At 66.7% G+C, this 57,671-nt stretch carries 44 protein-coding genes, 8 pseudogenes and 1 riboswitch (2 of these 53 only partly in view); of the genes and pseudogenes, 27 read left to right on the forward strand and 25 right to left on the reverse strand.

The annotated features are described in order from the left end of the window. From dapC to G4G31_RS19745, 7 genes are all read left to right on the forward strand, one after another. Positions 1–567 carry the 3' end of a succinyldiaminopimelate transaminase gene (dapC, locus tag G4G31_RS19715; protein WP_182989039.1) on the forward strand. The gene continues 654 nt to the left of window position 1, outside the view, so the window shows 567 of its 1,221 coding nt (coding positions 655–1,221); its start codon lies off the left edge, out of view; its stop codon occupies positions 565–567. A gap of 17 nt (positions 568–584) precedes the next feature. Next, on the forward strand, positions 585–1,409 hold the full coding sequence (gene dapD / locus G4G31_RS19720) for a 2,3,4,5-tetrahydropyridine-2,6-dicarboxylate N-succinyltransferase (protein ID WP_182989040.1): 825 nt from the start codon (positions 585–587) through the stop codon (positions 1,407–1,409). Between the two features lie 111 nt (positions 1,410–1,520). Further along, positions 1,521–2,669, forward strand: a complete 1,149-nt coding sequence (locus G4G31_RS19725) for a PilT/PilU family type 4a pilus ATPase (protein ID WP_182989041.1) — start codon at positions 1,521–1,523, stop codon at positions 2,667–2,669. Positions 2,670–2,822: 153 nt separating this feature from the next. After that, positions 2,823–3,182: an ArsC family reductase gene (locus G4G31_RS19730; RefSeq protein WP_182989042.1), complete on the forward strand. Its 360-nt coding sequence runs from the start codon at positions 2,823–2,825 to the stop codon at positions 3,180–3,182. Continuing rightward, positions 3,182–4,318, forward strand: coding sequence for a succinyl-diaminopimelate desuccinylase (dapE, locus tag G4G31_RS19735; protein ID WP_182991848.1), 1,137 nt, complete (start codon positions 3,182–3,184; stop codon positions 4,316–4,318). Before G4G31_RS19730 ends, dapE begins: the two co-directional genes overlap by 1 nt. 35 nt (positions 4,319–4,353) lie before the next feature. Continuing rightward, the gene (gene prmB / locus G4G31_RS19740; RefSeq protein WP_182989043.1) at positions 4,354–5,244 is read left to right on the forward strand and encodes a 50S ribosomal protein L3 N(5)-glutamine methyltransferase; all 891 of its coding nucleotides are present in this window, start codon (positions 4,354–4,356) and stop codon (positions 5,242–5,244) included. A gap of 91 nt (positions 5,245–5,335) precedes the next feature. Beyond that, on the forward strand, positions 5,336–7,327 hold the full coding sequence (locus G4G31_RS19745; RefSeq protein ID WP_182989044.1) for an ATP-binding cassette domain-containing protein: 1,992 nt from the start codon (positions 5,336–5,338) through the stop codon (positions 7,325–7,327). A gap of 286 nt (positions 7,328–7,613) precedes the next feature. On the opposite strand, the gene G4G31_RS19750 is transcribed toward G4G31_RS19745, so the two are convergent. The 4 genes from G4G31_RS19750 to G4G31_RS19765 form a co-directional block, all read right to left on the reverse strand. Next, positions 7,614–8,084 carry a chemotaxis protein CheW gene (locus tag G4G31_RS19750; protein ID WP_229425130.1) on the reverse strand — a complete coding sequence of 157 codons (471 nt, stop codon included), beginning with the start codon at positions 8,082–8,084 and terminating at the stop codon, positions 7,614–7,616. 97 nt (positions 8,085–8,181) lie between these two features. After that, positions 8,182–8,349 (reverse strand): hypothetical protein, encoded by a 168-nt coding sequence (locus G4G31_RS19755; RefSeq protein ID WP_182989046.1) that lies wholly within the window; start codon positions 8,347–8,349, stop codon positions 8,182–8,184. Positions 8,350–8,503: 154 nt separating this feature from the next. Further along, the gene (locus G4G31_RS19760) at positions 8,504–10,087 is read right to left on the reverse strand and encodes a flagellar assembly protein A (RefSeq protein WP_182989047.1); all 1,584 of its coding nucleotides are present in this window, start codon (positions 10,085–10,087) and stop codon (positions 8,504–8,506) included. A gap of 200 nt (positions 10,088–10,287) precedes the next feature. After that, positions 10,288–10,533 carry a hypothetical protein gene (locus G4G31_RS19765; protein WP_182991919.1) on the reverse strand — a complete coding sequence of 82 codons (246 nt, stop codon included), beginning with the start codon at positions 10,531–10,533 and terminating at the stop codon, positions 10,288–10,290. A 418-nt stretch (positions 10,534–10,951) separates the two neighbouring features. On the opposite strand from G4G31_RS19765, the gene ompR reads away from it, so the two are divergent. From ompR to G4G31_RS19790, 5 genes and pseudogenes are all read left to right on the forward strand, one after another. Beyond that, positions 10,952–11,653 carry a two-component system response regulator OmpR gene (gene ompR, locus G4G31_RS19770; RefSeq protein ID WP_229425647.1) on the forward strand — a complete coding sequence of 234 codons (702 nt, stop codon included), beginning with the start codon at positions 10,952–10,954 and terminating at the stop codon, positions 11,651–11,653. Positions 11,654–11,814: 161 nt separating this feature from the next. Then, positions 11,815–13,080 carry an ATP-binding protein gene (locus G4G31_RS19775; RefSeq protein ID WP_182991849.1) on the forward strand — a complete coding sequence of 422 codons (1,266 nt, stop codon included), beginning with the start codon at positions 11,815–11,817 and terminating at the stop codon, positions 13,078–13,080. Positions 13,081–13,100: 20 nt separating this feature from the next. Further along, positions 13,101–14,067 (forward strand): annotated as a pseudogene (locus G4G31_RS19780) (threo-3-hydroxy-L-aspartate ammonia-lyase). 226 nt (positions 14,068–14,293) lie between these two features. Continuing rightward, positions 14,294–14,584: a DUF4124 domain-containing protein gene (locus tag G4G31_RS19785; protein WP_182989049.1), complete on the forward strand. Its 291-nt coding sequence runs from the start codon at positions 14,294–14,296 to the stop codon at positions 14,582–14,584. Then, the gene (locus G4G31_RS19790) at positions 14,581–14,763 is read left to right on the forward strand and encodes a hypothetical protein (RefSeq protein WP_182989050.1); all 183 of its coding nucleotides are present in this window, start codon (positions 14,581–14,583) and stop codon (positions 14,761–14,763) included. Before G4G31_RS19785 ends, G4G31_RS19790 begins: the two co-directional genes overlap by 4 nt. A 147-nt stretch (positions 14,764–14,910) precedes the next feature. Here the strand turns inward: G4G31_RS19790 and G4G31_RS19795 are convergent, their stop codons facing one another. The 4 genes and pseudogenes from G4G31_RS19795 to G4G31_RS19810 all read right to left on the reverse strand — a co-directional run bounded on the left by G4G31_RS19795 (position 14,911) and on the right by G4G31_RS19810 (position 21,145). Further along, positions 14,911–17,859, reverse strand: a complete 2,949-nt coding sequence (locus G4G31_RS19795; RefSeq protein ID WP_229425131.1) for a bifunctional diguanylate cyclase/phosphodiesterase — start codon at positions 17,857–17,859, stop codon at positions 14,911–14,913. A gap of 121 nt (positions 17,860–17,980) precedes the next feature. After that, a complete protein-coding gene (locus G4G31_RS19800; RefSeq protein ID WP_229425132.1) occupies positions 17,981–18,721 on the reverse strand; it encodes a hypothetical protein in 741 nt (246 codons plus the stop codon). 406 nt (positions 18,722–19,127) lie between these two features. Next, positions 19,128–19,983, reverse strand: a pseudogene (locus G4G31_RS19805) (PhzF family phenazine biosynthesis protein). A gap of 313 nt (positions 19,984–20,296) precedes the next feature. Continuing rightward, positions 20,297–21,145 carry a pirin family protein gene (locus tag G4G31_RS19810; RefSeq protein WP_182991851.1) on the reverse strand — a complete coding sequence of 283 codons (849 nt, stop codon included), beginning with the start codon at positions 21,143–21,145 and terminating at the stop codon, positions 20,297–20,299. Positions 21,146–21,575: 430 nt separating this feature from the next. On the opposite strand from G4G31_RS19810, the gene mntP reads away from it, so the two are divergent. Then, a complete protein-coding gene (gene mntP / locus G4G31_RS19815; protein ID WP_182989051.1) occupies positions 21,576–22,148 on the forward strand; it encodes a manganese efflux pump MntP in 573 nt (190 codons plus the stop codon). Positions 22,149–22,302: 154 nt separating this feature from the next. Here the strand turns inward: mntP and G4G31_RS19820 are convergent, their stop codons facing one another. Both G4G31_RS19820 and G4G31_RS19825 read right to left on the reverse strand, forming a co-directional pair. Next, a complete protein-coding gene (locus G4G31_RS19820) occupies positions 22,303–22,797 on the reverse strand; it encodes a VOC family protein (RefSeq protein ID WP_182989052.1) in 495 nt (164 codons plus the stop codon). Positions 22,798–22,983: 186 nt separating this feature from the next. Then, positions 22,984–23,688 (reverse strand): glutathione S-transferase, encoded by a 705-nt coding sequence (locus G4G31_RS19825; RefSeq protein ID WP_182989053.1) that lies wholly within the window; start codon positions 23,686–23,688, stop codon positions 22,984–22,986. A 431-nt stretch (positions 23,689–24,119) separates the two neighbouring features. Between G4G31_RS19825 and G4G31_RS19830 the strand changes: the two genes are divergently transcribed. Together G4G31_RS19830 and G4G31_RS19835 are read left to right on the forward strand one after the other, a co-directional pair. Continuing rightward, complete coding sequence (locus G4G31_RS19830) at positions 24,120–25,079, forward strand: DUF535 family protein (RefSeq protein ID WP_182989054.1); 960 nt, start codon at positions 24,120–24,122, stop codon at positions 25,077–25,079. Positions 25,080–25,241: 162 nt separating this feature from the next. After that, positions 25,242–25,339, forward strand: a riboswitch (TPP riboswitch). A gap of 83 nt (positions 25,340–25,422) precedes the next feature. Continuing rightward, a complete protein-coding gene (locus G4G31_RS19835) occupies positions 25,423–27,558 on the forward strand; it encodes a TonB-dependent siderophore receptor (protein ID WP_182989055.1) in 2,136 nt (711 codons plus the stop codon). A gap of 38 nt (positions 27,559–27,596) precedes the next feature. Here the strand turns inward: G4G31_RS19835 and G4G31_RS19840 are convergent, their stop codons facing one another. Continuing rightward, positions 27,597–28,133, reverse strand: coding sequence for an AAA family ATPase (locus G4G31_RS19840; RefSeq protein ID WP_182989056.1), 537 nt, complete (start codon positions 28,131–28,133; stop codon positions 27,597–27,599). Then, a complete protein-coding gene (gene pnuC / locus G4G31_RS19845) occupies positions 28,130–28,723 on the reverse strand; it encodes a nicotinamide riboside transporter PnuC (protein ID WP_182989057.1) in 594 nt (197 codons plus the stop codon). The genes G4G31_RS19840 and pnuC overlap by 4 nt, the downstream gene beginning before the upstream one ends. Positions 28,724–28,940: 217 nt before the next feature. Here pnuC and G4G31_RS19850 point away from each other — a divergent pair. From G4G31_RS19850 to G4G31_RS19875, 7 genes and pseudogenes are all read left to right on the forward strand, one after another. After that, positions 28,941–29,852: pseudogene (locus G4G31_RS19850) on the forward strand (HlyD family secretion protein); the annotation flags it as partial. A gap of 125 nt (positions 29,853–29,977) precedes the next feature. After that, a complete protein-coding gene (locus tag G4G31_RS26945; protein WP_229425133.1) occupies positions 29,978–30,187 on the forward strand; it encodes a hypothetical protein in 210 nt (69 codons plus the stop codon). A 23-nt stretch (positions 30,188–30,210) separates the two neighbouring features. Then, positions 30,211–30,873, forward strand: coding sequence for an ABC transporter ATP-binding protein (locus G4G31_RS19855; RefSeq protein WP_182989058.1), 663 nt, complete (start codon positions 30,211–30,213; stop codon positions 30,871–30,873). Between the two features lie 9 nt (positions 30,874–30,882). Further along, positions 30,883–32,130, forward strand: coding sequence for an ABC transporter permease (locus tag G4G31_RS19860; RefSeq protein WP_182989059.1), 1,248 nt, complete (start codon positions 30,883–30,885; stop codon positions 32,128–32,130). After that, positions 32,130–33,326, forward strand: a complete 1,197-nt coding sequence (locus tag G4G31_RS19865; protein WP_182989060.1) for an ABC transporter permease — start codon at positions 32,130–32,132, stop codon at positions 33,324–33,326. Before G4G31_RS19860 ends, G4G31_RS19865 begins: the two co-directional genes overlap by 1 nt. 36 nt (positions 33,327–33,362) lie before the next feature. Next, a pseudogene (locus tag G4G31_RS19870) lies at positions 33,363–34,289 on the forward strand (sigma-54-dependent transcriptional regulator); the annotation flags it as partial. A 124-nt stretch (positions 34,290–34,413) separates the two neighbouring features. After that, positions 34,414–36,174: a helix-turn-helix domain-containing protein gene (locus G4G31_RS19875; RefSeq protein WP_229425134.1), complete on the forward strand. Its 1,761-nt coding sequence runs from the start codon at positions 34,414–34,416 to the stop codon at positions 36,172–36,174. Between the two features lie 65 nt (positions 36,175–36,239). On the opposite strand, the gene G4G31_RS19880 is transcribed toward G4G31_RS19875, so the two are convergent. Next, positions 36,240–38,387: a S46 family peptidase gene (locus G4G31_RS19880; protein WP_182991853.1), complete on the reverse strand. Its 2,148-nt coding sequence runs from the start codon at positions 38,385–38,387 to the stop codon at positions 36,240–36,242. A gap of 181 nt (positions 38,388–38,568) precedes the next feature. Between G4G31_RS19880 and G4G31_RS19885 the strand changes: the two are divergent. Beyond that, positions 38,569–39,557 (forward strand): annotated as a pseudogene (locus G4G31_RS19885) (bile acid:sodium symporter family protein). Here the strand turns inward: G4G31_RS19885 and G4G31_RS19890 are convergent. Then, positions 39,460–40,689, reverse strand: a complete 1,230-nt coding sequence (locus tag G4G31_RS19890) for an acyltransferase family protein (RefSeq protein ID WP_182989061.1) — start codon at positions 40,687–40,689, stop codon at positions 39,460–39,462. The pseudogene G4G31_RS19885 and the gene G4G31_RS19890 sit on opposite strands and share 98 nt — an antisense overlap. A 126-nt stretch (positions 40,690–40,815) precedes the next feature. Between G4G31_RS19890 and G4G31_RS19895 the strand changes: the two genes are divergently transcribed. Next, positions 40,816–41,397: a MerR family DNA-binding protein gene (locus tag G4G31_RS19895; protein WP_202033662.1), complete on the forward strand. Its 582-nt coding sequence runs from the start codon at positions 40,816–40,818 to the stop codon at positions 41,395–41,397. Next, positions 41,394–41,741: a YnfA family protein gene (locus G4G31_RS19900; RefSeq protein ID WP_182989062.1), complete on the forward strand. Its 348-nt coding sequence runs from the start codon at positions 41,394–41,396 to the stop codon at positions 41,739–41,741. Before G4G31_RS19895 ends, G4G31_RS19900 begins: the two co-directional genes overlap by 4 nt. Before the next feature lie 128 nt (positions 41,742–41,869). Here G4G31_RS19900 and G4G31_RS28650 read toward each other — a convergent pair. Continuing rightward, positions 41,870–42,595: pseudogene (locus G4G31_RS28650) on the reverse strand (alpha/beta hydrolase); the annotation flags it as partial. Positions 42,596–42,823: 228 nt separating this feature from the next. Between G4G31_RS28650 and G4G31_RS19905 the strand changes: the two are divergent. Further along, positions 42,824–43,183: a hypothetical protein gene (locus G4G31_RS19905; protein ID WP_182989063.1), complete on the forward strand. Its 360-nt coding sequence runs from the start codon at positions 42,824–42,826 to the stop codon at positions 43,181–43,183. Continuing rightward, complete coding sequence (locus tag G4G31_RS19910) at positions 43,183–43,419, forward strand: helix-turn-helix transcriptional regulator (protein WP_182989064.1); 237 nt, start codon at positions 43,183–43,185, stop codon at positions 43,417–43,419. The genes G4G31_RS19905 and G4G31_RS19910 overlap by 1 nt, the downstream gene beginning before the upstream one ends. A 27-nt stretch (positions 43,420–43,446) precedes the next feature. On the opposite strand, the gene G4G31_RS19915 is transcribed toward G4G31_RS19910, so the two are convergent. The 10 genes and pseudogenes from G4G31_RS19915 to G4G31_RS19950 form a co-directional block, all read right to left on the reverse strand. Beyond that, on the reverse strand, positions 43,447–43,629 hold the full coding sequence (locus G4G31_RS19915) for a hypothetical protein (protein WP_182989065.1): 183 nt from the start codon (positions 43,627–43,629) through the stop codon (positions 43,447–43,449). 53 nt (positions 43,630–43,682) lie between these two features. Next, a pseudogene (locus G4G31_RS19920) lies at positions 43,683–45,083 on the reverse strand (efflux transporter outer membrane subunit). Positions 45,084–45,091: 8 nt separating this feature from the next. Continuing rightward, a pseudogene (locus G4G31_RS19925) lies at positions 45,092–48,366 on the reverse strand (efflux RND transporter permease subunit). Next, positions 48,363–51,461: a multidrug efflux RND transporter permease subunit gene (locus tag G4G31_RS19930; protein WP_182989066.1), complete on the reverse strand. Its 3,099-nt coding sequence runs from the start codon at positions 51,459–51,461 to the stop codon at positions 48,363–48,365. The pseudogene G4G31_RS19925 and the gene G4G31_RS19930 overlap by 4 nt, the downstream one beginning before the upstream one ends. Then, the gene (locus tag G4G31_RS28655; protein ID WP_308621765.1) at positions 51,458–52,375 is read right to left on the reverse strand and encodes an efflux RND transporter periplasmic adaptor subunit; all 918 of its coding nucleotides are present in this window, start codon (positions 52,373–52,375) and stop codon (positions 51,458–51,460) included. The genes G4G31_RS19930 and G4G31_RS28655 overlap by 4 nt, the downstream gene beginning before the upstream one ends. Next, on the reverse strand, positions 52,372–52,980 hold the full coding sequence (locus G4G31_RS28660; RefSeq protein ID WP_308621767.1) for a biotin/lipoyl-binding protein: 609 nt from the start codon (positions 52,978–52,980) through the stop codon (positions 52,372–52,374). The genes G4G31_RS28655 and G4G31_RS28660 overlap by 4 nt, the downstream gene beginning before the upstream one ends. A 379-nt stretch (positions 52,981–53,359) precedes the next feature. Beyond that, positions 53,360–53,512: a hypothetical protein gene (locus G4G31_RS26955; RefSeq protein ID WP_229425135.1), complete on the reverse strand. Its 153-nt coding sequence runs from the start codon at positions 53,510–53,512 to the stop codon at positions 53,360–53,362. Continuing rightward, positions 53,509–55,227, reverse strand: a complete 1,719-nt coding sequence (gene sppA, locus G4G31_RS19940; protein ID WP_229425136.1) for a signal peptide peptidase SppA — start codon at positions 55,225–55,227, stop codon at positions 53,509–53,511. Before sppA ends, G4G31_RS26955 begins: the two co-directional genes overlap by 4 nt. 27 nt (positions 55,228–55,254) lie before the next feature. Continuing rightward, positions 55,255–56,724 carry a sodium:solute symporter gene (locus tag G4G31_RS19945; protein ID WP_182989067.1) on the reverse strand — a complete coding sequence of 490 codons (1,470 nt, stop codon included), beginning with the start codon at positions 56,722–56,724 and terminating at the stop codon, positions 55,255–55,257. Between the two features lie 640 nt (positions 56,725–57,364). Then, positions 57,365–57,671, reverse strand: partial view of a hypothetical protein gene (locus tag G4G31_RS19950; RefSeq protein ID WP_229425137.1) — the 3' portion only. 125 nt of this gene lie beyond the right edge of the window; the window shows 307 of its 432 coding nt (coding positions 126–432); its start codon lies beyond the right edge, outside the window; the stop codon is at positions 57,365–57,367.

Below are 57,671 nucleotides of genomic sequence, written 5' to 3' on the forward strand. Positions count from 1 at the left end.
TTGGGTGCGATGGAAGCGGCGCACGCGCTGGGCCGCAGCGAGGGCGAGCGTCCGTATGCGAACCTGGTCGTGTTTTCCAGCCTGTCGAAGCGCTCGAACGTGCCGGGCATGCGTTCCGGTTTCGTCGCCGGCGATCCGGCCGTGCTGAAGAAATTCCTGCTGTACCGCACCTACTGCGGCGGCGCCATGTCGCCCGTGGTGCAGGCGGCATCGATCGCGGCCTGGAACGACGAGACCCACGTGCACGACAACCGCACCCTGTACCGCGAAAAATTCACCCTGATCACGCCGCTCCTGCGCGAGGTGATGGATGTCGAACTGCCCGACGCCGGCTTTTACCTGTGGGCCGACGTGCGCCGCAGCGGTTTGTCGGACACGGAGTTCGCACGCCGCCTCTACGCGGAATATAATGTGACAGTTCTGCCTGGCAACTATCTCGCACGCGACGCGCACGGGATCAATCCAGGCCGCAATCGTATCCGCATGGCACTGGTGGCGGGCGTCGACGAGGGGCTGGAAGCGGCCAATCGCATCGTCCAGTTCTGCCAGGGCTTGCGAGCATCCTGAAACCGAGATCCAAGACCATGACCCAACAACTGCAGAACATCATCGACACCGCGTGGGAACAGCGCGCGGAGCTCAGCCCGTCAAGCGCCCCCGTTGAGGTGCGCGACGCCGTCGCCCACGTGCTCGCCGGCCTCGATGCCGGCACCCTGCGCGTGGCGCAGAAGGAAGGCGGCGCCTGGCAGGTCAACCAGTGGATCAAGAAGGCCGTGCTGCTGTCGTTCCGCCTCGAGAATAACGTACCCGTCGAGGGTGGTGGGATGCAGTTCTACGACAAGGTACCGACCAAGTTCGCCAACTACACGGCCGAGGATTTCGCCAAGGGCGGTTTCCGCGTGGTGCCGCCGGCGGTGGCGCGCCGCGGATCCTTCATCGGCAAGAACGTGGTCCTGATGCCGTCCTACGTCAACATCGGCGCCTACGTCGACGAAGGCGCGATGGTCGACACCTGGGCCACAGTCGGTTCCTGCGCCCAGATCGGCAAGAACGTGCACCTGTCGGGCGGCGTCGGCATTGGCGGCGTGTTGGAGCCGATGCAGGCCAATCCGACCATCATCGAAGACAACTGCTTCATCGGCGCCCGTTCGGAAATCGTCGAAGGCGTGATCGTCGAAGAGAACTCGGTGATCTCGATGGGCGTGTACATCGGCCAGTCGACCAAGATCTACAACCGCGAGACGGGCGAAGTGAGCTACGGCCGCGTCCCTGCCGGTTCGGTCGTGGTGTCGGGCAGCCTGCCTTCGGCGGACGGCAAATACAGCCTGTACTGCGCCGTGATCGTCAAGCAGGTCGACGCCAGGACGCGCGCCAAGACCGGCGTCAACGAACTGCTGCGCGGGATCTGATTCGCGTTTGATCGAGCTGCATTGGACGTAGGGTGGACGGCTTGCCCGTCCACGCGTTCAAGCACCGCCTGAACCGTCGCACCACTACAAGCAACACCAGGGAGACCGCCAATGGCCATGGACCGCCTGTTCCAACTGATGAAAGAAAAAAACGCGTCGGACATGTTCTTCGCGGTTAATTCTCCTGTCCACATCAAGATTAACGGGAATCTTATCCCGATCAACCAGAACAAGCTTTTCCAGGACAATATCGCTTCGCTGCTGGCCGAGGTGACGACACCCGAACAGCGCGAGGAACTCGAGCGTACGCACGAACTGAACATGGGTATTTCCGTGCCCAACCTCGGTCGCGTGCGCATGTCGGCCTTCCTCCAGCGCGGCAGCATCTCGGCCGTGTTCCGCTTCGTGCCGGCCACCATCCCGCCGCTGCCGAGCCTGGGCCTGCCGCCGGTGCTGGCCGAGCTCATCATGGAAAAACGCGGCCTGCTGCTGATCGTGGGCGCCACCGGTTCGGGCAAGTCGACCACCATCGCCTCGATGCTCGACCACCGCAACGAACACCGCACCGGCCACATCCTGACGCTGGAAGACCCGATCGAATACCTGTTCAAGAACAAGAAGTCGATCGTCAACCAGCGCGAGATTGGCAGCGACGCCCCCGACTTCGACCTGGCCCTGCGCAACTGCCTGCGCCAGGCGCCGGACGTCATCCTGATCGGCGAGATCCGCGACCAGCGCGGCATGGGCGCGGCGCTGGCCTATGCGCAGTCGGGCCACCTCGTGGTCGCTACCTTGCACGCCAACAACAGCTACAACGCGCTGAACCGCATCATCGGCTTCTATCCGCTGGAAAACCGCCCCGCCCTGCTGCAAGACCTGGCCTCGTCCACGCGCGCGATCATTTCGCAGCGCCTGGTGCGCGCGGCGGCCGGCGGCACGCGCCAGGCGGCCGTCGAAGTGATGCTCAATACCCGCCACATCGCCGACCTGATCGAGAAGGGCGAGATCGGCGAAATCAAGGACGCGATGGACAAGAGCCTGTCGCCGGGATCGCAGTCCTTCGAAACGGCCCTGCTGCAGCTGGTGAAGGAAGGCCTGATCAGCGAGGAAGAGGCGCTGGCGAACGCCGACTCGGCGACCAACCTGCTCTGGCTGCTCAACAACAACAGCGCAGCCGTCAAGCAGACGCCCGAGGAACCGCGCCGCGACGACGACGAGCCGCCCAGCACGACCTTCACCGAGTTCACCCTCAATTCCTGAGCACGCCAGCACGGGCGAGAGACCGGCAGCCGTGCCGCGCAATCTTGCGTGGCACGGCCCCCTTGTCGCCTGTGCTATTCTCGGCGCATCCCAGGTAGGCTTGATCGCAATCTTCTAAGGCAACGACCAGTTTGCCTTGCATTATTTACGTCCATGAAAAAAACCCTCTACGGCATTCCCAACTGCGACACCGTCAAGAAAGCCCGCACCTGGCTGGCCGACAACAAAGTCGAGTTCAGCTTCCACGACTTCAAGAAGGCGGGCCTCGACCGCGCCACGGTGGCGCGCTGGCTGGACGAACGCGACTGGGAAATCCTGGTCAACCGCAAGGGCACGACCTGGCGCAACTTGCCCGAGGAGCGCAAGGCAGCGGTAACGGACAAGGCCTCCGCGCTGGAATTGATGCTGGAAAACACCTCGGTCATCAAGCGTCCGGTACTGGAAGGCGCCGGGCCGCTCGCGGTCGGCTTCACACCTGACGCCTATGCGCGCCAGTTCGGGAGCGGCGCATGATGAAGACGTCGCGTACCCAGGAATTGACCGAAGAGCTGATCGCCCTCGATTCGATCACGCCGAACGACCGCGGCTGCCAGCGCCGCCTGGCCGAGCTGCTGGCGCCGCTGGGCTTCACCTGCGAGACCATCGAGTCGAATGGCGTGACGAACCTGTGGGCGCGCCGCGGCCGCACGTCTCCCGTGTTCGTGTTCGCGGGCCACACCGACGTGGTGCCGACCGGGCCCGTCGAGCAGTGGGAGTCCGCCCCTTTCACGCCCACCGTGCGCGACGGCAAGCTGTACGGGCGCGGCGCGGCCGACATGAAGACCTCGATCGCGGCCATGGTCGTGGCCTGCGAAGAATTCGTCGCCAGCCATTCCGACCATAAAGGGTCGATCGCCTTTCTCATCACGAGCGACGAGGAAGGCCCGGCGACGGATGGCACCGCGATCGTCTGCGACCTGCTGGAAGAACGGGGCGAGACGCTCGACTATTGCCTCGTCGGCGAGCCGACCTCGAGCCACATCCTGGGCGACACCATCAAGAACGGCCGCCGCGGTTCGCTCACGGGCCACCTCGTGATCAAGGGCGTGCAGGGCCACGTGGCCTACCCGCAGCTGGCGCGCAACCCGATCCACCAGGCGGCGCCCGCCCTGGCCGAGCTGGCAGCGCAAGTCTGGGACGAAGGCAACGAGTACTACGCGCCGACCACGATGCAGATCTCGAACCTGCACTCGGGCACCGGTGCGTCCAACGTGATCCCTGGCCACATGACGATCGACTTCAACTTCCGCTTTTCGACCGCGAGCACGGCCGAAGGCCTGGAAGCGCGCGTGCATGCCATCCTCGACCACCACCTGCTCGACTACACGCTCGAGTGGACCCTGTCGGGCCTGCCTTTCCTGACCCCGAAGGGCACGCTGTCGGACGCGGTCTGCAAGGCCATCCATGACGAGTCGGGCGTGACGACGGAACTGTCGACCACGGGCGGCACCTCGGACGGCCGCTTCATCGCCCGCATCTGCCCCCAGGTGATAGAATGCGGGCCTCCGAACGCCAGCATCCACAAGATCGACGAGCACGTCGAACTGCGCTTCATCGATCCGCTCAAGAATATCTACCGCCGGACCCTGGAAAACCTGCTGGCCCGATAGCCCGGCATACCGACCGAGAACCGCGAGAACACGCCATGAACCCGACCACTTTCAGCACCCCGCGCGACCTGCTGCGCTACGCCGTCACCCGTTTCAACGCCGCCAAGCTGTTCTTCGGCCACGGCAGTGCCGAGGCCTTCGACGAAGCGGCCTACCTGGTCCTGCACACGCTCAAGCTGCCGCTGGACCGCCTGGAACCCTTCCTCGACGCGAAACTGCTGCCGGAAGAAGTGCTGGCGGTGCTCGCCGTGATCGAACGCCGCACCAACGAGCGCGTGCCGGCCGCCTACATCACCAACGAAGCCTGGCTCGGCACCTATGCCTTCTACGTCGACGAGCGCGTGCTGGTGCCGCGCTCCTTCATCGCCGAGCTGATCCCGAATTTCTTCAGCCCCTGGGTGCAGGATCCGTATGCGGTGGAGAACGTGCTGGAACTGTGCACCGGTTCCGGCTGCCTGGCGATCATGCTGGCCGACGTCTACCAGAACGCCGTCGTCGACGCGGTCGACATCTCGAAGGATGCGCTGGCCGTGGCCGAGCGCAACATCCGCGACTACAAGCTGGAAGGCCGCGTAAACCCGATCGAGTCGGACCTGTACGAGAACGTGCCCTTCAAGAAGTACGACCTGATCGTCACCAACCCGCCCTACGTGAATGCCGATTCGATGGGCAAGCTGCCGCCGGAGTACCTGCGCGAGCCGCAGATCGCCCTGCACGGCGGCCAGGACGGCATGGACCTGGTGCGCAAGATCGTCGCCGGCGCCGCCGAGCGCCTGACGCCGGAAGGCATCCTGGTCGTCGAGATCGGCAATGAGGCGGAATACGCCGAAGCCGCTTTCGGCCACCTGGGCCTGACCTGGCTGACCACCAGCGCCGGCGACGACGCCGTGTTCCTGCTGACCGCCGAACAGCTGCAGGCGCAATAATCGATGCCCGGCCCGGCCGCTCCCGCGGCCCGGGCCCATGCGGCGGTTCGCCCACGCCGCTTCACCCCGCACCAACCTCTCGCTTTCCACCATGATCCGTTTCCAGAACGTCAGCCTGATGCGCGGCACCAAGCCGCTTTTCGAAGGCACCGACCTCACCCTCAACCCCGGCGACAAGATCGGCCTGATCGGCGCGAACGGCGCCGGCAAATCGAGCCTCTTCGCCATGCTGCGCGGCGAGCTGCATGCCGACGGCGGCGAGATCGACTTCCCGTCCAGGTGGCGCATGGCCTATGTGGCGCAGGAGACGCCGGCGCTCGACCGGCCGGCACTGGAATACGCGATCGACGGCGACGTGACGCTGCGCCGCCTGCAGGCCGAATTGGAAAGGCTGGAAGCGGCGCCGCACACCGACGAAAACGGCGTCGCCATGGGCAACGTGCACGGCGCGCTGATGGATGCCGACGCCTACACGGTGCAGTCGCGCGGCGAACAGCTGCTGCTGGGCCTGGGCTTCTCGCTCGACCAGATGCAGCAGCCGGTGGCAAGTTTTTCCGGCGGCTGGCGCATGCGCCTGAACCTGGCGCAGGCGCTGATGTGCCCTTCCGACCTGCTGCTGCTCGATGAACCGACCAACCACCTTGACCTGGATGCGATCATCTGGCTGGAAGACTGGCTGAAACGCTATCCGGGCACCCTCGTCATCATTTCCCACGATCGCGATTTCCTCGATGAGATCGTGAACGTGGTCGTGCACATCGACGAGCGCAAGCTGAAACGCTACTCGGGTAACTATTCGTCCTTCGAGCGCCAGCGCGCCGCGGCCCTGGTGCTGGCGGCCAGCGCCCAGGAAAAGCAGGCACGCACCCGTGCCCACCTCGAATCCTTCATCAACCGCTTCAAGGCGCAAGCCACCAAGGCACGCCAGGCGCAAAGCCGCATGAAGGCGCTGGCGAAGATGGAAGAACTCGCGCCCTTGCGTGCGGCGGCCGAATTCTCGTTCGAGTTCCGCGAGCCGCTCGCCGCGCCCAATCCCCTGCTGGTGATGGAAGACGTCGATGCGGGTTACCCGATCCTGGACGGCCACGGCGACACGGTCGGCGGCAAGACCATCGTCAAGCGCATCAACTTCTCGCTGCAGATCGGCCAGCGCATTGGCCTCTTGGGCGTGAATGGCGCCGGCAAGTCGACGCTCATCAAAACCATCGCCGGCGAACTGGCGCCGCTGACGGGCAACGCCACGCTCGGCAAGGGCCTGTCGATTGGCTACTTTGCCCAGCACCAGGTCGAGATGCTGCGCCACGACGAATCGCCGCTGTGGCACCTGGCGAAGATCGCGCCGACCGTGCGCGAGCAGGAACTGCGCAACTTCCTGGGCAGCTTCAATTTCCCCGGGACGATGGTGACCAGCCCGATCGCGCCCTTCTCCGGCGGCGAAAAGGCGCGCCTGGCGCTGGCCCTGATCGTGTGGCAGCGCCCGAACCTGCTGCTCCTGGACGAACCGACCAACCACCTGGACCTGGAGACGCGCGAAGCGCTGACGCTGGCCCTGGCCCAGTTCGAAGGCACGCTGGTCGTGGTCTCGCACGACCGGCACCTGCTGCGGGCGACGACCGACCAGTTCATCATCGTCGCCGAAGGCCGCCTGCAGCCTTTCGACGGCGACCTGGACGACTACAAGGAGTGGCTGTTCCAGACCAAGCTGGGCAAGGGCAATGACGCCTTGCCTGGCGCCGCGAAAGCAGCCAGGGCCGCGGCCCCTGCTCCCGTCGCCGCGCTGCCTGTGCCCGCCGCGGACCGCAAGGAACAGAAGCGCATGGGCGCCGAGGAGCGCCAGCGCGTGGCAGCCTTGAGGAAGCCGATCGAGAACCGCATCAAGCGCATCGAGGAACAGATGGCCAAGCTCAATGCGAAGAAGGCCGACATCGACGCGCGCCTGCTCGAGCCGGGCATCTACGACGCGGACAAGAAGGACGCCTTGAAGACCCTGGTCGCCGACCAGGCCTTCTGCGCGCGCGACCTGGGGACGCTGGAGAACGAGTGGCTGGAGTTGCAGGAGCAGCTGGAGGGCTTGGCGGCCTGACGTGTTCGTCGTAGGGTGTGCGGCTCCGCCCGGGTGCGTGGAATCAGCAGCTTTAGCGCCGCACACGCGTTCAACCCAGGTTAGCGTCCACGCGGCCTTACATGCATTCAACCGCGTTGTGTAGCGTCGCGTGTATGCCGCCGTGGTTTGAACGCGTGGGCGGCGCACGCACCATCAATGATCGCACGCCCAAGTGGAGCCGCCCACCCTACGCCACTCGGCGCTGCGCTGATCTATCGATATCAGTAATGTAGGGTGGGCACCCCGTGCCCACCCTACGTTCGTCTCACGCCACCTGGCGCTCGGCGCTGCGCCGATCGATCGACATCAGCCGGTCGATGTCCACCAGGATCAGGCGCCGGCCCTCGCTCACGCCCAGGCCGATCAGGTAATCGATGGCGCCGCCGTGTGAACCGGGGATCGGCGAGATCTGATCAAGCCGCAGGTGCACGACGTCGGTGACGCCGTCGACCACCATGCCCATCACGCAGCTCGACAGCTTGAGGATGATGACGTCGGTATTCGGCGTGGTGGCCACCGGGCGGCCGCTGAAGGCGGCGCGCATGTCGACGATGGGCATGATCACGCCGCGCGACAGGGCGACGCCCTCGACGACCTCGCCGCGCGAAGCGAAGCGCTCCAGCGACTTGAGCACCCGCAGTTCCTGCACCTGGCCGAAATCGAGCCCGTATTCGAGACCGCCGAGCGTGAAACTGAGGAAGTCCTTGCCCGCCGTGCCGCGTGTTTCCTTCTGCATGATCGGTCCTTTCATGAACAGACACCATGCTAGGGCGGCGGCCCCCTGCCCTCGTTGAGGACAGTCAATATTTCCTAAGTGAATATTTTCTGCAAGGTCAGACCGCTCCCGCCGCCTCCGGCGCCGCCACGTTGCTCCAGGAATAGCTGCCGCTGGTGACCGACCCGAGCCGCTCGCCCTCGCTGCCACGCAGCCACAGGCGGATCTCGCGCGCACCCCGGCGATAGGGTGGCGGTCCGTCCGGATCGACCGCACAGCGGCGCACGCCCGTCTCGCCCTGCGCGAGTGCGATCCGGACTTCGCTCGTGCCCGCCCGTTCGGCGCGCTCGGCCGTGAAGCGCGCCAGCAGCGCCTGGCCTTGCGCCAGCTCGGCCTCAGCCGCCTTGCGCGCCGCACCGAGTTCGCCGATCTTCTGCAGGTCAGCCGCGACGGACCTGCCCGATCTGGCGGAACTGCCCGTTCTGGGCGGGCGTCAGCGTCATCTCGCCGCTGCGCACGCGTCCGGCGATGTCGAGGTATTGGCGCACCGCCGGCTGGGAGCACAGCTGCGCCTGCGCGCTCTTGTGGCGGGCAAGGAGCGCATCGAACTCCGCCAGGCGGGCGCCCACCTGCGCGATCACCTCGTCGATGCGTCCGCAATCGGCGCACAGGACATAGACCAGCATCTCGCTGTCGCGCCAGGGCGCGCTGCTCTCGATATCAAGCTTGCGCGCCGCCACCGCACAGCCTTCCGCCAGGCCGATCGTCACCTCGTCGGCGACGATCTCGCAGTTGATGGCCACGTCGATGTGCACGCGGGTGCCGGAGACGACGCAGTTCTCGGCGCGCGCCGGGGTCACGCTGCCGGCACTGGCCGCGATCACGGCGTTCGAGGTGACGCCGTCGACGCGGATGTCGCCGCGCTTGTTGTGGGCGCTGCCGCCGACCAGGTTGGCGCACAGGCGCACGCTGCCGCCGCGCGAGACGACTTCGCCGTAGACGTCGGCATGCACCGTGATGCTGTTGCCCTCGATGACGCGCTTTTCCTGGACCTCGCCGAATTCCTCGTAATCGCCGCTCAGCTGCAGGTTGCCCGTCGTGCGGGCGCTAACGCCGTCGCGGCTGATGACCTTGTCGTCGATCGAGACCTGGTGCGTCTTCGGGTCGACGTTGAGAAAACCCGTGCGGGTGGCGACGAGGTACTCGCCGCCGGCAAGGCGTTCGATGCGGGTACCCGCGCCTGTGTAAGCTGCGAAATCGAGTTCGTTCGGCGCGGCCGGTTCGATGCGGATGCCCGACAGCTCGAAGCCGGGCGCGCCCGGGCGCGGGGGCAGCTTCTGCAGCAGGCAGGCGCCGGCAGGCACCTGCGGAAAGCGGTTCTGGAAGCTCATCAGGTCGAGCTTGCCGTTGGCGAGCTGGCGCGGCGCGTCGCTGCGGTGGATGTCGTCCGAAACCTCGACGACGGTGGCGTCCTGTCCGGCCTCGGGCTCCAGGCGGCGCGCCACCACGATCCGCCCCGTGTTCGGATGGTCGATGCCCTGCTTGACGGCGGCGATGTCGATGCCGAAGCGAATCCCCTTCTGCCACATGTCGGCCACGAACTCGTCGACGTCGAGCCGGGTCGGCTGCTCGCCCATGCCATCGGCTGCCGTCGCGAATACCGGCTCGAAACAGTATTCGGCCTGGCCATCGCGGATCTTGACCGAGCGGTACAGACCGCGCCGGCTGGCGTCGAAAGGAAGGATGTCATCCGCCAGCCGGACCAGGGCCTCGCCGCCGGGTCCCACCGGCAATGCCGGGCCGCTGTCGTACAGCGCCTTGATCAGGACCGGGTAGTTCAGGCCGCGGAAAAAGGATCCGCCGCGCAACAGGGCGTCGACCGCCGCAAGCAGGGTCGTGCCCAGTACGGCCGGGTCGGCATAGACGCCGTCGGCACGGTGCGCGATACAGTGCTCGGGACCGGCGCCAGCGAAACGCGTGGCGGGGGCGGCATGGGTAGCGGGTGACAGGACGGGGTCGGACACGTTGATGCTCCAAGGGGTTGACTGGAGCCCCGACGGTACGACGAGGTCAGCCACGCATCAGCCTAGCACGTTGTCAAAAATAAATAAACGCTGCCATAAGATAAATTTCTGGAATGGGCGACAGTCCGTTCGTTTGCGCGCGGGCAAACAAAAAGCCGGGACAGACCCGGCTTTCCTATCCTGCCTCGATGCAGCGCTGTTTAACGACGGCGCGCGTTCGGGTAGATGTCCATCCCCGCCTCGTTGATCTGGCGACGCAGATCGCGCCGCTCGTCAGGCGTGAGGCGGCCACCGCGGCGCTCCGGCGGAGCTTCCTGCACCCGGCGGCGCTGCTGCTCCTCGGCGGCGCGCTGCTGGTCGTAATAGCGTTGCTGGTCGGATGCGCGGTCGCGCGGCGCTTCAGGCGGCGGCAGGCGTTCGGCGCGCGGCGACGGTGGCGGCTGCATCTGGGCCTCGTCGCGACGGCCGTGATACTGTGCTGGGCGGCACCGATGCCGGCGCAAGCCAGCACGCACACGGCAACACCCTGGCGCGCCACGCGGGCAAGCCGCGGGCCCATGGCCTCGGTTCCTGCATAGATTTTGGTGAGCGCGTGTTTCATGGTGTTCCTCTTCCGCGATGCCGGATAAACAGATAAGCTGTACTTCACTGGTGCCCAGTGTATGTGGATTGGCCCTGGGGTATAAGCCTAATTGGGTAAAGTTTGTAACACATTGTAATGCCCCGTTCACGACACCTGCAGCTCCAGCCATAAGAAGTTACCATAGCGACATGATTCTGACAATTGCATAACCTATGAACCCTTCCTCCTCTACCAATTCGGGCAGCACGGGCACCGGCGCGGGCGGCCATAGCGCCAAGATCATGGTCGTCGACGATGACGTGCGCCTGCGCGACCTGCTGCGCCGCTACCTCACGGAACAGGGTTTCCAGGTCGTGACGGCCGAGAGCGCGCCCGCGATGAACAAGCTGTGGCTGCGCGAGCGCTACGACCTGCTGGTGCTCGACCTGATGCTGCCGGGCGAGGATGGCCTGTCGATCTGCCGCCGCCTGCGCGGCGCGGGCGACCAGACGCCGATCATCATGCTCACCGCCAAGGGCGAAGACGTCGACCGCATCGTCGGCCTGGAGATGGGCGCCGACGATTACCTGCCCAAGCCCTTCAACCCGCGCGAGCTGGTGGCGCGCATCGGCGCGGTGCTGCGCCGCAAGGGCCCGGACGAGATTCCCGGCGCGCCGTCGGAAACCCCGCAGACTTTCGAGTTCGGCCAGTTCGTGCTCGACCTGGGCACGCGCACGCTGAAGAAGAACGGCGAAACCGTGCCCCTCACCACGGGCGAATTCTCGGTACTGAAAGTGTTCGCGCGCCACGCGCGCCAGCCGCTGTCGCGCGAAAAGCTGATGGAACTGGCGCGCGGCCGCGAATACGAGGTGTTCGATCGTTCGCTCGACGTCCAGATCTCGCGCCTGCGCAAGCTCATCGAACCCGACCCATCGAGCCCGCTCTACATCCAGACCGTCTGGGGCCTGGGTTACGTGTTCATTCCTGAAGGCCAGCCGCGCTAGTGCTTCCCTCGTTGTCAACGGCGCCCGGCTCCCCGCAGCCGGGCCATTCGCGGCCCGGCCAATCGCGGCCCGGCCAATCGCGCCCCGGCGGCAAGGGTTGGTTCCGCAGCGGCCTGTTCTGGCGCACCTTCTTCCTGCTGTCGCTGCTCACGACCGTGTCGATGGGTTCGTGGATCGGCCTGATGAACGTGTTCCAGCGCGGCCCGCAGGTGCAGCAGACGGCCGAACTGGTGGTCTCGGTCGTCACCATCACCAAGGCGGCATTGACCCACTCCGCGCCCGACCTGCGCCGCGAACTGCTGCTCGAACTGGTCTCGAACGAGGGCATCCGCATCTTCGCGCTGGAAGACAGCGACCAGGTCGATCCGCCGCCAGCCAATCCCCTGATGCCGGAAATCGCCGCCGCCGTGCGCGAAAAGCTCGGCCAGCAGACGCGCTTTTCCAGCCGCGTGAACGGCGTCGCCGGCTTCTACATCAGCTTCAACATCGAGGACGACCAGTACTGGCTGATGCTCGAACGCGAACGCATCGTCGGCCTGACCCGCATCCAGTGGCTCGGCTGGGCCAGCGTGGTGGGCGTGCTCTCGCTGCTGGGCGCGGCGCTCATTTCCAGCCTGATCAACCTGCCGCTGGCGCGCCTGACCGCGGCCGCGCGCGCCATTGCCAAGGGCGAACGCCCTCCCCCTCTGCCGGAAAAAGGCTCGCAGGAGATCATCGAGGCCAACCGCAGCTTCAACCAGATGGTGGAGGACCTGGCCCAGGTCGAGAACGACCGCGCCGTCATCCTGGCCGGCATCTCGCACGACCTGCGCACGCCGCTGGCGCGCATGCAGCTCGAACTCGAGATGGCCAATCTATCGACGGAAGCGCGCGACGGCATGCAGTCCGATATCGCCCAGATGGACGCGATCATCGGCCAGTTCCTCGACTATGCCAAGCCGACCGAAAGCGCGAGCTTCGTGCCGGTGGACCTGTCCGGCCTGCTGCTCGATTGCGCCCAGCACGCGACGCGCTTGCCGAAGGTGCGCGTGAGCACCGATATCGAGGAAGGCGTGCGCGTGATGGGCAACGAGATCGACCTGCGCCGCGTCATCAACAACATCGTCGAGAACGCGCGCCGCTATGCACGCAATCCCGACACCGACCTGGTCGAGATCGACTTCGCCTGCCACGTGCGCAGCACGGCAAAGGGGCGCCGCGCCGTCGTCGAGATCGGCGACCGCGGACCCGGCGTGCCGCCCGACCAGATCAACCAGCTCCTGAAACCCTTTACCCGCCTCGACACGGCACGCGGCCAGGCCAATGGTGCAGGCCTCGGCCTGGCCATCGTCGAGCGCGTGGTCAGCCGCCACAATGCCGACCTGGACGTGCGCAACCGCGAAGGCGGCGGGCTGCTGGTCGCCCTCAACCTGCCGCTGGCGCCCTGAACCCATCACTTCGAACGAACATGACCGATACCGCCCTCCTCCAGTACAGCGACGTCGAACAGGCCGCAGCCCGCCTCGCCGGCGCCGCCCACCGCACGCCCGTGCTGACCTCGAGCACCGCGAATGCGCGCACTGGCGCCGAGCTGTTCTTCAAGTGCGAGAACTACCAGCGCATGGGCGCGTTCAAGTTCCGCGGTGCCTGGAACGCCATCGCGCGTTTTAGCGACGCGCAGCGCATGGCGGGCGTACTGACCTTCTCGTCGGGGAACCACGCGCAGGCGATCGCGCTGTCGGCGCGCCTGGCGGGCATCAAGGCAACGATCATCATGCCGCAGGACGCCCCGGCCCTGAAGGTGCAGGCGACGAAGGAATACGGCGGCGAAGTGATCTTCTACGACCGCTACACGGAGAACCGCGAAGAGATCGGCCGGCGCCTGGCGCAGGAGCGCGGCATGACCCTGATTCCCCCTTACGACCATCCGGACGTGATCTGCGGCCAGGGCACGGCGGCGAAGGAGCTGTTCGAAGACGTCGGCCCGCTCGACCTGCTGCTGGTGCCGCTCGGCGGCGGTGGACCTGCTGGCCGGCAGCGCGCTGGCCGCCAGCGGCCTGGCGCCCGATTGCAAGGTGATCGGCGTCGAGCCGGAAGCCGGCAACGATGGCCAGCAGTCGCTGCGCAAGGGCGAGATCGTGCACATCGGCGTGCCGAACACGATCGCCGACGGCGCCATGGTCACCCATGTGGGCGAGCACAATTTCGAAGTCATCCGCCGCCGCGTCGACGATATCGTGCTTGTTTCCGACGCCCAGCTGGTCGACACCATGAAATTCTTTGCCGAACGGATGAAGATGGTGGTCGAGCCGACCGGCTGCCTGGGCGCGGCGGCTGCGCTCAACGGCATCGTGCCGGTGGCCGGCAAACGCGTGGGCATCCTGATCAGCGGCGGCAACGTCGATTTGTCGCGCTTCGCCCAGTTGGTGGCTTGACAGGATTCGTCCAGTCGGACGGGCTGCCCACGACCTGCCGGACATGATTCGCAGGCATGCCGTCGCCGGCCTGGTTCGCCCGGAAATATGTTTCTTATATTCAATACAGCTTGAAGAGCTAGCCCATCCGTGGTTTTTTTGACAATGGCCACGCACCGTGCAGCACCGAACAGAGTGAGGCGATCTCGGCCAGGACAATGGTTCCATCGTAACGATGGAGGTGACCATGAAGCGCCTGGCCTCTCAGCTCAGTCTTGCCCTTGCGGCCCTTGCCGCTGCCCCCGCCGCGTTGGCGGGTTCCGACATCCTGAAATGCGTCGACCGCGCCGGCCACGTCACGCTGACCGACCAGCCCTGCGAAAGCAATGCGCGCGCCTCGAAGCTGGTGGCGGCGTCTGCGCTCAATAGCGCGGGCGACAGCATGCATGGGTCCAGCAGCGCCGGCGCGACGGGCTCCGGTGGCGGCGACGCAGTGCCAGCCGAGGCCGTCCCCCGGAGACGGCGCAAGGCACCGTGACCGTGCAGCGCTATGCGGCGACGCCGGCGATGGAACGCCAGCACGACTGGCGCCCGCGCGTGCCGCGCCGCGACCGGCCGCTGGCACGCGACGTTGCCACCCTGAAGGCAGCCCGCGCACAATTGCTGTTGATCGATGCGGACCGCCATCCAAGGCCGCAGCTGGCGACGATCCAGTAATATTTTCAGAGCAGGCGCAATGACGTTCGTAGGGTGGACGGGTTCCCCGTCCACACGTCCACACAGTGCCGGCACAAAGAACGCTCCGATATTTTCCGTGTGCATGAACGTGTGGACGGGAGACCCGTCTCCTCGGCCACGTCCACCCTACAGCTTGACGATCCCGCGCAAGTCCAGCGCACCGATGCTGCCCAGCGTCGGCAGCAGGTCCAGCAATTCCTGGTCCTGGATGAAGCTGGCGGACGAGCTTGCGGCGAGGATGCGCTCGGGCGGCTGCGAGCGCGCCACCGCCCAGCCCTGCACGTAATCGACGCCGATCTCGGCCAGGGTCTGCACCGTGGCCGCATCCTCGGCCCACTCGGCAATGGTCTTCATCCCGAGGTTGACGGCCAGGCTGACGATGGCCTCGACGATGGCGACGTTGGCCGGATGGGCGTTGATGTTGACGATGAAATTGCCGTCGATCTTCAGCACGTCGGCGGGGAGTTCCTTCAGATACGAGAACGAGGTGTAGCCTGCGCCGAAGTCGTCGAGCGCGACCTTCACGCCATAGGCGCGCACCTGGTCGATGAAGCGGCGCGTATTGTCCAGGTCGTGCAGGGCCACGCTTTCCGTGATCTCCATGCACAGGCGGCTGGCCACGTGGACGTGGCGCCCGAGGATCTCGATCGTGTCGGCAATGAAGCGCTCGTCGTTGAGCGAGGCGCCCGACAAATTCATGCAGACGAAGCGGGTATTCGGCAGGCGCGCGATGTTGTCCGCGATCCAGGCCAGCGTGGTCGACAGCACCCAGCGGTCGATGACCCCGGCCCGGCCGGACTTTTCCGCCGCCCCGATCAGCGGGCCGGCCGGCATGATGCGTCCATCGGCGCCGCGCATGCGCAGCAGCACCTCGAAGTTGAGCGAGTCGTGCGGGTTCTTCAGCGACATGATCGGCTGCATCTCGACGAACAAATCGTCCGTGGCCTGCGGCCCCTGCAGCTTGGCCACCAGGTTCAGTTCGGCCTCGCGCTCGTGGAAGGCAGCGGCATTGCGTTCGTACACCACCAGGCCGTCGCTGGATTCCTTGGCTTCGCGGCAGGCGCGGTCGGCGGTGGAAATGGCATCCTTCATCGGCATGCCCGTGGCCACCTCGATCAGGCCGATCGAGCCGCGCACGTGGAAGGCCTTGTCGCCGACGCGGTAAGGCGTGCCGCCGAGGCGTTCGACGATGCCGCGGCAGATCAGCGACGCGAGCGGAATGGCGGTGTCGGGCATGACGATCACGAATTCGTCGCCGCCGACCCGTCCCAGCTGCTGGCCGCCGGCCAGCATCATCGCCATGCGCTCGCACACCTGCTTGAGCACCTCGTCGCCGGCCGCGTGGCCGAACAGGTCGTTGATCAGCTTGAAGCGGTCGAGATCGACGTAGGCCAGCGCCATCGGCCGGCCGGCGGCCTGCGAGGCTGTCGCGGCTTCGAACATGTTCTCGATGCCGCGCCGGTTGTATACCTTGGTGAGGGGATCGTTATCGGCCATGAAGCGCAATTGCTCGGTGGCCTTGTACTTTTCGGTGATGTCCTGCAGCACGCCTTCGATGCGCCCGCGCGCCAGCGTGGCGCTGACCAGGAAACGCTGGCTGCCGTCGCGGTTGGCGATTTCCAGCTCGGCATCGCTGCGGCCGCGCACCTGCTCGTGCAATTCCATCCACACGTTTTCATTGAAGAAATGACGCCACGAAGTGCGGCCGGGTTCGAAGCCGCGCGCGCCGAGCATCTTCAGCACCGCAGGGTTGGCGCTCTGGAAGTGGCCGAACATATCGAGGGTGAACAGGCCAACCGGCATGACCTCGTAGGCCTGCTCGAGCTTGCGCTGGGCTTCTTCGCGCTTCTCGGTCTCGGCCCGCATCTGCTCGGCCACGGCCAGGGCTGCCAGCAGGCTCGAGGCCAGGGCCGCAGTGACACTGTTGAGGACGTCGAGGACGTCGCGTATGCCGAGCGCAGCCGACACGACTTCGGCCAGCGAGGCGACGAAGGTCAGCGCAAACGAAGCGGCGAACCAGCCGGCGACGCGGTTGCGCGAGACGACGATGACCTTGAACAGGCCGACCGTCATCAGGGACAGGCAGCAGGCGCAGATCACCCACAGTATCGGCAGGTACAGGCGGTAGGGCAAGAGGACGGCCGCGGCCAGCATCGGCATGCACAGCCACTGCATGACGCGCATCGGCAGCACATAACGCAAACCGGCCAGGCTGTCGCGCAGCAGCGTCTGATACAGGGTGAGCGTGGCGATGCCGTACAGGGTGATGGTCACCGAACGGCTGACCAGCAGCCAGTCGGCCGGTATCGTCTGGCCCAGCCACTGGATATCCCAGCCGGCCGACAGCGCGCCCACCCGCAGGTTCAGGATCAGCCAGCCGGCAAAGAGCACGTACAGCGGCTGGCGGTTGATGAGCGCGGTCAGCAGCACGAACAGCGCGAGCACGATCATGCCGCCGTCGAGCAGGCCCGACTTGCGATGGTACTGCTCGACCGACAATTCGAACTGCGCCGAAGGCCATTGCGCCACCATCAGCCGCGCCGGGCCGGCGAAGCGGCCGCTGCACAGCACTTGCGCCGGCAGGCGCGGCATGCGCAGCGCAAAGCCCGCCTTCACGGCATCGATCGCCCCGCTCGAATGGCCGCGCGTGGCGTCGCCCAGCGGACGCAAGCTTGTCGCATCCCAGCAACGGACGGCCAGTGCATGGCGCGACGGAAATTCGATGACGTCCTGGTCGACCGAGGCCGTCATCGGTGCAAAGCTGAACCAGATCGGCTGCTCGGCGAGCTGGGTTTCGTAACTCGACACGGTGGGGTAGGACTGCAGGCGCGACAGGATGGCGACCGGGGTGGCGCCAGCGGAGGTGCTGTCGGCATCCTGCACGAGAACGCGCAGCGGCAGCTTGGCCGGCTCGCCCACGTTGTACTGGTTGTGCCAGAACAGCAGTGCGACGAGGGAAAACAGGCCTATTGCCAGGGGAATCAGGTAATACGCGAACACGCCCAGCACTTTTTCGACGGCGACATGGACCGTGGTCCGGGAAGCGCTGGGCGTGGAAGCGGGAGTGTTAGGCATAGGCGGTATCGAGAGCAACCTGCAGCTTACTGCAGCAAACAGCAAAGGCCGCGCACGTCGTGCACAGCCTCGTCAGGCGCAAGGATACAAGCTTAGCGCGATTCCGTGTTGCAATATCGAGTCAGGCCAGGGCCAGAGCGCGCGGCGCCAGGCCTGCCGTGGCGATTGGCACCTGCGGCGCGGAGCACACGCGCGGACGGCTCGGGTCGGGCTTGGGGCCGACGTCGATGTCGGGATGCGCGGTGTTGAAGAAGAAGTTCAGCAGCGGATGGCGCGCGGCCGCCCAGCGCGCCTCGAAACTGGCGATCTCGAAGGCCATGACGCGATGCGCGATGTTGCCGACGTGGCCCAGCGGGATCGGGCCCTGCCCCGGGAAGACATCGACGAACATCAGCTGTTCGTACTGGCGCGCCACGGTCGGACGGCCGGTCGCGACCGACCACTCGATGTCGTTCTGCTGGCAATACAGGTAGCAGGCCTTGATCAGCGCCATCTTGACCATGCGGCCGGTGCGGCCCTCGTCGATGCCGAGGCGGGTCGCTTCGACCAGGCGGCGTCCCTGCAGCCAGTCCGGCAGCTCGACCGATTCTTCCACGCCCAGCGGCCGGAACAGGTTGGTGCGGATGCGGGTGCTGCCCAGCGGCGTGCCGTCGAGCCTGGACTCGGCCAGCAGCACGATGGTGTCGCTTTCGTAGTCGGCCGCTTCCGGCAGCGCCAGCGAGCGGGCGAAGTCCGGCACATGGCGCGCATAGGCGGCATGGCGGATGCGCACGGCCTTGAGCAGGTCGTCTTCGGTCTCGACCCGGCGGATCGTGAACGGCAGGCGCTCGACTGCGCCGCGTGCACCCTGCTGAGCACCCATGTGTCGAATCGCGGGCGCGGTTCCTCCGGTAGCGACGTTTGCGTGGCACAGCTCCATGACCGATAACTCCTAAAGATTGCGTAATTAAGTAAGCCCAAGCAAGAAAACTTGGCACCCGACAATTATCGATCTCCAGGAGAAATATCTAACTGCGGAGCAGGAAGGCTTTTGCCCTTTACTTCCAAATTGACAAAACTCGCGAGTCAGTAAGCATATTGCATAGCATCAATTTGGCAGGCGCGCCGCGCCAGGCGCACCCATGAGTGCAGGCCATACCCCTATTCCAAAGCGGCATCCGCTGCCTGCACGATCGGCGTATGCTCGCATGTTCAGTTGCAACATCACGGGCCGGCCGATGCGAAGATTTCACGCACGCCGCCGTAGGCCAGGCGTGCAGTGTCCGGCACTACAGCGGCCGCGCCGTCCCCGAGACCCGGATCGATCCACCCGCTTCCGCGCCGATGGCGGCACGCAGGCGCGAGCGCATGCCCATGTCTTCGCCCTGCACCACGTCGATGCCGCCGCCGTGCGGCCAGCCGATGTCGCGCAGGTAACCGGCGAGCGCGGCGGTGCCGGCCCCGGTGGCCGGGTCTTCATACACGCCGCCTGCCGCGAACGGGTTGCGCGTATGGAACAGCCGCTCGTTTTCCGCCCAGACAAGCACCACGGTGACTATGCCGAGCTCGCGCATGAAGGCACGGCCCGCATCGAGCTCGTAGCGCATCGCCCCCGTGGCTTCCCGGCTGCGCAGGGCCAGCACCAGGTGCGTCGCCCCGCCATGGGCCAGGGCCGGCGGGATGCGCGGGTCGAGATCCCCGCCGCGGTAGCCGAACAGGGCGAGCGCGCGCGCGCCACCACGTCGGCAGGCGCCGGCGCACTGCGCGTCGGCGGCGACTGCAGGGCGGCCGAGGTCAGCGCTGCACCGTCCGCACTGTCTGCCTCGCGCCGTCCCTCGACGGTAATTGCCGCATCGTTCAGCTGCAAGGCATAGACGCCGTCGCCGCAGCGGGCCGCCAGCGCGGCGCCGAGGGCGATGGTGGCATGGCCGCAGAACGGCACTTCCGCTTCCGGCGAAAAAAAGCGCGCACGCCAGCCCTCGCCCAGCGGCGCGGCGAATGCGGTTTCGAGTAGCCGATTTGGTGGGCGACGGCTTGCATGCTCGTATCTGGCGGCATGGTTTCGCCGATCCAGACGCCGGCCGGATTGCCGCCCTGAATCCCGTCGGAAAAGGCGGCGATGCGCTGGACTTCCGCGGCGTTCATCGCTGCACCCCGCATGCCGATGCTGCGAGCATGCCGCCTGTACGTGGCGCGCCGCAAGGCCGGCACGGCACTGCCGCGGGGCGGTCCGGACGGGTCGTCGAAGGGAGGGTGTGGCGCACGGCTTGCTCCTTTTGCATGGTAGAGCTCAGATGATAGCGCGGCCGGTGACGGCCTGCTCGAGCCGGCCAGGAACGCCGAGGCCATCGGCCGGGGCGTCGGCGCACCGGACGTCTCTGCGCGGGCCTTGCCGAAACATGGGCGTAAACTCGCCGGCGGTGGGCGCGCGCCAGCGAGGCCGGCACGGCTGGCCGCGTCAGGGGTAGCGCACCGGCCTGCCCCGGGATTCGGGCAGCGGGATGAATTCGTGCTCGCCGGGCACCTGCGGGAAGCGCCCTTCCTGCCAGTCGCGCCTGGCCTGTTCGATGCGCTCCTCGGAACTGGCGACGAAATTCCGGGACAGGTAGCGCGGCCCGTCCATCGGCTCGCCGCCCAGCAGCATCAGGCGGGTACGGCCGGGCCCGGCGGCGGCAAGCACGACCTCGGCGCCGGGCTTCAATACCACCAGCTGGCCGGCATCGAAGCTGCCGTCGCGGCCCAGGTCGAGCCGTCCCTCGACAATATAAATGGCCTGCTCGGGATACTCGGGCGGCATCGCGATGCGCGCACCGGGATCGAGCATCACGTCGACGTAGAACATGTCGGACAAGGTGGCGACCGGCGCGCGCCGGCCCCAGAAACTGCCGGCGACGACGCGCGCACTGATGCCCTCGCCTTCGAGCACGGGCAAGGCGCCGGCATCGAGGTGGGCAAAAGCGGGAGCGGTTTCCTCGAAGCAGCCGGGCAGCGCCACCCAGCATTGCAGCCCGAACAAAGCGGAGCCGCCCTCGCGCAGCGCGCTGCCGGTGCGCTCCGAATGGACGATGCCGCTACCCGCCGTCATCCAGTTGACTTCGCCCGGACGGATCGCCTGCACGCTGCCCAGGCTGTCGCGATGGAGGATTTCGCCGTCGAACAGGTAAGTGACGGTGGCCAGGCACACATGCGGGTGCGGACGCACGTCGAGGCCGCGCCCGGGCTGGAATACGTGCGGCCCCATCTGGTCGAGGAAGACGAAGGGGCCGACCATGCGGCGCTGGCGGCTGGGCAGTGCGCGCCGCACCATGAAGCCGTCGCCCGGGTCATGCGTGGGCGGCACGATCACGATGTCGAGCGCGCCGATGTCGTCGGTATCCAAACTGTCCTCCCGGCATGGGTAGTGGTTCGGCGCGGCGCCGGCCCGCGGTCCAGTCTACGTGGGCCCTTCGCGCTTGCGCAAATGCCCGCGTTCAGCGTGAGGCGGCCGCAGCGGGTTACGGTCGCGGGCCGGCACCGATGAGCGGCTCGCGTCCCCTGCGCCTACGGTACAATATCGCCATCCATTGGGGAGTAGCCTGCTGCCGCCAGCACCGCTGTGCGTGCAGTGCCCGTATCAACATGCTCGGCGCCAGCGCGCCGTGGTGCGGGCAGCCGTCCGGTTGGCAAGACCTTTGGCATGTCCGCGTGCGTTCGGGCCACGCGGGCCTGCCCTCGCCTCCGCCCGATGGAAGGTTTTCATGAATATCGCCGCTACCGCCTCGCTCGCCCTTGCCATGTCCACCGATGCGTTTGCCGCCGCCGTCGGCAAGGGTGCGGCCCTGCAGCGGCCGCAACTGCGCGAGGCACTGCGCACCGGTGCCATCTTCGGCGTCATCGAAGGCTTGACGCCACTGCTTGGCTGGGCCCTCGGCCAGGCCGCCGCGCCCTACGTGCAAGCCTGGGACCACTGGATCGCCTTCGTACTGCTGGGCCTGCTCGGCCTGCGCATGATCCACGAAGGCCTGCAGGCGCCCGAGACCGGGGAAGACAAGCCCAGCAGCCACGGTTTCTGGCGCCTGGCCCTGACCGGCATGGCCACCAGCATCGACGCGCTGATCGTCGGCGCCGGCCTGGCCTTTATCGACGCTAACATCCCGGTGGTCGCGGCCGCGATCGGCTGCGCCACTTTCGTCATGGTGACGATCGGCGTGATGCTCGGACGCGGCCTCGGCGCGCTGGTCGGCAAGCGCGCCGAGCTGGTGGGCGGCCTCGTGCTCATCGTCATCGGCAGCCTCATCCTGTACGAACACCTGCACGCGGCTGCCGCGTAGCGTGGGCGACCCGCCGCGGCACGCGGCGCGGCTGGGCCCGAACACCCCGGGCCATGCGCCGCGGCCAGGCCAGGACAGCGCGGGCATGCAACGCGGCCAGACCGCACACGCCCGCCGCATGCGCCGCGGCCAGGCCAGGCCCGGCCCGGCCCGGTCAGGCCGGCGTCTGTGCGCACTCCTGCTGTTGGCGCATCATGTCGTCCATCGCCTGCTGCATCTCCTCGGGCGAGACGTCGCGCACATGGGTCGCCAGCGACCAGCGGTGGCCGAAGGGATCTTCCAGCTGGCCATAGCGGTCGCCCCAGAAGGCGTCGGCCAGTTCCATGCGCACGGTGGCGCCGGCTGCGGTGGCGCGCGCCCACATCTCGTCCACGTTCGGAATCGACAGGTGGATGACGACCGGCGAGCCCTTCAGCGCCAAGGGGCTGAGGGAACCGTAGTCGGGGAACTCGTCGGCCAGGAATAGCGGCGAATCGCCGATGCGCAGCATGGCGTGGCCGACGCGGCCATCGGGCATGGGCATGCGCATCACTTCCTCGGCCCCGAAGGCCTTCTTGTAGAACTCGATGGCTTCGCTGCAGCGGGCACACACCAGATGCGGGGTGATGGTGTGCATGCCGTCTTCGACTGGCTTGACCTTAAGACTCATGTTGCGCTCCTTTCAGGGTGAACGAACGTTTTTTTACGGTCCTGTAATACTCTTCTGAGCTTAGCGCCAGACCGAAGTTCGGGCAATCATTCTCGACCTTGCGGTGCACTAAAATGCGCTGCGCATCGCTTGCGCCTGGTCGACCCGGATTTCGCGCCGCCCTGGGATTGAAGCGCTGCACCGGTGCTACGCATCCAGTTCCGGATAGTGCCGGAAGACCCCTTCCTCGCTGAACGGCAGGCGCCGGTGCGACGCCAGGTAGGCGCCAATGCGCGGCCGCCCGGCCACCCGCTGGCGCAGCAGCTCCAGGTTTGGATACGCGGCCAGGGCGCGGGCCGTCGCTTTCGGAAAGGCATAGCGCAGCCCTTCCAGGGTCTGGAACAGCGACAGGTCGGCATAGCCGAGCGCCTGCCCGAGCAGGTAGTCGCCCTCGCCCAGCACGTGCGAGAAATAACGGAGGAACTTGGGAATGCGCGCGGCCGTGAATTCCTGCGCACGCCGCCGCGCTTCCGGCTTCTGGTCTTCGTAATACAGATTGCTGCCGACCGGATGGTGGGTCTCGTGCGCCTCGCCCACCAGGTCGCCGATCGTCAGCTGCAGCTGGTGGGTCCACAGCCGGCCCTGCACATCCTGAGGCGCCAGGCCATGGCGTTCGCCGAGGAACATCAGGATCGCCGCGGTCTGGCCGATCATCATGCCGCCGGCGCGCAGGAAAGGCGGAGCAAAGGCCGGCGTCGGGCCTTCCTTGAGCGCGGCCATCATGGCATCGACGCCACCGGGACCGCGCGCCACGTCCTCGTAGTCTTCTCCCGCTTCCTCCAGCGCCAGGCGGACATATTCGCCGCGTCCCTGGATGCCCGGCCAATAGAACAGTTCGTACGATTGCGCCATGATCGGATCCTCAAGGTTGATCGAAAGGCCATCATGAGCCGGAAACCGGGATCAGGTAAAGCGGCCGCCCCGCACCCGGGCAGGCCTGTCCCGCCGGCGCAACGACCGCCTATCCTGTAGGCAACGTTTGCCGTCAATATGTTACGATCGGGAATCATTCATGCGGACGGCATGCGCGCTGGGGCGACCGGAAACCGTGCTGGCGAGGAACTGTCGGCAGCTGTTTAGCGCGTGATAATCTTGCAATACGGGAACCCGGCGTTCCGCTATAAACCACACCTGAGAGAAGATGCATGTTGACCTTGCGTGACCGTGGCGATAAGAATATTGCCTCAGAGAACTTATTTCCCTTGAGCAATGTCACCGCCGGTAGCAGCCAGGTAAGCCACCATGAACCTGCCTGCAACCCGATGCCTTTAACGGAGCGCCCCATGATCTTCGCTCAACTGACCCGCCATTGGCGGGCCGGCCGCCGCCAGTTGCGTTTGTCATCCTGGCTGATGTCGATCCTGCGCAGCGCCCGCGTGCTGATGTTCTATCGCGATCACGCGGCCCTGTGCCAGCTCGACGTCTACCGCAACTACGTGATGCTGCGGTCCCACGACGACCCCTTCCACCACCTCAGCCACCGCGGCTACCTGGTGCGCGGCCTGAGCGCCAGCGATCGCGTGCGGTGCGTCCTGTCTCACTACCGCTTCGAGGAAACCACCTTCAACGCCGCCTACAAGCAGGCCGTGTACGCGGCCGGCGGGCTGGCCCTGTGGCGCCAGACCGTGGGCGAAAACGAATTCGTGATCCGCCTCGAGATGGCTTCGCGCATGAATGCCGAAGGCGACCTGACCATTGCCCTGGTCGCCGACGGCAAGGTGCTGCACCGCCTGTCGTTCTCGTGGATCGAGGGCGCGGTCGCCGGCGTGCCGTCTCCATTGGTCCCCTTCATCGCCCGCAACCAGGGCCGCTGGACCGATTCGGGCGAAGCCTTCGACGCCTTCGAACGCTGCTTCCCCAACAATTCGCCCAGCTTCTTCACTTTCGCCGCGATGCAGGGCGTGGCGCAGGCGGTCGGCATGGAGCAGGTGGTGGCCGTGAAATGCAGCTCGCACATCGCCTTCGACCCGGACCAGCTGAAGCACTTCACGAATGCCTACGACGGCTTCTGGAAGCTGCTCGGCGGGGTCGAGATGGCCGGCCACGCCTGGCTGGTGGCGCTGCCCTTCTACCTCAAGCCCCTGGCAGACATGCCGTCGAAGCACCGCAAGCGCGCCGCCCAGCGCCGCGAATACTGGCGCGCGATCGGCGACAGCACCCGCGCCACCCTGCAGCGCCACCTGCAGCACGCACGCGCCCACCACGAGCACGCATCGCCGCTGCACGAAGCGGCCGAAGCCTGAGGTCTCACGCGTCCAATTCGCTTTGCCACGCCGCGCCAGCGCGGACGCCTGTTGAACGCGTGGACGGCGCGAACCGGACGGCTCGGGCCCTTGCCCGGTCGAGCCGTCCACCCCACGCCCCTTGACAGAATTACCACGGCCGTCCCCGGCCGTGGTACACTCGCGCCTCGCTAGGGGTCCTGAAGCTTCGCTTCGGGTGAGAGATACCCTTCGTACCTGATCTGGATAATGCCAGCGAAGGAAAGCGCAACGCAGTTCCCCCTTGTTTGCCCTTCCCCCACGTTGGCTCCGGCTTTTTGAAGAAGCGGCGCGCCCATCGTGGCGCGCGAAAACGAGCAAACCCATGAAACCAGTTTTAAAGCACACCTTACTTGCCTGCGCCCTCGCCCAGGCTTTCACCATCGACGCGTCCGCACAGACCCAGGAGCCGGTCGCCTCGGTGCTTGTCACCGGCAATAAATGGACGGTCAGCGACCGTGCCGGCATCGGCGGCTTCGCCGACCTGCCGATCGTCGAGACCCCGGTCTCGGTCTCGGCAATCACCCGCGAACAGATGCAGAACCTCTCGATTCGCAGCGCTACCGATGCGCTGGCCTACGACGCCTCGGTGGGCGATGCCTACAACGCGGTCGGCTATGCCGAGCAGTTCTCGGTGCGTGGCTTCATGCTGAACAATAACTCGGGCTATCGCAAGGACGGCATCGTCATCCCCGCCGATACCCAGATCCCGCTCGAGAACAAGGAGCGCCTCGAGCTGCTCAAGGGCGTGGCCGGCATGCAGGCGGGCCTGGCCGCGCCGGGGGGCATCCTCAACTTCGTGACCAAGCGTCCGACCAACACGCCGCTCCGTTCCGTGACCTTCGAAGCGCGCGAGCGCGGCACGCTCTATGGCGCGCTGGACCTGGGCGGACGTTTCGACGACCGCCGCTTCGGCTACCGCGTCAACGCCGCCGCCGAGCGCCTGCGCTCCTACGTCGACGGTGCCGACGGCAAGCGCCAGTTCGTGTCAGGCGCCTTCGACTGGCAGATCACACCAGACGCGCTGCTGCAGCTCGACATGGACTTCCAGCACAAGGAACAGATCACCGCGCCCGGCTACCAGCTGATCCGCGGCGTGGCGCTGCCGGCGAACATCTCGGCCAAGACCCTGCTCAACGCCCAGCCCTGGACCAGACCGGTCGACACCGACAGCGCCAACTTCGGCCTGCGCTTCGACTATCGCATCAACAGCGACTGGCGAGCGACGGTCGCGGCCAACAAGCACTGGTTCAAGCGCGACGACTTCACCGCCTTCCCCTACGGCTGCAGCAACGAGGGCGAGGGCTTCTATCCGGGCTACTGCTCGAACGGCGATTATGACGTCTACGACTACCAGAGCGTCGGCGAACGCAAGACCCCGTTCGGCATCCAGGCGCAGCTGCAGGGACGCGTCGCCACCGGTGCGCTGCGCCACGTGCTGACGGTCGGCACCAGCTACAGCGAGCGCCATAACCGCTACGGCGACTACGTCTACGACTACGCCGGCTCGAGCAACATCTACCAGAACCAGGTCGTCGATCCGGCGCCGGGCAACCCGGCGACCGGCCCGGTCAGCGAACGCTTCACCGAGCGCGAACGTTCGCTCTTCGTCCAGGACATCCTCACGCTCACGCCCGAGCTGGCGCTGCACGCCGGCCTGCGCTACGTGAAGATCGACACCACCCAGTTGCCGGAACCGGAACTGGGCTGGGTCAATAGCCGCGGCGCGTACGTCCTGCCGAGCGTATCGCTGGTGTATGGCGTCACCCCATCCTGGAACGTGTACGCTACCTTCGCCCGCGGCCTGGACGCCGGCGGCGTCGCCGACATGGGTACCAACAACGAGAACACGGACCTGGGCCAGAACCGTTCGAAGCAGGTCGAACTCGGCACCAAGGGCAGCTTCGGCGACGTCGCCTTCACCGCCGCCCTGTTCCAGATCACCAAGGGCTTCGAGTTCGACGAGGATACCGGCTTGCCCAAGCCGACCTTCGTGCGCAAGGGCGAGCAGGTGCACCGCGGCTTCGAGCTGGCGGCCCAGCGCACGAACGGCGCCCTGACCTATGGCGCCACCCTGATGGCACTGCGCGCGCGCCAGGAAGACACCGGCTCGGCGCGCTACGACGGCAAGCGCGTCACCAACGTGCCGGAACTGAAGACGACGCTGTGGGCGGATTATGCGGTGGCGGCGGTGCCGGGCCTGAAGGTCAGCGGCCAGTGGCAGTACGCGGGCGAAAAGTCCTTCGATCCGGAAAACACCGTCAATGTGCCGGGTTACCACGTGTTCGGCCTGGGCGCGAGCTATGGCGTGAAGATGGGCGCGACGAGCGTTACGCTGCGTGCACGGGTGGACAACCTGACCGACAAGTTCTACTGGCGCGACGTCACCCAGGAACTGGGCGGCTACCTGCTGCCGGGCGCACCGCGCACCTTCCGCATGTCGGCGCAGTTCGACTTCTGAACATGTTCTGGAGCGCCTGAAACGTTTTTCAGGCGCTCCTAATCGATCCCCAGCACATGTAGTGCCCGTTCGACCTGCCGCACGCGCTGCGGCAGGTCCCCCTGCACCAGCACGAACGGGATCCTGCGCCCGGTCAACTCCGCCAGCAGCATCTCGTACACCATCTGGCGCACTTCTTCCGATTCGCGCATCAGGCCATCGGGCATCCAGGGCGTATCCGGTGCGGTGACCAGCGTCAGCGCGTACTCGTGGCGGCTCGCCAGCAGCGCCAGCTCCTCGTCCACCCGTTCCCAGTACACGCGGCTGTACAGGGCCGTCATCAGGGGCGTGGTGTCGCAGAACAGCACCCGTTTCGCCCCGGCTTCGGCAAGGGCGGCCGCCGCATCCTCGCGCGCGCGCTGGGTGCGGGCAATGCCGAACTGGTCGCCTTCGAAAGGCACGCGGCCATGCGTGTCGACGAATTCGCGCAGGTATTCCGGTACCCACGCGGTCGCATAGCGCGCCGCCAGCGCCGCACACAGGGTCGATTTGCCCGACGACTCGGCGCCCAGCACGGCAATGCGGCGCACCGTCATGGCTTCACCCCCGCGATATTGCTCCAGGCGCGCAGGCCGCGCGCGGCCAGCACCACGAAGACCGCATACAGCACCGCCGTCACGTGCAGGTCCTTGAAGATGTACAGGCCCACGTAGAGCACGTCGACCACCAGCCACACATGCCAGTTCTCGACCTTCTTACGCGCCAGCAGCAGCTGGCCGACCAGGCTGCCGGCGGTGAGGAAGCCGTCCGTATGCGGCACGTCGGTGTTGGTGAAGGTTTGCAGGAACCAGGACAGCGCCAGGTAAGCCAGCGCCCAGCCGCCCAGCATCCACGCCCAGCCCGTGCGGTCGAGCCGCGAGACCGCCAGGCGCGTGTCGCCCGCGCCGCGCAGCCACTGAACCCAGCCCCAGATCGAAGCCGCGATGAAGACCAGTTGCAGGCCGCTGTCGCCGTACAGGCGCGCGTCGAAGAAGACGACCGCATAAGTGCTTGATGCGGCGATCGAGAACAGCCAGGCCCAGTGGTTCTGGCGGATGTTGAGCAGGACGGTGGCGACCGCCAGCGCGAAGGAGATCAGTTCCAGTGGAGTCGTGCTGAAGCCGAAGATGGCGAGCGTGTCGAGCATGCGAGGGTGGCGATGGTGGCGGGGATGGTGGCGTTGCCGTGGCAGGTCAACAGTCGATTATGCGAGAGCGCGCCCGAATGCGCAAGCGTACTGTCCGGATCCGGACACCGCTGCCCGCTGGCGGGCAGCGCGGCATGCACATCGCCCTGTTCTCACCCGGGAAAAGGCGCTGGCACGGCGCTTGCAAGGAGAGGAGCACGACCTGCCAGATTTCGCCATGGACCAAGCAATCGACCCTGTTTTCCTGCGCCGCCGCCAGCGCATTCGCCTCCTCGCCGGCCTGTCCCTGTTCGCCGCCGTGGCCGGCGCCGGCTGGGGCCTGAACCGCGCCCTGCGCCCGAGTATCGACGCGGCCGACATCGTCGTCTCGACCGTGCGCCGCGCCGACATCGCCAATACCGTCAACGCCGCCGGCATCGTCATCCCGGTGCACGAGGAAGTCGTGGCCAGCCCGGTCGCCAGCCGCGTGGCCAGGGTGCATGCCAAGCCGGGGCAGCAGGTGGCGCCCGGGGACCTGCTGCTCGAGCTTGACGACCGCGACATCCGTCTCGCGCTCGACGCCCTGCAGGAGCAGCTGGCGCAGCAGGAAAACCGCATGAAGGCGCTGACCGTCGAACTCGAACAGAAGCAAAAAGGGCTGGTCAGCGCCATCGAGCTGCTCGAACTCGACCTGCTGTCGGCGCGCGCCCGCCACGAACGCAACCAGAAGCTGCGCCAGAGCGGCCTGGTCTCCGGCGAAGACCTGCTGGGCGCGGAACTGAACGTCAAGCGCATCGAGGTCCAGCTGCGCCAGCAGCGCGAGCAGATCGTCGACAGCCGCCGCGCCACGGCCAGCGGGATCGACGGTGTCCGCCTGCAGATGGACATCCTCAGGAAGCAGATCGCACAGCAGGAAAGCCTGCTGGCGCGGGCACGCGTGACGGCGCCGCGTGCCGGCATGCTCACTTCCCTGCTGCAGGAAGAAGGCGCCAGCGTGGCGGCCGGCCAGTTGCTGGCGCGCGTGTCGGAACTGAACAACTACCGGGTCGAAGCGACCCTGTCGGACTTCCATGCGCGCCTGCTCGCGGCCGGCCAGCTTGTCCGCGTCGAACAGAACGGCGAGCGCCTGGCCGGCCGCGTGCAGACCATCCTCCCCGAAATCCAGAACGGCACCGTCAAGCTGCTGGTCGAGCTGGCGCAGCCGCACAACCCGCTGCTGCGCAACAAGATGCGGGTCGACGTCAACATCGTCACCGCGCAAAAACCGGCGCGCTGGTGCTCGACAGCGGCGCCGCCTTCAACGGCAGCGGGCGCCAGGCCGCATTTGCCGTACGCGACGGCGTCGCACGGAAAACCACGCTGGAACTGGGCGCCAGCGACGGCAAGCTGGTCGAGGTGGTGGCCGGTGCGCGTCCCGGCGAACGCTTCATCGTTTCCGACATCCGCGCCTTTGCGGAACGGGACAGCATCCGTATTGCGGACTAACTCAAAAAAATATAGGGGAAGACATGATCAAGCTCAGCAAAGTCAGCAAGACCTACCGCACCGACAAGGTGGAAACCCTTGCCCTGAAAGACATCGACCTGCACGTGCGCCAGGGCGAATTCGTCGCCATGATGGGCCCGAGCGGCTGCGGCAAGAGCACCCTGCTCAACCTCATCGGCCTGCTCGACCGTCCCGGCCAGGGCGCCATCGAAGTCGGCGGCGTGCCGATCACGCGCTACAAGGACAAGCAGGTTGCCCAGCTGCGCAACAGCACCTTCGGCTTCATCTTCCAGAGCTTCCACCTCATTTCCGACCTGCGCGTGATCGACAACGTCGAGCTGCCGCTGCTGTACCGGAAGATGGCGGGAAGCGAACGGCGCCGGCTGGCGCGCGAGGCGCTCGAAAAGGTGGGCCTGGGCGCGCGCATGGACCACTACCCGAACCAGCTGTCGGGCGGCCAGCAGCAGCGCGTGGCGATCGCCCGTGCCATCGTCGGCCGGCCGCAGGTACTGCTGGCCGACGAGCCGACCGGTAACCTCGACAGCAAGATGGGGGAGGAAGTGATGGACATCCTCCTCAAGCTCAACGCCGAAGGCACGACCGTGGTGATGGTGACCCACGACGAACGCGAGGCGCGCCGCACCAACCGCATCGTGCGCGTCTTCGACGGCCAGCTGGTGGCATAAGGAGAGGCCATGATCCGCAACTACCTCCTCACCGCGTGGAAGGTCTTCATGCGCCGCAAGCTCTTCACGCTGATCAACCTGCTGTGCATCGTCATCACGCTGCTGGTACTGATGGTGATCGCCTCGCTGCTGGAAACGGCCTTCCGTCCCTCCGGCGTCGAGGGCAGGAGCGAGCGCTTCCTGCAGGTCTACGCGATCCGCATGGAGAGCGCGGACCACACCAGCCGCAGCAACAGCCCCCTCGGCTACAAGCTGATCGACAAGTACGTGAAACCGATGCCGGGTGTCGAGCGGGTCGCCGCACTGACCATGCCGGCCGCGGTGTCGGTGTACCAGGGCGGCAGCGTCAGCGAGCTGCAGATGCGCCGCGTCGATGCCGACTACTGGAAGATCCTCGATTTCCGCCTGTTGGCCGGACGTCTCCTCACCCCCGCCGACGATGCCGCCGGGCGCATGGTCGTGGTGCTCAACGCCACCAGCGCGCGGCGCCTGTTCCCGGGCCAGCCGCAGGCCGCCATCGGCCAGCGCATCGACGCCGGCGGGCAGCTGTTCGAGGTCGTCGGCGTGGTCGAGGATGCGATGCACCTGAACGCCTACGCCGACATCTGGGCGCCGATCTCCACCTTCGCGTCGAGCGAGTACCGCAACCAGCTGACCGGAATGTTCACCGCACTGGTGCTGGCCCATCGCACCGGGGACCTGCCGCGCATCCGCGAGCAGGTGGCGGCGATCGCCAAAGGCGTGGTGGCGGACGACCCGAAACAGTGGCCAACGATCTTCTTCTGGGCCGACAGCAAGCTCGATCTGTTCGCGCGCATCCTTCTCGGTAACGACGACAAGCCCGATCCTGGTTCGGGCAAGCTGATCGCCATGGTCGCCGGCGCGATGCTGGTCTTCATGCTGCTGCCGGCCCTGAACCTGGTCAACCTGAACACTGGCCGCATCCTCGAGCGGCGCGCCGAGATCGGCGTGCGCAAGGCCTTTGGTGCCACCAGCGGCCAGCTTGCCGTGCAGCTGATCGTCGAGAACGTGCTGCTGTCGCTGGCCGGCGGCCTGCTGGCGCTTGCCGCCACTGCCGCGGTGCTGTCCTGGATCGAGGGTGCCGGCCTGATTCCCTACCTGAAGGTCGACCTGAATCTCGCCGTGTTCGGCTGGGGCATGCTGATCGCCACCGTATTCGGCCTGCTCTCGGGCGTGCTGCCCGCACTCAAAATGTCGCGCCTCGATCCCGTCCATGCCCTGAAGGGAGCCAACTGATGTTCCGCCACCTGTTGAAACTGACCTGGAAACGCAAGTCCAGGAACCTGATGCTGAGCCTGGAGATCCTGCTCGCCTTCGCCATCGTCTTCGCCGTCGCCGCCTGCGCTGTGCGCTATGCCCAGCTCTACGCCATGCCGCTCGGCTTCGACGGCACCGACGTCTGGTCGGTCAACATCCAGGCCGGCGACGACGGCCAGAAGCGCTTCGACGACAGCACCTACGACAGCCTGCGGCGCGGCCTGGCCGAGCTGCCGGAAGTGCGCGCCGTTGCCTTCATGAGCTTCGAGCCCTACTCGCGCTCCACCATGACGAGCGACCTGCGGCGTGCGAACGGCAAGTCGGTCGATACCGACCTGCTGGAAGCGGACGACACCCTCCCCGCCACACTCGGCCTGCACGTGGTCGAGGGCCGCTGGTTTTCGGCGCTGGATAACGGCAGCGCCGACCGCCCGGCCGTGATCAACCGCCGCATGGCCGATGCCATGTTCGCGGGCGAACGGGCAGTTGGCCAGCGCTTTTCCGACGGCGAAAGCGCCAAGGATTCCATCAGCTACCGCGTGGTCGGCGTGGTCGATGCCTACCGTCCCAAGGGCGAGCTGTCGGCGCCGGTCAACCTGGCCTTCCTCCGGCTCGCGCCCGGCAAGAATGGACGCGACGCGCGCACCATCCTGCTGAAGGTGAAGCCGGGGACGGAGCGCAGTTTCGAGGCCAGCCTGAACCGCCGCCTGAAGCTGATCCGCAACGACTGGTCCTTCCAGATCTCGCCGCTCTCCTCCAGCCGCGCCGGCATGCTCAAGTCGCAGACCACGCCCCTGGTCGTGGTGGCCGTGATCGCCGCCTTCATGCTGCTGATGGTCGCCTTTGGCCTGTTCGGCGCGCTGTGGCAGAACACCACCCAGCGCATCCCGGAGATCGGCCTGCGCCGCGCAGTCGGCGCCAGCGCCGCCAGCATCTACCGCCAGATCGTCGCCGAACAGTTCCTGCTCAGTTCAATTGCCATTGCCGCCGGCCTGGCCCTGCTGGTGCAGCTGCCCGTCACCGGCGTGTTGGGGGAGAGCCTGAACTGGACCGTCTTCACGACGGCGGCACTGCTGTCGATGGCCCTGATCTATCTGATATCCTTGCTGTGCGCCGTGTACCCGGGCTGGCGCGCCAGCCGCCTGAGCCCGACCGAAGCGCTGCATTACGAGTAGCACCCGTACGACTAGCCGAAGAAAGAATCACCAAAGATGCACCTAACCCGCCCCCCGCGCATCCTCGTCGTCGACGACGACGGCGCGGTCCAGGTGTCGCTGGCCCTGCTGCTCAAGCAATCCGGATACGAGCCGCTGCGCGCCGCCAGCGCACCCGAGGCGCTGGCCCTGCTGGCACGCGCCCGGGACGAACGCCATCCGGTCGACCTGGTCCTGCAGGACATGAACTTTTCGCTGCAGACCAGCGGCGAGGAAGGCCTGGCCCTGCTGGCGCAGGTGCGCGAACGCCACCCCGGCCTGCCAGTGCTCTTGATGACGGCCTGGGGTTCGATCGGGCTGGCGGTGGCCGGCATCAAGGCCGGCGCCGCCAACTTCTTTACCAAGCCACGGGACAATGCGCAGCTGGCCGAACTGGTGCGCGCCACGCTGGAGCTGAACAGTTCCATCGGCGACGCCGCCGGCCGCCAGCCGCGGCGCGACCTCGACGCCGGGTTCGACTTCGGCGGCATCGTCGGCGAACACCCGAAACTGCTGCGCGTGCTGGCCACGATCGGCCAGGTTGCGCGCACGCGCGCACCGGTGCTGATCCTCGGCGAAAGCGGCACCGGCAAGGAACTGGTGGCCGACGCCATCCACCGCAACAGCCCGCGCGCGGCGCAGCCCATCGTCAAGATCAACATGGGCGCGATCACGCCGACGCTGTTCGAAAGCGAGATGTTCGGCCATGTGCGCGGCGCCTTCACCGATGCGCGTAGCGACCGCAAGGGCCATGTCGCCAGTGCCGAAGGCGGCACCCTCTTCCTCGACGAGATCGGCGAGCTCGGTCGCGGCGACCAGGTCAAGCTGCTGCGCGTGCTGCAGGACGGGCGCTACCAGCCGGTCGGTGCCAGCCGCAGCGAACAGGCCGACGTGCGCGTGGTGTCGGCGACCAACCGCGAACTGGCCGAACTGGTCGCGACGGGCGAGTTCCGCGAAGACCTGTTCTATCGGCTGAACCTGATCACGATCCGCCTGCCGCCGCTACGCGAGCGTCGTAGCGACATCCCGCTACTGGCACGCCACATCGTCGCCACGGTCGCCAGCGGCTATGGGCTGGGCGAGATCACGCTCACCAGCGGCGCCCTCGAGTGGCTGTCGTCCCAGCCCTGGCCCGGCAATATCCGCCAGCTCAAGCAGACGCTCGAGCGCACGATGCTCCTGGACCGGCAAGGCGCAGCTGACCCAGGCCGACCTGGCTGCCGCCGGCGGTTTCGACGATGCCGCCGCGCCGTCCAGCCTGCGCACGGGCCTGGACGGCATGACGCTGGAACAGGTCGAGCGCCGCATGATCGAACAGGCGCTCGAGCAGCACGGCGGGAACATCTCGCGCGTGGCCAAGACCCTGGGGCTGTCGCGTACCGCCCTGTATCGCCGGCTCGAACGGCACGGCCTGTGCGAACCCGGCGCCGGCGACAGCCCAGGAGACCGGCCTGTGACGCTGCGGCTGCGGCTGGGCGGCTACCTGCTCGGCCTGCACGTGCTGCTGTTCGTGCTGGCGGCCGTGCTGCTGCTCGATCGTCCGCTCCTGTTTGTCGGCGCCGAACTGGCGCTGCTGGCGAGCCTGGCGGCCGGCCTGGCGCTGCTGCGCCGCGCGCTCGAGCCGCTCGGCTACACGCGGCGCTTCCACGACCTGCTGCAGGACCAGAACTATGCCAACCGCCTGGCCGCACCGGACTCGCCGGAACTGGCGGAACTGGTCGGCATGTTCAACGCGCTGCTGGCCACGCTGCACCGCGAGCGCCTGGCCGCCGGCGAGCAGCAGGGCTTCCTCGACCGCCTGCTGGAGGCCACGCCGAGCGCCGTGCTGGTCTTCGATTTCGACGGCGCGGTCACCCTCCTCAATGCCAGCGCCCATGCCTTGCTCGGCGTCGACGCGGCGCATGGGCGGGCGCTGGCGGCATGGCTCGACGGCACGGCGCCGCTGGCGCCGGGGCTGGACGCGCGCGGGCGCGAACGCAGTCTCGACCTGATCGCCCAGCTCGACGCCCTGCCCCAGGGCGAAAGCCGCCTGCTGACCGATACCGAAGGCCGCCGCTACCGCGCCCAGCGCGGCCAGTTCTACGACCGCGGCTTCGCACGCCACTTCCTGATGGTCGAGGAACTGACCGCCGAACTGGAAGACTCGGAACGCGCCACCTATGCCAAGCTGGTGCGGGTACTGGCGCACGAGGTCAACAATACCGTGGCGGCCACGCGCTCGGTGCTCGATTCGCTGCTGTTCTACCGCGGCCAGCTCACCGCGCCCGATGCTGCCGACTTTTCCACCGCGATCGACGCCGTCAAGCGGCGCAACGTCAGCCTCGGCGAATTCATCGACCGCTTCACGCGCGTGGTGAAGATGCCGGCGCCGGAGCTGCGCCCGGTGAACATCAGGGACATGGTCGACGACATCCTGTGGCTGAACCGCGAACAATGCGCCAGCCGCGGCATCGGCATCGGCTGGCGCCGTTGCGACGCGGTCGCGCCCCGGCCGATGGACGCCCAGCTGATGGAACAGGCCCTGCTCAATATCGTCAAGAACGCCATCGAGGCGGTGCTGGCGCGCCAGGCTGCGGGCAGCGAAGGCGGGCATGTGGAATTCGCCCTGGACGCGTGCGACGGCGGCGCCCTGCTGTCGGTCAGCGACTCGGCCGACCTGCTGGGCGAACAGTCGCCGCGCCAGCTGTTCACGCCCTTTTTCAGTACCAAGCCCGGCGGCCAGGGCATTGGATTGATGTTCGTGCGCGAGGTGCTGACGCGACACGGGTTTCCGTATGCGCTCGGTTCGACCGGCGCCGGCGAGACGAGGTTCGAGATTCGGTTTCCGTAAGGGCGGCGCAATAAAAAACCGCGGCGGGATCGCTCCGGCCGCGGTTCCGAGACCATCGATCCCCCTTATTTCTTCGGGTACTTGATCGTCATTTCCTTGAGCAGGTTGTCGGCATGGTCGACTTCCTTCATCACCCACAGCATGTAGCGGATGTCGACGTGGATCGCGCGCGTGATCGCCGTGTCGAAGTACCAGTCCTTGGTGATCGACTCGTAGGTCGAATCGAAGTTCAAGCCCACCAGTTCGCCGCGCTTGTTCATCACGGCCGAACCCGAGTTGCCGCCTGTGGTGTCGGCGCTGGACAGGAAATTCACCGGCACGGTGTTCAGCACCGGATCCTTGAACACGCCGTAGCGCCTGGCTTTCACCGCATTAAGCAGCGCCGCCGGCACCAGGAACGGATCCTTGTCGGTCGCCTTCTCGACGATGCCCTCGACGGTCGTGAACGGACCCTTCACCAGCCCGTCGCGCGGCGAGTACGGCGACACGGTCCCGTAGGTCACGCGCAGCGTCGAATTCGCGTCCGGGTAGACCGGCTTGCCCTGCGATTTTTTATACGCGATGACGGCCGCCATGTACTGCGGGATGGTGCGGTCGAGGTTGCCGTCGACTTCCTTGCGGCGCTCCTCCAGGCCATTGGCCACGTCGTTCAGGCGCACGGCAAGCGCGATGAAGGGATCGTTCGACTTGCGGAAGGCGTCGGCGCTTTGCTCCATCCAGGCCAGGCGCCTGGCGGTGTCGGCCAGTTCGGTCTTCTGGTAGAAGGCGTCGAGCTGGCTGGCGTTCGGCAGCAGCGCGTCAAGACCCTGCGGATGCAACTTGGCGTCCACTTTCGCGTAGCGGCCCAGGGCGGCGGCCCAGCGCGCACGGTCCACGCTCGGCACGAAGGACTGTTCGAGGCGGGTCAGGCGCGCCTTGATGAACGACAGGTCGCGGTCCTGGTAGCCGCTTTCGCGCTGGGCGTCCGGCTTGGCGCGCTCCTGGGCCAGGCGGTACAGGATGCGTGCGCTCTTCAACAAGTCGCTGTGGGTGGCTTCCGCATAGGCGCCCTCTTCGCGCGAGAGTGCCATGTCGAGCCCGATGACGGCATCCAGGTCGGTCAGCAGCTTCGGTCCGCTGCCGGTGATCTTGCCACTGCGGGCATACCAGCTGCGGAACTCGGCATCCTGCACGTCCTTGATGGCGGCGATGTCCTTGCGCGCGAAGCCGTCGAGCAGGCCCTGGGTCTTCTTGAGCACGTTGTTCAGGCTTTTCGCCACGCTGGCATAGCGCACGTCCCAGGCCGCATTGCCGCGCGTAGCTTCCGCGATCACGGCGAGATCCGCGGTGATGGTGGCGACCTTGCCGGGGAAGTCGACGTCGCGCGCGAAGCGGATTTCAGACGGCAGCTTGTAGCGGCTGGTGCGGCCCGGGTAGCCGGCCAGCAGGATCGGATCGCCGTTTTTCAAGCCTTCGGCGGAGAGAACGAGGAAGTCCTTCGATTTGTAGGGCACGTTGTTCGGCGACGGGTCGGCCGGGCGGCCGTCCGGGCCGACATAGGCGCGGAGAAAAGAATAGTCGCCGGTCTGGCGCGGCCACTCGTAGTTGTCGATGTCGCCGCCGAAGTTGCCGATCTTGTCCGACGGCGCATACACCAGGCGCACGTCGCGGATCATCAGCTGCTTGATGCGGTAGTACTCCAGGCCGCGGTGGAAGGCCGGCACAGAGCAGCGGTAGGCCTTGTCGCTCTCGCATTCGGCGATGAGCGCCTTGATGCGCGCGGAGATCGCCTCGTTGCGCTCGCGGCCGGACATGTTCTCGCCCAGGCCCTTGAGCACGCGATCGGTGACGTTCTCGACCTTTTCCGTCACGTACACGAGCGTGTTCGGGCCGCCCGGCAGTTCCTCGGCGCGGGTCCTGGCCAGGAAACCGTCGACGATGTAGTTCTTCTCGGGCGTCGAATTGCGCTGGATGGCGTTGTAGCCGCAATGGTGGTTGGTGACCACCAGGCCGTCCGGCGACACGAAGGATGCCGAGCAGCCGCCCAGCGAGACGATCGCGCTCATCGGATGCTTCGACAGGTCGGCCAGCTTCTCGGCCGGCATCGTGATACCGATGCGTTTCAGTTCGGATTTCAGCTGCGGCAGCTGGTGCGGTTGCCACTGGCCTTCGTCGGCGGCGGCATTGGCGGCGGCGCCCAACAGAACGGCGGGCAGGACGATGTACTTGAACAAGGCGGGACCCCGGATGAGTGAAAACAAAGCGCGAGTATAGCCCGGTTGCCACAGCCGCAAAACGGTTTTTTGGCCCGAGGGCAGACGTCAATACAGGGCTTTCTCCGCAAGCGCTAGAATGGCCGTTTTGCCCGCAAGGCCTGCTCTTCGAAAGACCGTCATGGCATCCGTCTCCACCCTCATGCGCCAGATTGCGCACCGATTCGCCATCGAACCCTACACAGTGGCGCTGCTCGGCATGGTCGTGCTGGCGAGCTTCCTGCCGGCGTCCGGCCGGGTGGCCGCCGTTCTCGGCGACCTCACCACGCTGGCGATTGGCCTGCTGTTCTTCCTGCACGGCGCCAAGCTCTCGCGCGAGGCGGTGGTCGCCGGCCTGCTGCACTGGCGCCTGCACCTGCTGGTGCTGGCCTCGACCTTCGTGATGTTCCCGCTGATGGGCATCGCCTTGAAACCGGTGGCACTGACCCTGCTCACGCCCGACCTCTACCTGGGCATCCTGTTCCTGTGCGTGCTGCCCTCCACCGTGCAGTCCTCGATCGCCTTTACCGCGATGGCGCGCGGGAACGTGGCGGCGGCCGTCTGCAGCGCGTCGGCCTCGAACTTCCTCGGGATTTTTTCCTCACGCCGCTGCTGGCCGGTGCGTTGATCGTCCGTGGCGGCGGCGGCGCCGGCTTCGGCTGGTCGGCGGTAGCGGCGATCGTCGAACAGCTGCTGCTGCCTTTCCTCGCCGGCCAGCTGCTGCGTCCCTGGATCGGCGCCTTCGTCGACCGCCACAAGCCGGCGCTGCGCTATGTCGACCAGGGCTCGATCCTGCTGGTGGTGTACACGGCGTTTTCGGAATCCGTCGGCCAGGGGCTGTGGCAGCAGATCTCCGGCACGACGCTGGCCGCGCTCATCGTCCTGTCCTGCGTCATGCTGGCCATCGCACTGGCCCTGGCAACCTGGACCAGCCGGCGCCTGGGCTTTTCGCAGGAAGACGAGATCACGATCGTGTTCTGTGGCTCGAAAAAGAGCCTGGCTACCGGCGTGCCGATGGCGAAAGTCCTGTTCGCACCCGGCGCGCTGGGGATGATCATCCTGCCGGTGATGCTGTTCCACCAGATCCAGCTGATGGTGTGTGCGGTGCTGGCGCAGCGCTGGGCGAGGCGCCAGGCAGGCGCCTACCGTTGAGCAGCACGCCGACAAAGGTACGGCGCACGAACAGCTGGTAGCTCAGCAGGCATGCGGCGGTCGTTGCGGCCACATTGATCAGCATCTTGACGAGGGGTCCCGCCGGCAGGCTGTAGACCAGGATGCCGAAGCCGATCGTTCCCAGCATGTGTACCAGGAAGACCCAGTAAGAACTCTCGGATACATAGCGCAAGACCCGGTTCTGGCGTGGCAGGTAACGCAGGAACAGCCCGATCAGGGCAAGGCTCCAGAGCCAGCTGGCCAGGTTGTAGAGGAAGGCGATCCACACTTCGATATGGGGCACCGCGCCGGGCCTGGTCACGAAGGTCTTGAACAGGCCGAGCACGACGACGAACACGGCCAGGCCCACGATCGCATGGATCGGCCAGGTCTTCACGAAACGCGGGAACAGGCTGTCCTGGTGGCGGTAGGCGAGCAGGCCGAACACGAAGAACAGGCCGTTGTGCACGGTCTCGGGCAGTTGCGGCATGAAGGAGCCGCTCGAGGCCAGCATGCCGGCGCGATAGAAGGAACCCACGACCGCCAGCGGGATGGCCAGGAGCAGCAGGCCCCACCAGTTGCGCGCCAGCGCCAGGTAGACCGTGTCGACCGCCTGGCGCAGCGCCGGCGAGGCGCGCTCCCACAGCGGTGCCAGCGCCGCCGTCAGCACGCAGAACCAGGTCAGGTAATACAGGAACCACATGTGCATGGTGTTGAAGGGGCTGGCACCGGCGCCTTTCCGCGCCAGCAGCGAGACGTCGATGCCGATCGTTCCGCGTGCCATCACGTGCACGTACACCAGCATCAGCAGCGTCGTGCAGACGATGAGGATGGGCCAGAAGACGACGAAGGGCAGCAGGAGCCGGCGCAGCCGCTGGCGCAGCATGCCCGCATACCCGCGCCGCGCGACCAGTAGCGCGACAAAGAATCCGGCAAGGATGAAAAACACCGGCATGCGGAAGGCGTGGATGAACAGCAGGACCAGGTCGGCCAGCGGCGTGGTCCGGGAATCGCGCCACGGCAGCGGCGACGGACCGGTCGTATGGTTGATGGCGACATGCAGCAGGATGCCGAGCCACATCATCACGGCGCGCAGGTTGTCGAATGCGTGAAGTCGGTCGGCCCCGTTCATGTGTCCCTTTCAAGGTCCCCGTCGCTTGCGGCGAACGGTCGTTTAGCGTGCGCTAATTCTACTTGGAAATGTTTTCTCTTTAGACAATTTTCCGATACATATGCCTGCATGATAGACGAAGTGTTTATGATGGGAAGATGGGAGCGCCAGGCGCTCGAGGTGCACGCTTTTTCGGGGGAAGAGATGACGCAACCACGATTGACCATCGCCGCCATGGCTGCAAGCACGGCCTGCAGCGTGCCGACGATCCGCTATTTCGAGCAGATCGGCCTGTTGCCGCGTCCGCAGCGCGGCGCCAACGGCCACCGCTATTACCGCCCTGCCGACCTGCGGCGCCTGGGTTTCATCAAGCGCTGCCGCGACTTCGGTTTCCCGATCGAACAGGTGCGCGCGATGGCCGCATTGTTCGAGGACGGCGGGCGGCCCTGCGCCGAAGTGCGCAGCCTCGCCCAGTCGCAGCTGGACGAGGTCCGCCACAAGATCGGCGAGATGCGCCGGTTGGAGAGCAGCCTGGCCGCTTTCGTGAACCGCTGCGACGCGAGCTGCAGCGGCGCGCCTGCAAGCGATTGTTTCACCGTCGAGGACATGGCGCTGGCAGGCACCTGCCGCGCGGACTGTGCCTCCGCACTGGCTGCCGCGGCGGCCAGCCTTCCACCTGCCGATGGCGCCGCGGGAGTCGACGGCGCCGGCGCAACAGGGCATGCATGACCCTTGACCTGCCGACGCTGGCGCGCGGCTTCGGCCTGTTCTTCGCGACAGCCGTCGCCGAGCTGGTCGGCTGCTACCTGCCGCTGCTCTGGCTGACCGGTAAAGCGGCGCCCCGGGTGCTGGTTCCGGCCGCCGCCAGCCTTGTGCTCTTCGTCTGGCTGCTCACCCTCCACCCCACCGCCAGCGGCCGCGTGTATGCGACGTATGGCGCCGTCTACATTGCCACCGCGCTGGCCTGGCTCTGGCTGGTCGACGGCCTCACCCCGCGCTGGAGCGATGTTGCCGGGGTGGCGCTGGCCCTGTGTGGCGCCGCCGTCATCGCGGCCGGGGATATGCGCGCCTGATCAGCCGGCCGCGGCACGCACGAAATCGCAGTAGGCCGCCCCCGCGCCGGGGCATGCAGGGCGCCGTTATGGCCGGCGTCCTCCAGCAGCAGCCAGCGCTTGTCGCTGCGCGGTACGGCATCGAACACGGCCTTGCCCATGCGCGGCGGCGTCGTGCGGTCCTTTCCTGCCGCGATGACGAGCGTCGGTGCCGCAAAGCGTGCCGCGGCCGCGAGGTTGTCGGCCTGGCGCAGCGGCGCGGCCATCTCGATGCTGACGAAGGGCCGGGCATACCACGGCAGCTGCGACTCGACCAGGCCGGTCGCGTTCGTCGCCGTGGTCTCGAGTACCGCCGCCAGTACCGGCCGCGCACGGGCCACGTTCGCGGCCATGAAGCCGCCCAGCGACTGGCCATGCACGATGACGCGGCCCGGATAGCGGGCGTTGAGCGCGTCGAAGATGGCGAGGGCGTCCAGCCCCATGTTCTCGACGGTCGGCTGGCCGGGAGTGCGGCCATAGCCGCGGTAGTCGAACATGGCGACATTCGTGCCGCACGCAGCCAGCACCGGCAGCAAGGCGTCCAGGTGCTGGTCGAGGTGGAACATGTTGCCGCCAAAGTAGACGAGCGTACTGCGTGCGCCCGGCTGCTCGAACAGGACCCCATTCAGTGCGACGCCATCCGCTGCCCGCACCGACAGGTCTTTCACCCCTTCGACGGCCATCCGTTCATCCGGCGCCCGGCCGGGCGCATCGGGCCGGATGAACTGGCGTTCCGTCACCCGCACCTGCATGCAGCCCGTCAGTAATGCCCCCGCCAACAAGCCTGCCGCCATGAATCCGATTCGCATCCCGCCTCCTGTTATACTGATTGTCATTAAATAATAAATTAATGTTAAACGATAATAAGTTAATGAATAACAATAAGTCAATGACAAGATACGTCCGCGTCGTGCGCGCGCTGGCGGGCTTGCTGGCCCTGCTGCAGCTGGCCTATTTCATGCTGTCCTGGATGTTCCCGGAACCGCTGCATGCCGGGCCCATCGCGATGCAGTTCTTTCCGCGCGGGCTGGCGCCGGGCGCGGTGGCCGGCCTGGCTCCCCCCGTTGCGCTGGGCCGGGCTCGCCTGTGCGCTGCCGGCCCTGCTGACGTTCGCTTATGCGCTCTGGCGCCTGGACCGCATGCTGCGCGCCTGCGCCGCCGGGAGCATGTTCGCGCTGCGCACGGTGGGCGACATGAAGGCCTTCGTCGCCGGTATTCTCACGGCCCTGCTCCTGACCGGCATCGAACCGGCGCTGCGCGTGCTGGTATGGCGCCATGGTTTCGGCGCGGCGGCCCGGCCCCTGAATCTCGGCGTGTCGTCGGAAGAGCTCCTGCTGCTGCTCGTCTGCGCCCTGTTCTTCGTGGTCGCGGCGATGATGCACGAGGCGCGCCGCATCGCCGAAGACAACGAGGGCTTCGTCTGATGGCGATCGTGCTGCACCTGGACGTGATGCTGGCCCAGCGCAAGGTGAAATCGAAGGAACTGGCCGCCTATGTGGGCATCACGGAACAGAACCTGAGCCTGCTGAAATCGGGGAAGGTGAAGGGCATCCGCTTCTCGACGCTGGAGAAGATCTGCGAGCGGCTGGCCTGCCAGCCGGGCGACATCATTCGCCATGTGCCGGGCGAGCCCGGCGAGGGCGAGGGGCCCGAGATGTAAGGCGCCGGCGTGGCCCATGCACGCGGATCAGGCTGCGGGCCGCTTGTCGTTCGCAGACGGCGTGTCTGGCATGCCGGCCTTCCCGGCTCCCGCAGGCGTATCGACCACCAGCACCGCATGCGAGGTCTCGCGCGTGGCCTTCTGCTGCACCACCTGCACGGCCACGGCGCGGCCATCGATGACTGGCCTGGGATGGCGGAAGAAGAACATGGCGGGCCCTGTCGTATGGATGAGCACTCGATATGGGCCCGATCCGCCCGCTTTCAAGGATGCGCCGGCGCCTGCCAGCCTCCGCCGAGCGCCTGGATCAGCGCCACCGCCACCGTCTGCCGGTCGGACTGCACCTGCAGCAGCGCGCGGCGTGCGTTCAAGGCCGTCACCTGCGCCTGCACCACTTCCGTATAGCCCACCTGGCCGGCGCGGTAGCGGTTCATCACCTGCTGCTCGACCAGGTCGGCCGCCTGCGATGCCTGGCGCCGCAATTCCTGCTGCTGCGCCAGCACGCGCGTCGCGGTCAGCTGGTCCTCGACATCGGCAAAGGCGTTCAGCACCGTCTGGCGGTAGCGGGCGACCGCCGCCGCATGGCGCGCCTCGGCCGCGGCCACGCCCGCGCGCGTCGCGCCGGCATTGAAGATCGACTGCGCCGCCGACAGGCCGAAGGACCAGGCGGCGTTCGACACCGAGAACAGGTCGGCCACGCGGCTGGCCGCCGTGCCGCCGGATGCGGACAGGCCGATGTTCGGAAAATACGCCGCGCGCGCGATGCCGATCTCCGCGTTCGCGGCGGCGACATCGCGCTCGGCCGCGGCGATATCCGGACGGCGCTGCAGCAGCGTGGCCGGTACGCCCACCGGCACATCGGGTACCGTCACCTGCCATTCGGGCAGCGGCGCCAGCGCGAACGCGCCCGGCGCGCGCCCGAGCAGGATCGCGATCGCATGCTCGAACTGGGCACGCTGGCGCACCGGGGTCAGTTCGTCGCCGCGGGCGCTGGCCAGCTGGGTTTCGGCTTGCAGCACGTCGGTGCGGGCATTGATGCCGACCTTGAAGCGGTTCTGGGTGATCTGCAGTTCGCGCTCGTAGCCGGCGATCGTGCGCTTAAGTAAGGCATGCTGGGCGTCGAGCGCGCGCAGGCTGAAGTAGTTGGCGGCGACTTCGCCCCGGGCCGACAGCCGCGCGTTCGCCAGGTCGGCGGCGCTCGCCGCGGCGCCGGCCTGGGCGCTCGTCACGCCGGCGCGCAGGCGCCCCAGACGTCCGGCTCCCAGCTGCCGCCCAGGTTCAGGCGGTAGCTGCTGCCGGCACTTTCCCCGCGCACGCCGGAGCGGTTGCCGGAGAGGGTGGCATCCAGGGTCGGGAACAGGGTCGCGCGCGCTTGCGCCACCTGGGCGCGCGCCTGCGCATAATTGGCGGCGGCCAGCGCCACGTTCTGGTTCGAGACCTCGACCCCGGCCGCGAGACTGTCCAGCACCGGGTCCCTGAACAGCTGCCACCCGGGGCCCGCGCTCGAGCGCGTCCGCCGGTGCCGCCGGCACCCAGCCATCGAGCGCCTTGAAGCTGGCCGGTGCCGGCGTTTCCGGAACGCGGTAGGCCGGGCCCACGGCGCAGCCGGCAAGGCTCAGGGCCAGTGCCAGCAGGGTCAGTCGAAACGGCGTGGTTCTCTGCATACGGTGTCTCATCGTGAAATGGAGGGGACGGCTTCGTCGATCGGATGGCGTGCCAGTTCGCGCTCGCCCGGCGTCTTGCGGCGCAGCTTGTCGAGCAGGACATAGACCACCGGCGTGGTCAGCAGGGTCAGCAACTGGCTGGCGATCAGGCCGCCGATGATGGCAATGCCCAGCGGCTGGCGCAGCTCGGAGCCTTCGCCGAAGCCGCCGATCGCCAGCGGCAGCGCGCCCAGCGCCGCGGCCAGGGTCGTCATCAGGATCGGGCGGAAGCGCAGCAGGCAGGCTTCGCGCACGGCGGCCAGGGCCGGCACGTCCTTCGAGCGTTCCAGTTCGAGCGCGAAGTCGATGATCAGGATGGCGTTCTTCTTGACGATGCCGATCAGGAGGAACACGCCGATCAGCGCGATGATCGAAAACTCCATGTTGAACATCAGGAGGGCCAGCACCGCGCCCACGCCGGCCGAGGGCAAGGTGGACAGCACGGTGATCGGGTGGATCAGGCTTTCGTACAGGATGCCCAGCACGATGTAGATCACGACGATGGCCGCAGCGATCAACAGCGGCTGCTGCTGGTTCGATTCCTGCGCCGCGCGTGCCGTGCCCTCGAAGCTGCCGCGCACGTTGGCCGGCATGGCGATATCGGCTTCGGCCTGGCGTACCGCCGCCTGGCCATCCTCCAGGTTGAAGCCTTCGGCGAGGTTGAACGACACCGTGGTCGCCAGTTCGCCATCCTGGTGGTTCACCGAGGTCGGGGTGGAGCTTTCGGCGAAGCTGGCGATGGCGGACAGGGGCACCATGCTGGCGGCGCTGCCGGACAGGGCGGCGCCGCTGGACGCATCGCGCGTGCCACTGAGCGTGGACGCGGGCGCCGGGGTGCTGCCGCTCGCCGCCGCGTTGGATGCACCGGCGCTGGCCGACGCCGTGGCGGCATTGGCGCTGCCGCCGCTGCCGCGCGCCGGCACATACACATCCTTGAGCGCTTCCGGCGACTGCGCATACTTCTGCGCCACGCCCATGATCACGTGGTACTGGTTCAGCTCATCGTAGATGTTGGCCACCTGGCGCTGGCCAAAGTTGTTGTAGAGCGCATTGTCGACGTCGCGCGTGCTGATGCCCAGGCGGGCGGCCGTCTGCTTGTCGATCGAGACATACATCTCGACCCCGTTCTCGGCCTGGTCGGTATCGACGTCGACCAGCGCGTTCTGGCGTTTCATGGCGTCGGCCAGCTTGCCGGCCCATTCCTTCAGGTCTTCGCTGTTGTCGCTTTTCAGGGTGTACTGGTAGGTGGAATTGCTGGAGCGCCCGCCCATGCGCAGGTCCTGCACCGGATTCAGGAACAGCGACACGCCCGTCACGCGCGCGAGTTTCGGGCGCAGGCGCGCAATCACGGCCTGGCCCTTGTCAAGGCGCTCGGAGGCGGGCTTGAGGTTGATGAACATGAAGCCGCCCCCTGCCCTGCCGCCACCGGTGAAACCGACCACGGTGTCGACGGCCGGGTCGCGCTTGATGATGTTCACCAGCTGGCGCATTTTTGCCTGCATGGCCTGGAAGGAGATACTCTGGTCGGCGCGGATGCCGCCGCTGATCTGGCCCGTGTCCTGCTGCGGGAAGAAGCCTTTCGGCGCGCTTGAAAACAGGTACACGTTCAGGCCGATGACGAACACCAGGATCACCATCACCAGGCCCATGCTGCCCAGCGCCCAGTCGAGCGCGCGCTCGTACACGCGCAGCAGGCGGTTGAAGCCGCCCTCGGCCCAGCGTGCCAGGCGGCCCGGCGGACGCTCGATGGTGTGGCCTTTCTTGAGCAGCCAGGCGCACATCATCGGCGTGGTCGTCAGCGAAATGACCAGCGAAATCATGACCGCGCTTGATAAGGTGACGGCGAACTCGCGGAACAGGCGCCCGACCTGGCCGCCCATGAACAGGAGCGGGATGAAGACGGCCACCAGCGACAGGCTGATCGACAGCACGGTAAAACCCACTTCGCGCGCGCCCAGCAAGGCGGCTGCCATGCGGTCCATCCCCGCCTCGATGTGGCGCGCCGTGTTCTCCAGCACCACGATGGCATCGTCGACGACGAAACCGGTGGCCACCGTCAGCGCCATCAGCGACAGGTTGTTCAGACTGAAGCCCAGCATGTACATGACGCCGAAGGTGCCGAGCAGCGAGACGATGGTTGCCACCGCCGGGATGATGGTGGCGCGCACGCTGCGCAGGAAGACGCTCACCACCAGCACCACCAGCAAAATCGAGAGCATCAGCGTGAATTCGATCTCGTGCAGCGAGGAGCGGATCGAGTTTGTGCGATCGGACGCCACCTGCAGGGTGACGTCGCCTGGCAGTTGCGCCTGCAGGACTGGCAGCAGCGCGCGCACGCCGTCGACCGTTTCGATGACGTTCGCCGCCGGCTGGCGCGTGATCAGCACGATCACGGCCGGCTCGCCGTTGAACAGGCCCAGGGTGTTGATGTTTTCCGGGCCGTCGATGACCTCTGCGATGTCCTGCAGGCGGATGGCCGCGCCATCGCGCCAGGCGACCACCAGGCCGCGGTAGTCGGCGGCGGTCCTGCCGTTCGTCGCGGTGTCGGCCTGCGAATAGATCTGCAGGCGGCGGCCGTCGCCTTCGATGGCGCCTTTCGGGCGGTTCGGATTACTGGCCTGGATGGCCGCGCGCACGTCCTCGGCCGAGACGCCGTAGCGGTTCAGCGCATAGGGATTCAATTCGACGCGCACCGCCGGCAGCGAGCCGCCCCGATCTCCACTTCGCCCACGCCCGGCACCTGGGCCAGGCGTTGCTGCACGATGTTCGACACGGCTTCATAGATCTGGCCCGGGCTGCGCGTCTTCGAGGTGAGCGCCAGGATGATGACGGGCGCATCCGACGGGTTGACCTTGCGGTAGGTGGGGTTGCTGCGCAAGGTTGCCGGCAGGTCGGCACGGGCCGCGTTGATGGCGGCCTGCACTTCGCGCGCCGCGGAGTCGATCTTGCGGTTCAGGTCGAACTGCAGGCTGACGCGGGTGGAGCCATTTCCCGAGTTCGAGGTCATTTCGTTGACACCCGCGATCACCCCCAGCCGGCGTTCGAGCGGCGTCGCCACGCTGCTGGACATGGTTTCCGGGCTCGCACCGGGGAGCGACGCCGACACCGAAATCGTCGGAAAATCGACCTGCGGCAGCGGCGAGACCGGCAGCACGAAGAAGGCGGCGATGCCTGCCAGCGCCAGTCCGAGCGTCAGCAGGACGGTCGCGATCGGGCGCTGGACAAAAGGCTTCGACAAATTCATGCGCCGACCTCATGCGGTTTGCTCGGCGCACGTCCGGACCAGCGCCGCGACACCCGGTCGAAGGCCAGGTAGATCACCGGCGTCGTGAACAGCGTGAGCAGCTGGCTGACGATCAGGCCGCCGAAGATGGCCAGGCCCAGCGGCCGGCGCAGTTCGGCGCCCTCGCCCCAGCCGAACATCAGCGGCACGGCGGCGAACAGGGCCGCCAGCGTCGTCATCAGGATCGGCCGGAAGCGCAGCAGCGCCGCCTGGCGGATCGCCTCGAGCGGGCTCTTGCCCCCGTCGCGCTCGGCCTCGATGGCGAAGTCGATCATCATGATCGCGTTCTTCTTGACGATGCCGATCAGGAGGATGATGCCGATGATGCCGATCACGCCCAGGCCCTGGCCCGTGATCCACAGGGCCAGCAGCGCGCCGACGCCGGCCGAGGGCAAGGTCGACAGGATCGTCAGCGGGTGGATGTAGCTCTCGTAGAGCACGCCCAGCACGATGTAGACGCACACCACTGCCGCCAGGATCAGCCAGAGCTGGTTCGACAGCGAGTTTTCGTAGGCACCGGAAGCGCCGAGGAAGTTCAGCGTCACCGAGGCGGGCAGCTTGATGTCGCTTGCCGCCTCGCGAATGGCGTCGACGGCCTGGCCAAGCGACGTGCCGGGCGCGGTGTCGAAGCCGATGGTGGTGGCCGGGTACTGGGCCACGTGGGTCACCTGCAGCGGCGCTTCTTCCTCGCGGATGGTGGCCACGGCGGACAAAGGGGTCGGCTCGCCGGAACTCGTGCGCAGTTGCAGGCGGCCGAGTGCCGCCAGGGACATGGCCTCGTCCTGTTGCGCTTCCAGGATCACGCGGTACTGGTTGGTTTCGGTGAAGATGGTCGAGACGATGCGCTGGCCGAACGCGCTGTAGAGGGCGTCATCGATGGAGGACGCCGTGATACCAAGACGGGAAGCGGTGTCGCGGTCGATGTGCACCACGGCGGCCATGCCCTTCGCGCCGGCGTCGGTGGTGACGTTGCGCAGGCGCTTCTGCTGGCCCATCTGCGCGACCAGTTTGTTTGCCCAGTCGATGACCATGGCATTGTCGGCGCCTTCCAGCGACACCCGGTACTGGGTAGGCCCCGTTTCGGCATCGATGGTCAGGTCCTGGGTGGGCTGCAGGTAGAGCGTGACGCCCGCCACGTTCGCAACGCGCTTCCGCAGCCGGTCCATGATCTCATCCAGATCCCCGTCGCGATCGCGCTTGAGGTTGATCAGCATGGTGCCCGTGTGGAGCATCGTGTTGTTGGCGGCATCGACTCCGACATTGGATGCCAGCGACTCCACTTCTGGATCCTCGAGTATGGCTTTGGCCGCCGCCTGCTGCATCTCGGCCATGCGCGCATATGAAATCGCCTGGCGCGCTTCCACCCGCGCCTGCAGCTGGCCCGTGTCCTGGGTCGGGAACAGGCCTTTCGGGATCACCACCCACAGCAAGGCGGTGAGCCCCAGCGTGGCAAGTGCGACGATCAGGGTCAGGCCCTGGCGCGCCAATACCCACTCGAGGCCACGGTCGTACTTGTGGATCACGCGCTCAAAAAAGGCCTGGGTCTTGCGCGCCCACTTGCCCGGTTTTTCTTCCTCATGGCTGCGCAGCCAGCGCGCCGACATCATCGGGACCAGCGTCAGCGACACCAGGCCCGAAATCAGGATGGTAATGGCCAGCGTCACGGCGAACTCGCGGAACAGGCGGCCAACCACGTCGCCCATGAACAGCAGCGGAATGAGCACGGCAATGAGCGACACCGTCAGCGAGATGATGGTGAAACCGATCTGCGCCGCGCCCTTGATGGCGGCCGCCATTGGCTTTTCGCCCTCTTCGATATAGCGCGCGATGTTCTCGATCATGACGATGGCGTCGTCGACGACGAAGCCGGTGGCGATCGTCAGCGCCATCAGCGACAGGTTGTTCAGGCTGTAGCCGAGCAGGTACATCACGCCAAAGGTACCGACCAGCGAGATCGGCACGGCCAGGCTGGCGATCACCGTGGCGCGCACGCTGTGGAGGAAGGCGAAGATCACCAGCACGACCAGCACCACGGCCAGCAGCAGCTCGATCTGCACGTGTTCGACCGAGGCGCGGATGCCCGTGGTGCGGTCGGACAGCACGTCCAGGCGCAGGGCGCTTGGCAGGCCGGCCTGCAGTTCCGGCAGGCGCTCCTTGATGGCGTCGACGGTGGCGATCACGTTCGCGCCGGGCTGTCGCTGCACGTTCAGGATGATCGCGGGTTTCAGGTTGGCCCAGGCGCCCAGGCGCACGTTCTCGGCCGAGTCGACCACGCGCGCCACGTTTTCCAGGCGCACCGGCGCGCCGTTGCGGTAAGCGACGATCAGGTTCTTGTAATCGTCGACGGTGACCAGCTGGTCGTTGGCGTTGATCGCATAGGCGCGCGTCGGGCCGTCGAAGCTGCCCTTGGCACTGTTGGCATTCGCCGCCGTGATCGCACTGCGCAGCGTGTCGAGCCCCAGGCCGTGCGAGGCCAGTGCCTCGGTATCGGCCTGGATGCGCACCGCGGGGCGCTGTCCGCCCGAGAGCGAGACCAGGCCCACGCCCGAGACCTGGCTGATCTTCAGGGCCAGGCGCGTGTTGACCAGGTTCTGGATTTCCGTGAGCGGCAACGTATCCGAGGTAATCGCCAGCGTCAGCACGGGGGCGTCGGCCGGATTCACCTTGGCGTAGACGGGCGGCGCCGGCAGGTCGGCCGGCAGCAGCGAGCCGCCGGCATTGATCGCGGCCTGCACTTCCTGTTCCGCCACGTCCAGCGTCTGGCCGAGGCCGAACTGCAGCGTCACCACCGACACGCCCGCCGCGCTGGTCGAACTCATGCGCGTCAGGCCCGACATCTGGCCGAACTGGCGTTCGAGCGGGGCGGTGACGGTGCGCGACATGACCTCGGGACTGGCGCCGGGATACAGGGTCTGCACCTGGATGGTCGGGAAGTCGACCTGGGGCAGTGCCGACAGGGGCAGGAACTTGTAGCCGACCAGGCCGGCCAGCACGATGGCCAGCATCAGGAGCGCTGTGGCGACCGGGCGGCGGATGAAGGGGCCGGAGGGGCTCATGGGTGCACCATTGACCCGTAGGGTGGGCACTCGTGCCCACGCGGATTGAACGGATGATCGACCACGACCGTGTTCGCACACGACGCGCGCGCGATGCGGGACGGTTTCGACATGGATGCGTCATACCGCGTGGGCTCGAGAGCCCACCCTACGAAACCCATCATTGGCCCGCTCCTTCGCGCTGGCGGCGCGGACGCTCGCCCTGGGCACCCTGGCCACGTGCAGCGCCCCTGCCCGCGCTGCCCGCCCGCAGCTCCCTGCGGCCGATCGCCCGGCAGGGTCACCTTCGCTCCATCCTTCAGCCGGTCGGCCCCTTCCGTGATCACTTTCTCGCCCGCCTTCAGGCCCTCGCTCACCTGGATGCGATCGACAGTCGCCTGCCCGCGCTTGACCTTGCGCAGCGAAACCGTGCGCGCGGCTTCATTGAGCACGTAGACGAAGTCGCCGTCGGCGCCGTGGCGCAGTGCGTTCACGGGCACCACCACGGCGTTCTCGATGGTGCGGATCTGCAGGCGCAGGTTGACGAACTGGCTGGGGAAAAGCTTGTTGTCGGCATTGTCGAAACGGGCTTTCGCGCGCACGGTGCCGGTCTGGGTATCGACCTGGTTGTCGAGCGCGGCGAAGCGGCCCGTGGCGAGCGTCGTGCTGCGGGTGCGGTCCAGGGCGGTCGCCGGCAGCTTCGCGTTCTCGGCGATGCGGCCCTGCAGTTCGGGGACCTGGTCCTGGGGCACGGCGAATTCGACGTCGATCGGCGAGAACTGGGTGATGACGGCGATGCCGTTGGCGTCGCCGCTGCCGACCAGGTTGCCGATGTCGACCGTGCGCAGGCCGACACGGCCCGAGATCGGCGCCTTCACCTGCGCGTAGGAGAGGTTCAGGCGCGCCAGGTTCTCGGCCGCGGTATCGGTTTTCACGGTCGCTTCCAGCTGGCGCACGAGCGCGGCCTGGGTGTCGACTTCCGGCGCGCGATCGAGTCCTGTTCGAGCAGCGTGCGGTAGCGCGAGAGCAGCAGGCGCGCGTTTTCCAGCTGGGCTTCGTCGCGCTGGCGCTGGCCCGTGGCCTGCAACAGGGCGATTTCCGACTGGCGCGGGTCGATCGTGGCCAGCACCTGGCCGGCGCGCACCATCTGGCCTTCGGTGAAGAGGATCTTTTGCAGCACCCCCGAGACCTGGGGGCGCACGGTGGCCACGGTCGCCGGCGTCACCGTTCCCAAGGCCTCGAGCGTGACCGGAATGTTCGCCTGCTCGGCCGTCGCCACGCCGACGGTGGTGGCCGGCGCCCCGCGCCCGCCGCGGCCGCCGCCCCGCCAGGTGCGCCGCCGCCACGTCCCCCGCCAGCAGATCCTTGGGTGCCGGCCGCACCCGGTCCGCCCGCCCTGCGGCGTGCGATGGGTCAGGTACCAGGCCAGTGCGGCCAGCGCCGCCATCGCCAGCACGGCGACGATGGTGCCGATGCGCTTGCCGCGGCGGCGTTCGGTGTCGGTTTTCGGAGCCTTGTTGGGGGAAACGTTCGAATCCATGCTCATCCTTGTTATTCGGTCTGCGACCGAGCGCGCCTGAGAAAGGCTCCAGTGCAAGGCGCACCGTCGAAGACAGTACGAAAGTACGCCGAGACGATGCAACGCTGCAATGGGGCCTTTATCAGGCGCGCTGAGTGCTATGCAATGAGCTTGGAATGTAGCATGACGAATCGGCACACTATGTTTCGTAACGTACATAGTGCAACCGACATCCGGAGCGGTAAATACAGGCAGGTCGACGTTCTTTACGCCGCTTTACGCCCTGCCTGCCATAGGCCGGATGCTGGAAGCGCAGACGAAAAAAGCCCCGGATTACCCGGGGCCCTCTTCTTACAATTGTAACAACGGATACAAACTCGCTACATGAATCGAGTCGACCTTACGGCATTTCGCACAGGCAGTGCGTCACGGCGGCAAATGGCTTCTTGCCATCGGCCAGCTCGGACAGCCAGCCCAGGTCCCTGGCGACATGCGCCGCCGCGCCGGCCGGCAGCGCGTTCGGCAGGCCGTCGGGGAGCAGGCCCAGCTTCACCGGATGGTGAACACCTGTGCCGCCGACACCCCAAACATGGACAGGAAACGCTCCAGCGCCGTGCCCGGCCGCTCGACGTAGGTGACGCGGAAATCGTCGCCGAGCTTGGCGCGCTTGGCAGCCGAACGCAACGCGTCGTCATAGCTGCCGAGGCGGTCGACCAGGCCGCGCTCCTTGGCCTGGGCGCCGGTCCAGACGCGGCCCTGGCCGACTTCGTCGATTTTCGCCGGGGTGGTCTTGCGCGCGACGGCGGCCCTGGTGGTGAATTCGCGGTAGACGTTGTTGATGCTGGACTGGACCAACTGGCCGAAGCGCGGGTTGAGCGGACGCAGCGGGTTGTAGGCGTCGCCCAGCCAGGTCGTGGTCACGCCGGCAGTGTGCACGCCCAGCTTGTCAGCTACCTTGTCGGCGGTCGGCAGCAGCGCGAACACGCCGATCGAGCCGGTGATGGTGGCCGGGTCGGCGATGACCTCGTCGGATGCCATCGACATCCAGTAGCCGCCCGACGCGGCGACGTTGCCCATCGAGACCACGACCGGCTTGCCGGCCGCGCGCGTGAGTTCCAGTTCGCGGCGGATCAGCTCCGAACCGTAGGCGCTGCCGCCAGGCGAATCGACGCGCAGCACGACGGCCTTGATGCTGTCGTCCTCGCGGGCCTGGCGGATCTGGTTGGCGGTCGAGCGGCCGCCGACCGTGCCCGGGCCGCCCTGGCCGTCGGTGATTTCGCCGGCGGCGACGATCACGCCGACCGCGTCGCCGAAGGCCGGCTGCGGATGGCGCGCGAGGTAGTCGCCATACGACACCTGGCGGAAGCTCTTGGCCGCCTCGTCATAGACGCCGCGCTTGACCATCATGCTGCGCACTTCGTCGCGCGTCTTGATGCCGTCGATGAGCTTCAGGTCGAGCGCGACCTTGGCGGCGTTGCCGCCGCTCGCGTCCATCAATTGCGGCAGCTGGTCGATGCCGCGCGCCAGGGCGCCGGCAGCCATCTTGCGGTTCTTCTCGACGGTGCCCGTATAGTTCTGCCAGAGAGCGCCATACAGGTAGGCGTCGGCTTCGCTGGCGGCCTGCGAAGGGCCGTTGGCGATGAAGGGCTCGGCGGCGCTCTTGTAGGTGCCGACCTTGATCAGGTTGACCGTCACGCCCAGCTTGTCGAGGGCGTCGCGGTAATAATTGCGGTGGTGGCCGAAGCCTTCGATCAGGATCATGCCCATCGGGTGCATGTACACCTCGGTGGCGTGCGAGGCCAGCAGGTAGCGTTTCTGGTCGAAGCTGCCGCCCCAGGCGACGACGGGCTTGCCGGCGGCCTTGACGCGGTCGATCGCGGCGCCGACCTCGTGCAGCATGGCCATGCCGCCGCCGTCGAGTTCGTCGAGCAGCAGCACGACGCTGCCGATGTTCTCATCCTTGCGCGCCGCTTCGAGCACGTTGAGCAGGTCGCGCAGTTCGACGGTACGGCGCACTTCGCCGCCGACGTTCGACAGCAGCGCGTCGCGCAGGTCGCCGCTGTGCTCCTCGACCAGGTCGCCGCGCAGCTCGAGCACCAGCGCGGTCTTCGCGCCCAGCGGCTTCGGACCGCCGCTGCTCAGGGCGACGATCAGGATCACCAGCACCAGCAGGAACAGGGCATTGAGCACGAAGCGCCGGGTGGCGTCGAGGCCGCGCCAGAACGCGCCGAAGCCGCGGCGCAGGGTAGACATGGGCTTGAAGGACATCAGGACTCCGCTAAATGAAATAAAAGGTCAGGCCGTGAGCGCCAGGTTGTCCGCGCTCTCCGCCTTCGAGATTGCGAACAGGCCGGCGAATACGAGTATGCCATTGAGAATCAGCAGTTCAAGGCCCAGTCGGTAGCTTCCGAGCAAATATTGCTGATAAAACTCAAGAACCGCGCAAAGAATCGGTGCGCCGATTGTCACGAAGGGCACCAGGCGGTCGTGCAGCGTACGCCGCGTCAGCATGCCGAAGGCGAACAAGCCGAGCAGCGGGCCATAGGTATAGGCCGCCAGCTTCAGGATGATATTGATCATGCTCGGCTCGTCGATCAGCTTGAAGCCCAGCACCAGGAACAGGAAGGACGCGGCAAAGCCCAGGTGCACGCGCCGGCGCAGGCTTTCCTGGGCGGCCGGACTCAGGTCCGCGCGGCGCTGGATGCCGAGGATGTCGATGCAGAAGGTCGAGGTGAGCGCGGTAATGGCCCCGTCGGCACTCGGAAACAGGGCCGACACCAGCGCGATCAGGAAGATGATCTGCACCGCGCCTGGTAAATGCCCCATCACCACGGCCGGGAAGATCCTGTCGCCGGTGGCCGCCACGCCGACGGTGGGCGCATACAGGTACAAGAGGCCGCCGAGGAAGAGGAAGGCCGACAGCACCACCACCAGCACGGCGGTCAGGCTCAGGAGGTTTTTCTGCGAGTCGGCCAGCGTCTTCACCGAGATCGTCTTCTGCATCATTTCCTGGTCCATGCCCGTCATCGTCAGCACGATGAAGACGCCGGCGACGATCTGCTTGAGGAAGAAGTTGGGACTGTCGAAGTCCGTCGTGAAGATGCGCGCCAGGCCCTCTGAGCGCATCGCGTCCAGGCTCTGGGGCACCGACATGCCCAGCGCATCGAGCAGGAACCAGGCGCAGGCGAAGAGGCCGAACAGCATGCAGGAGGTCTGCAGGGTATCGGTCCAGACGATGGTCTTCACGCCGCCCTGGTAGGTGTACATCAGGATCATGGCGAGAATCACCAGCGTGGTCAGCCAGAACGGAATGCCCAGGCCGTCGAGGATCAGCGCCTGCAGGATGTTCACCACCAGGTAAAGGCGCGCGGTCGAGCCCAGCAGGCGCGAGACGATGAAGAAGCCGGCGCCGCTCTGGTAGGCGCGCCGTCCGAGGCGCACCTGCAGGTAGTGGTAGATCGAGGTGAGCTTCAGGCGGTAGTACAGCGGCAGCAGGATATAGGCCACGGCGATGTAGCCGATGACGTAGCCGATCAGGATCTGGCCATAGCCGAAGCCATCCTTGCCGACCGCGCCCGGCACGCTGATGAAGGTCGCGCCGGAAAGCGTGGTGCCGACCATGCCGAAGGCGACCAGCATCCAGTTGCTGCTCTTGTTACCGATGAAGAAGCTGTCGTTGTTGGCGTTGCGCGAGGTGGCCCAGGCCACGCCCAGGAGCAGCGCGAAATAGGCGATGAGGATGCAGAAGAGGAGAACCGGGGACATGTGTGCGTGGGTGATATACGTTTCGCACAGCAATATACACCCTCGCGCGGTACCCGACTACCGCGGCCGGTGATGATCGTTGGCGGGCGATGCACCGCCATACCCAGGGTGGACACGTCATTGCATTGAAGCTCCCAGCTTCAATGCCCCCCGGCTTCAATGACTCCACGCGGTCTTTCGTGTCGCGGAATACCCGACCAGTTCTCCCTGACGACATGGGTGAGAGCGATTTCGCCGCCATGCACACCGTGATACCGCGTGGACTCGGGGAGTCCACCCTACGGACTGCCGCGGCCAACGATACTCGCGATACGTAGGGTGGACACCTGTGTCCACGCGGTCTTTCGTGTCGCGGAACACCCAATCGGTCAACGCGGACGACAGGTATCGGAGCGATTTCGCCGTCATGCACACCGTGATACCGCGTGGACTCGGGGAGTCCACCCTACGGACTGCCGCGACCAACGATACTCGCGATACGTAGGGTGGACACCTGTGTCCACGCTGTCTTTCGTGTCGCGGAACACCCCATCGGTCAACGCGGACGACACGTATCAGAGCGATTTCGCCGCCATGCCACCCGTGATCCCGCGTGGGCTCGAGAGCCCACCCTACAACCGCCGGAGCCGTCAGCCAGGAATCAGGTCTCCTCCCCCTCCACCCGCTCGAACGGCCCGATACAGGCCTGCATCGTCTCGTCGCTGCACATCAGGAACAGCGCTCCCGACGGATGGAAGCGCACGAAATTCGTCGCCTGGGTGCCCACCTTCATGATCTCGCCGGCGCAATCCTTCTTGCCGTTGTCCTTGACGATGCGGTCTTCCAGCTTGTAGAAGCCCCTGGCGCTGGGTTTGTCGGGGATGCGGTATTCGCTTTCGGACACCTCCTCGGCGGAGGTCACCAGGGTGGTGCCGTCGCCGCGGAAGCGGTAGGTTTCCGAGCAGCGC

Source organism: Massilia sp. Se16.2.3, assembly GCF_014171595.1.
GTDB lineage: Bacteria > Pseudomonadota > Gammaproteobacteria > Burkholderiales > Burkholderiaceae_D > Telluria.

Excerpts from the sequence above, each read along its gene's own strand:
- G4G31_RS19855 (WP_182989058.1), top strand. The coding sequence starts at position 30,211 with ATGATCAAGCTCAGCAAAGTCAGCAAGACCTACCGCACCGACAAGGTG.
- G4G31_RS28660 (WP_308621767.1), bottom strand. The coding sequence starts at position 52,980 with ATGGATTCGAACGTTTCCCCCAACAAGGCTCCGAAAACCGACACCGAA.
- G4G31_RS19835 (WP_182989055.1), top strand. The coding sequence starts at position 25,423 with ATGAAACCAGTTTTAAAGCACACCTTACTTGCCTGCGCCCTCGCCCAG.
- G4G31_RS19895 (WP_202033662.1), top strand. The coding sequence starts at position 40,816 with ATGATGGGAAGATGGGAGCGCCAGGCGCTCGAGGTGCACGCTTTTTCG.
- G4G31_RS19830 (WP_182989054.1), top strand. The coding sequence starts at position 24,120 with ATGATCTTCGCTCAACTGACCCGCCATTGGCGGGCCGGCCGCCGCCAG.
- G4G31_RS19765 (WP_182991919.1), bottom strand. The coding sequence starts at position 10,533 with ATGCAGCCGCCACCGTCGCCGCGCGCCGAACGCCTGCCGCCGCCTGAA.
- G4G31_RS19890 (WP_182989061.1), bottom strand. The coding sequence starts at position 40,689 with ATGAACGGGGCCGACCGACTTCACGCATTCGACAACCTGCGCGCCGTG.
- mntP (WP_182989051.1), top strand. The coding sequence starts at position 21,576 with ATGAATATCGCCGCTACCGCCTCGCTCGCCCTTGCCATGTCCACCGAT.
- G4G31_RS19875 (WP_229425134.1), top strand. The coding sequence starts at position 34,414 with ATGGGCTGGGCGAGATCACGCTCACCAGCGGCGCCCTCGAGTGGCTGT.
- dapD (WP_182989040.1), top strand. The coding sequence starts at position 585 with ATGACCCAACAACTGCAGAACATCATCGACACCGCGTGGGAACAGCGC.
- G4G31_RS19945 (WP_182989067.1), bottom strand. The coding sequence starts at position 56,724 with ATGTCCCCGGTTCTCCTCTTCTGCATCCTCATCGCCTATTTCGCGCTG.
- G4G31_RS19730 (WP_182989042.1), top strand. The coding sequence starts at position 2,823 with ATGAAAAAAACCCTCTACGGCATTCCCAACTGCGACACCGTCAAGAAA.
- G4G31_RS19865 (WP_182989060.1), top strand. The coding sequence starts at position 32,130 with ATGTTCCGCCACCTGTTGAAACTGACCTGGAAACGCAAGTCCAGGAAC.
- G4G31_RS19785 (WP_182989049.1), top strand. The coding sequence starts at position 14,294 with ATGAAGCGCCTGGCCTCTCAGCTCAGTCTTGCCCTTGCGGCCCTTGCC.
- G4G31_RS19725 (WP_182989041.1), top strand. The coding sequence starts at position 1,521 with ATGGCCATGGACCGCCTGTTCCAACTGATGAAAGAAAAAAACGCGTCG.
- G4G31_RS19820 (WP_182989052.1), bottom strand. The coding sequence starts at position 22,797 with ATGAGTCTTAAGGTCAAGCCAGTCGAAGACGGCATGCACACCATCACC.
- G4G31_RS19745 (WP_182989044.1), top strand. The coding sequence starts at position 5,336 with ATGATCCGTTTCCAGAACGTCAGCCTGATGCGCGGCACCAAGCCGCTT.
- prmB (WP_182989043.1), top strand. The coding sequence starts at position 4,354 with ATGAACCCGACCACTTTCAGCACCCCGCGCGACCTGCTGCGCTACGCC.
- G4G31_RS19775 (WP_182991849.1), top strand. The coding sequence starts at position 11,815 with ATGGGTTCGTGGATCGGCCTGATGAACGTGTTCCAGCGCGGCCCGCAG.
- G4G31_RS19750 (WP_229425130.1), bottom strand. The coding sequence starts at position 8,084 with ATGCAGAAGGAAACACGCGGCACGGCGGGCAAGGACTTCCTCAGTTTC.
- G4G31_RS19915 (WP_182989065.1), bottom strand. The coding sequence starts at position 43,629 with ATGTTCTTCTTCCGCCATCCCAGGCCAGTCATCGATGGCCGCGCCGTG.
- ompR (WP_229425647.1), top strand. The coding sequence starts at position 10,952 with ATGGTCGTCGACGATGACGTGCGCCTGCGCGACCTGCTGCGCCGCTAC.
- sppA (WP_229425136.1), bottom strand. The coding sequence starts at position 55,227 with ATGTCCTTCAAGCCCATGTCTACCCTGCGCCGCGGCTTCGGCGCGTTC.
- G4G31_RS19810 (WP_182991851.1), bottom strand. The coding sequence starts at position 21,145 with ATGGTGCGGCGCGCACTGCCCAGCCGCCAGCGCCGCATGGTCGGCCCC.
- G4G31_RS19860 (WP_182989059.1), top strand. The coding sequence starts at position 30,883 with ATGATCCGCAACTACCTCCTCACCGCGTGGAAGGTCTTCATGCGCCGC.
- pnuC (WP_182989057.1), bottom strand. The coding sequence starts at position 28,723 with ATGCTCGACACGCTCGCCATCTTCGGCTTCAGCACGACTCCACTGGAA.
- G4G31_RS19795 (WP_229425131.1), bottom strand. The coding sequence starts at position 17,859 with ATGCCTAACACTCCCGCTTCCACGCCCAGCGCTTCCCGGACCACGGTC.
- G4G31_RS19800 (WP_229425132.1), bottom strand. The coding sequence starts at position 18,721 with ATGGGTGCTCAGCAGGGTGCACGCGGCGCAGTCGAGCGCCTGCCGTTC.
- G4G31_RS19900 (WP_182989062.1), top strand. The coding sequence starts at position 41,394 with ATGACCCTTGACCTGCCGACGCTGGCGCGCGGCTTCGGCCTGTTCTTC.
- dapE (WP_182991848.1), top strand. The coding sequence starts at position 3,182 with ATGAAGACGTCGCGTACCCAGGAATTGACCGAAGAGCTGATCGCCCTC.
- G4G31_RS19825 (WP_182989053.1), bottom strand. The coding sequence starts at position 23,688 with ATGGCGCAATCGTACGAACTGTTCTATTGGCCGGGCATCCAGGGACGC.
- G4G31_RS19840 (WP_182989056.1), bottom strand. The coding sequence starts at position 28,133 with ATGACGGTGCGCCGCATTGCCGTGCTGGGCGCCGAGTCGTCGGGCAAA.
- G4G31_RS19910 (WP_182989064.1), top strand. The coding sequence starts at position 43,183 with ATGGCGATCGTGCTGCACCTGGACGTGATGCTGGCCCAGCGCAAGGTG.
- G4G31_RS19930 (WP_182989066.1), bottom strand. The coding sequence starts at position 51,461 with ATGAGCCCCTCCGGCCCCTTCATCCGCCGCCCGGTCGCCACAGCGCTC.